The sequence below is a fragment of the Hyphomicrobium methylovorum genome (assembly GCF_013626205.1).
GTDB lineage: Bacteria > Pseudomonadota > Alphaproteobacteria > Rhizobiales > Hyphomicrobiaceae > Hyphomicrobium_B > Hyphomicrobium_B methylovorum.
In genome coordinates this window covers 1,761,824-1,819,494 of sequence record NZ_QHJE01000001.1, presented here as the reverse complement: position 1 = coordinate 1,819,494, position 57,671 = coordinate 1,761,824, and the positions used below count along the sequence as shown (strand labels likewise).

Sequence of the window (57,671 nt, the reverse complement as noted above, 5' to 3'; positions counted from 1 at the left end):
CAAACCACTTTGACCAACATCGTCGGAATGATGAAAGCTACGCTCGCCTGCGCAATCTTGGTGGCAATGATCTTCAGCATTCCCACTATTCTTGCGTCACTTCCCCTTCAGGTCGGCGTCTCCATTTCAAGCTGGAAATCGCCCCTCACGCTGCAAAAGCCGAGCGTAGAGACGCCCGACTTCACAACGCGATCCGAATGATCGACGCGATCGTTTAGCGCCACGGATCCGGCAGATACGCGCGGCGGCTAACCGCCACGACGGGACGGTTCTGCACCACCATCACGCCTGCAGGACGCACCAGTCTTTCGCGTGCGATCACGCCGTACACCGGCGGTTGATAAACCCGGGCGGCGATGGGCGGACGGACCATAACCGGACGCTCGATCGTGCGTACACGCGGCCGGTGAAACCGGCTCTCGACGACCACACGTTCGCGCGCCATAGCGTACACCGGTGGCCGCATGACGGTCCGCCATCGCCCAGGCTGCGCGACGACCGGCACAGCATAAGTTCTGACGACGGGCGGCGCGACGACGACAGCGCGCCATTCGGGTTCCATGTAAACTGTGCCCGGGGGCACCGCGTAAGCGAACGGCACATACCCGCGATCGTAGCAATGATAGATCAGATCCCTGCACCTATCGAAGGCGGATGCCGAACCCGCGAACGCCGTCGAGCAGGTCAAAGCCAGACCGGCTGCCAGAAACAATTTCCGCATTGAAGCCTCTTGATTGCAAATGACGGCGAGTCCGGGCCGCACGGATGCCCGAATTATGCCGATCCCTTGCGACCGAGTTTACGTCAGCCTGATTCTCGCCCGAAGCCTTCCAATCAGGCTTGGTAAAGCAATTGCGAGTTGTAGAGGCAGAAGCTGTCCTGAAGTGCCGCTTGAACAGTGGAATGGAAGCTCATAGGAAAGGCGAACGCCGCAAGCCGGCCGAGCGAATGTCACTTCGGGAGCGCCAACGGCGCCAGTGTAAAGGGACGGTCCGCACCATGACGACAACGACAGCATCATCGCTCACTCGCCCGATCGCATTTTTCGCGGTCGTCGTAGCCGCATTCATAACTGCGGGCTGCGGCATCAACACGATCCCCACCTACGAACAGTCCGCGAAGGCGGCCTGGAGCGAGGTGCTCAATCAATACAAGCGCCGCACCGACCTGATCCCCAATCTCGTGGAGTCGGTGAAAGGCTTCGCGGAACAGGAAAAGAGCGTGCTGACCGACGTCGTCGAAGCGCGCAAGCAAGTCACCAACATCCAGGTGCCGCCGGATATTCTGACGGATCCGGATGCCATGAAGAAATTTCAGGATGCGCAATCGACTCTCGGCGGCGCACTCGGCCGCCTGATGGCCGTCGTTGAGCGCTATCCCGACATCAAGTCGGGCCAGAACTTCCTGGCGCTGCAAAGCGAACTGTCGGGAACGGAGAATCGCATCGCCATCGCGCGCCGCGACTACATTGAATCGGTCCGCGCCTATAACACTGAGATCACCACCTTCCCCGGCCGCTTGTGGAAGTCGTTCCTCTATCCGCAAGCCAAGGAAATGGCGGCGTTTGATATTCCGGTCCAAGAGCAGCAAGCTCCGAAGGTCGATTTCAACAAGCCGAAGACGTAAGGCAGGCGCGCAGTCACATTGGGAACTCATCCGATGACTGATGCAGCAGATGCCGCTCGGTCTTTGGCATCAGCCTCGCATCGCCGCGGCGTTCGAACATTGGCATTCGTGCTGATGTCTGCGCTCGCCGCGGCGGTCTTGGCCCTCAGTGTATTTGGCGCACTCGCCGCGCCAACCTATCCGGAACTCGCCGGACGCATCACAGATCAAGCGGGCCTTCTCTCACCCGAAGACAAGGCCGCCATCGAGGCCGAACTCGCCTCGCTCGAAGCCACGTCAACCGATCAGCTTGCCGTCGTCACCGTGAAGTCCCTCGAAGGATACCCGATCGAGGACTACGGCATCGGTCTCGCGCGCAAATGGGGCATCGGCCAGAAGGGCAAAGACAACGGCGTTCTGCTGATCGTCGCGCCGAACGACCGCAAAGTCAGGATCGAGGTTGGCCGCCGCCTCGAACCGATGATGACCGACACGATGTCCTCGCTCATCATTTACAATGCAATCCTGCCGAAGTTCCGCCGCGGCGATTTCGCGGGCGGCATCAAGGATGGCGTGCGCGACATCAAATCGGTTCTCTTAGGCGACGCGGACGAAGTGAAGCGACGCGCGCAAGGCGCGCGTTCGCCGAATGACGATCCAACCGCCATGCTTCACCTGCTCGTCTTCTTTCTGATCTTCGCGCTGATTGTTTGGGTCAACTATCGCAACTCGCGTGCGATGGGTGCTGGCGGCATGCAGGACCCCCGAAGACGCCGCGGCGGGATGGTCGTCATCCCAGGATCCGGAAACTGGGGCGGAGGCTGGTCTGGCGGCGGAGGCGGCGGCGGATGGTCCGGAGGTGGTGGCGGCTTTGGAGGCGGCGGCGCGTCCGGCGGTTGGTAGCATGACAAACACATTCAGCCAGCGGCTGCGGAAGAACGGTGGCAACTCATGAGCTTCATCGACCAGAACGACGCCGAACGCATTTCGCGCGCAATCACCGACGCTGAACGCGGCACGTCAGGAGAGATCGTCGCCGTCATCGCCGACAAGAGCAGCCATTACCATCACGTGCCATTCATGTGGGCCGCACTCATCGCGCTCATCGTTCCCTGGCCGCTGATCCACTTCACGTGGATGCAGGTCCAGTGGATCTATCTCATCCAGCTTATCGTTTTCCTCGCCTTGCTCGCGCTCACCTGGCATCCGCTCGTTCGCCTCGGACTCGTCCCAAAGTCCGTTGCCAACGCAAACGTTCGCCGCCGCGCGGCGGAGCAATTCCTCGCCCAGAGCCTTCACACGACGACGGGCCGGACTGGCGTTCTTGTTTTCGTTTCGGTCGCCGAACAGCGCGTCGAAATCATTGCCGACAGCGGCATCGCCAGTCAGGTACCAAGCGAGATTTGGCAACACATCGTCGACGACTTGACGGCGGAAATCGCGGCGGGCCGTGCCGTCGACGGTTTCGTGCATGCAATCGAGCAACTCGGCGCGCTGCTGGCGAAACACTTCCCGCCGGGCAGTCGCGATCCCAATGAACTGCCGGATCATCTCATCGTTTTACAAATCTGAGCGTTTTTCGTGCTATGCCGCCTCGAAGTTTAGGGGCTGAGCTTCGGGGGAAGCACAATGGCAACGATCAATGCGGGTGAAATCGTCGGAGACCCAGACGCCTCCGCAGTCGAACGTGCGCCGCGTCGCGCACGCGTCTCCTGGATGCTTTTCGATTGGGCGACGCAGCCGCACTACACTCTCGTGCAGACGTTCCTCTTCGCGCCCTACTTCGCCAACTCGATCGTACAGAACCCTGTCTGCGGCACGCTCATCGCTGAAGGCAGCGAGAAAGCCGCATGCGGGCAAGCGCTCTGGGGCTACGCCGCATCCGTCGCCGGATTGCTGATCGCCATTCTCAGCCCATTCCTCGGCGCCGCTGCCGACGGGCGCGGCGCACGCAAACCATGGATGGCCGCGCTGTCGCTCGTCTTCCTTGCAGGCCTCTCGACGCTCTGGCTCGGACAGCCAGGCGCACCGTTGACGACGATCCTCATCGTGCTTGGCGGATTCGTGCTGGCAACGCTCGCAGCCGAACTGATGAGCGTCTTTGCAAACGCGATCATGACCGGCCTCGTCCCAAAGAGCGAGCTTGGCCGCCTATCGGGCACGGGCTGGGCGGTCGGCTATTTCGGAGGCCTGGTCAGCCTTGCCGTCGTTGCGGGCCTGCTGGTGCCGATGCCGGGCGGATCGACGACACTCCTCGGACTGCAACCACTGCTGTCACTCGATGGCGCCGCGAACGAAAGCGACCGGATCACCGGCCCATTCGCCGCGATCTGGTTCGCGATTTTCATCATCCCGTTTTTTCTGTTCGTGCCCGACAAGCGCCGAGCGGCATCGCTCCATCCTGAACATTCCGCCGCTGCCGAACTCTGGCACACGATCAAATCACTTCCGTCGATGCCGAGCCTATTGACGTTCCTCATCGCACGCATGCTCTACACAGACGGGCTAACCGCGATCTTCGCCTTCGGCGGCATCTACGGCGCATCCGTCTTCGGCTGGGGGCCGATGGAACTCGGCATCTTCGGCATCGTGTTGACGTTGGTTGGAGCCATCGGCGCGTTGATCGGTGGCCACCTCGACGACCGGCTAGGACCGAAAACGGTCATCATAACCGCGCTGTTCGCACTCGTCGTAGGTGCATTGGGCATCCTGTCTGTCGACAAAACGCACATCCTGTTTTCAACGGTCGTTCCCGCCAAACTTGAAGGATCAAGTCCCTTCTCGGCCGCTGGCGAACAGGTGTTCCTTGCCTTCGCAATCCTCGTCGGCTTAGTCGCTGCGCCCGTTCAGGCCGCGAGCCGGTCATTGCTCGCGCGCCTCGCGCCAGCAGAAAAGATCACGCAGTATTTCGGGCTCTTTGCTTTTTCTGGAAAGGTGACGGCATTTCTCGCACCGCTGCTCGTCGCACTGGTCACGCAGCAAACCGGCAGCCAGCGCATCGGCATGGCCGCCATTCTCATCTTCCTCGCAATAGGCATCGTTCTCATGCTGTTCGTTCGAACGCATCCGCGCAGCGCCTAAGCAGCGCTGGCGGCCGGCTCCCCGGAGGGGTGTCGCCAGCGCCAGAGAAAACTCGGCCGGCTCGACGAAGGAGAGTCGCCGGCGCCAAATTAATGCCTGAAGTGTCGGACTCCGGTGAACACCATCGCGAGCCCGCGCTCGTCGGCGGCCTTGATCACCTCGTCGTCACGCATCGATCCGCCCGGCTGAATGACGGCGGTGACGCCCGCTTCGGCTGCAGCAATCAAGCCATCTGCAAACGGGAAGAAAGCGTCCGACGCAACCACCGAGCCAACCGTCAGTGGCTCAGAAAGTCCTTGCGCCTTCGCAGCTTCGGCGGCCTTCCAGGCAGCAATGCGCGCGGAATCGACCCGGCTCATCTGTCCCGCTCCGATCCCAACAGTCGCCCCGGCTTTTGCGTACACGATCGCATTCGACTTCACATGCTTCGCAACCCGGAATGCAAACCGCATATCGGAAAGCTCGGCAGGGGTCGGTTCGCGCTGTGAAACCAGTTCCAACTCAAGATCCTCGGCGTTGGGCGCATCGCTCGATTGAACGAGGAACCCGCCCGCTACCGACTTGAACCCAAGCGAACGCGCATCGGCACGCGCCAATCCGCCCGTAAGCAGCAAACGCAAATTCTTCTTCGTGGCGAATATCGCCTTCGCCTCGTCCGTTGCGTCCGGAGCAATGATGACCTCGGTGAAGATCTTCGTGATCTCCTCCGCAGCAGCCTTGTCGATCTCGCGGCTGAGCGCGACGATGCCGCCGAACGCGCTGACGGAATCGGATGCCAGCGCTTTGAGATAGGCTTCCTTCAGCGATGAGCCGATAGCGACACCACACGGGTTCGCATGCTTGATGATCGCGACCGCCGGGAAATCCATTCCAAACTCAGAAATGAGTTCGAAAGCCGCGTTCGTATCGTTGATGTTGTTGTACGAGAGCTCCTTGCCCTGCAGCTGTCGCGCCGTCGCGACACCGGGAGCACTCGGATCAGAAACATAAAGCGCAGCGGTCTGGTGCGCGTTCTCACCGTAACGCAATTCCTGGCCGAGCTTACCGCCGAACGCACGCCACGCCGGAGCCGTCGATCCAATCTCGTTGGCAAACCAATTGCTGATCGCCGCATCGTAAGCCGCCATGCGCGCATACGCTTTCGCCGCAAATGCCTTGCGCAGCGCGAGGGTCGTCGCGCCATCGTTCGCGTCGAGGTCGGCGAGCACACGCGCGTAATCCTCGGGCTCAACGATGACCGTCACGCTCGCATGGTTCTTCGCCGCAGCGCGCACCATCGCAGGACCGCCGATGTCGATGTTCTCGACGCAATCGTCGTAGCCAGCGCCCTTCGCGACCGTCGCTTCGAACGGATAGAGATTAACCGCCAACAGATCGATTGGCAGAATCCCGTGGTCGCTCGCAGACTTTTCATGGTCAGCGTTGCCGCGCACAGCGAGCAATCCGCCATGAACACCTGGATGCAACGTCTTCACGCGCCCATCCATCATTTCCGGAAAACCGGTCAGTTCCGAAACGTCCTTGACCGCGACGCCTGCCGCTTTGAGCGCCGCCGATGTCCCGCCCGTCGAGACGATCTCGACGCCGCGCGCCACGAGCGCTTCAGCGAAAGCCACCAAACCTGTTTTGTCGGATACCGAGAGAAGAGCTCGACGTATGCGTTGATCAGCCATTTTTACCCCGCATGCTGCGAGACGCGGTTACCACGGTCACCCGCGCATGACCATCCCGCGAGCGGACGCTATTCTGCCGCGCGACGTCACTCGACACCTCGGCACAGCCTTAAGGCGCATCAACCAAGAACGTCTGGCTCTTCGGCGCGCATTGTCCAGCTCACCGTGGTTTCGCCGAAAGTCGTTCCTCTGAGAGCGATCTGCAGCCCCGGACGCGGCCCCGCGCTATCAACGAAGTACAGGCTTTCCTCGATCGACATATCCGCGTCAGACGCACTGAAGCGCCAGAACCGCCCATCCGGCAGACGGATGCGGCACATGCCCGGCTCAGCCAGAGTCGGCACGCAATCGGGATGTAGATGAAAATGGATAGCGAACGGAAGGTCCTGCTTAAGCCGCAGCCGCCCTTTCGGCGGCATCAAGCGATCCACGCCTTCGAGCCCTTTCCCGTCCGGCGAAAGCGACAAGCGGCGCACATGAATGAGCCCGAAGCGCTTCAGATACCCGTCATGGCTCGCATCGAGAACCAGACTTCCGCTTTCCTCGCGAAGATCGACCGAGACCGACTCCGGCCCCCGGATCGGCGAACCGCCGACCAGCGCTTCAAGTTGCGAATGGCGAACGAGCCGCGATGACGAGGTGCCTGCCAGCGCCAGCGTATTGTGGCTGGCGGTCGCGCGCGCCGCCGCATCCCAATCGTGATCCGCGGGTCCCGGAAATCCACCGTTGGCGAAAATCAAATACTGCTTGGACGTCATCTCGAACGACAGCGCACCGGCTTGCGCTTCGGTCGACATTTCAAGCGGCGGCGGCGATCCGACATCCGCGATGAGAACGGTGTCGCCACGCGCGAGCCGCGCATATCCTGAAGATCGCACACCCGACGCAATTTCGAACTCGCCGCCGGAATATCCAAGCACCGTCGCAAGCGAAGCAGGCGATCCAGTGCTGACGCCATTGAAGCGCGCCAGCATGCCGTCGCCGAGACGCATAAAGCGCAAGAAACCGAGCGATTTCTTAATCGCGGAATTGATTTCATCCGGCGCGGCGCGCCCGCGCGAATGAAAGCATTGCCCCAACGGCAAGAGATCGAGAACCAGCTCCGAGAGAACGCTGGCGCTGCGGCTCACGTGCGAACCATCGTCGAGAATTTGCCGATTCAGTTCTTCCGTGAGCGCGATCTGCGCTTCCTTCAGACGACGGTCATGGCCCGATACGGCCAAATCCGACAGCACCAGCGCAATCAGACAAACCATGCGCGGAATACCATCCGGCGCATTTCGCCAGGTCGTCTTCAGCGTGACGATCTGTTGATCGATACTGGTCATGATCGCGGTGTAGCCGCGCGCGTCGACGCCCTCCAGCAACATGCTCGCCTGCGCGATCCATGAGATAAGACGACGGCCGATAACTTCCGGCTCGTAAGCAACGCCGCGCGGCACGCGGTAGAGCGAAATCCATTCGAGGACGAAGTCGCGCGCCGCAGCAGCAGCTTCCTCTTCCTCGGTCGCCGCGAGATGGCGGAGCCAGCCGAAGCCGTGCAGCTCCCGTTCCCAATCGACGCTTGGTGGGTCCGCACGAAACGGCGACGCACCTCTCAAGTCGGCGATCTGCGAAGCTAGCCCGAAGTGCCCGTGTGCAATCTCCGTCCAGAAACTCGGATCAGCCGCGCGCAACTCCTGCGGGACGATCAAAATCTGATCCGCACCGCTGGCTGCGTAACGCCAGCGGAAAATGGGCGACGACAGCGTCAGCGTCAGCGCACGGCGCCGCAGCCGCTCGATCGATAACGAGCGGATTTTCAGACGCTCAGTGACATTCAAACTCGACATGAAGTTCCCGCAGCGGACAGCGATCCGGCACTCGGCGTCCTAACGCCCGAGTTCTGCCAAATGAAGGCGCGAGCGCACGTCAGCTAACAGCTAACCGGCGGCCTTCACAAGCTTTGCGGCGTAAAATCCGTCGAGATATCGGCCTCCTTCCGGCATCTCCGCCAGGAAAGACGGCAGCGTCCGCAAATCGCCATCCGCAGTTCTCCACAGGAGAGGAAGCGTGTCCTCGTCGAGACCAAGGGGACTGCGGCTGAATTCGGGATGCCGCGCGAGAAACTGCGCCGTTTGCTCCTCACCTTCCTCGGGTTCGAGCGAGCACGTGCAATAGACCAGCAGCCCGCCGGGCTTTACGAGCGGCGCAGCAACATCAAGCAGCTTCGATTGCAGGCTGGCGAGCGCCGGAACATCTTCGGGCCGCTTCAGATGGAGAATATCGGGATGCCGCCGGATCGTGCCGGTCGACGTGCAAGGCGCATCCAACAGAACCACGTCGAAGGGTGTCTCTGATTGAAATGTGAGTGCGTTCGCCGTCTGCGTTTCAGCCGCGAGCTGCAACCGGCTGAGGTTCTCCTGCAGACGCTCCAATCGACCGGCCGACTTATCAACCGCAACGACATTGGCACCCGCGCTTGCGAGTTGCGCCGTCTTGCCGCCAGGTGCCGCGCAGAGGTCGAGCACACGCAACCCGCGAACATCGCCGCAAAGCTTCGCTGGCAACGCAGCGGCCGCATCCTGCACCCACCACTCGCCGTCGGCATATCCTTCGAGTTCTTCCACTCGACCAACGCCCTGGCAGCGCACCGATCCCGTTGGCAGAACCACGCCGTTGAGCCGCTCGGCCCATCCCGCTGCATCAGATTTGACTGTCAGATCGAGCGCTGGCTCAGCAAGCGAAGCGCTCGCGATATCGCGCGCCACTGATGCCCCGTAAGCTGCGGTCCACTTCTGCAGCAGCCAATCGGGAAACGTCAGGGCGACATTGTCGAGAGTCTCGAAACGCCCCGCCCCGCTCTCGCTCACGCGGCGCAGAACGGCATTTACGAGACCAGCAAAGCGCTGCCCGGCCTTATCGGCTCGGCACTGATCGACAGCCAGCGAGATTGCCGCGTGCGGCGGCGTTTTCAGAATGAGAAGCTGCGCCACCGCCGCAAGCAGGATCTGTTCGAGACGCCCTTGGTGCTCGGGAAGCGGTTTCGCGAGATAAGTTTTCAGAACAGCCTGAAGCGCACCGCAGTTGCGCAGCACCGTCGTCGCGATCAGGCGCGCAAACGCCCTGTCGCGCGGGGCCAAATCACGCGTCGCCGTTGCCCGCGCAAAGGCGTCGTCCATCGGTCGCTTTTCAACAAGCACCGTAAACAGAACGGAAACTGCAGCATCACGCGCAGCGAGGCCATCAGCGGCAACGCCCGCGCGCGGAGCAGCCGTTCGAACTGTACTGCGCCTGGGGTCTCGCTTGACGGAGGCGACCGGCCGATTGCGATTGCTGGTTGTCACGATCAGCCCCAGGGGCTCGGAGGCTTCGAATGATTTTGCCCGCCGATCCAGACACCGTCTGATCCGCCGCTCGTCCGAGGCGCCTCACCTGCGCCAAAAGCATCACCGGATGTGGAGCGCGCGGTCACGCCCATTTCACGCGCCAGCGCTTCGAGCGCAGCAACACGGTTGTCCATGCTCGGATGGGTCGCAAAAAGATTGTCCATCCCATGTCCGTTCAACGGATTGATGATGAACATATGCGCAGCCGCAGGAACCGCCTCCGCCTCGGGATTATCGACGCGGCGTGCAAGCCCTTCGATCTTCCGCAAAGCCGACGACAGCCAATATGGATTCCCGCAAATCATCGCGCCCATGCGATCCGCCTGATATTCGCGCGAACGGCTGATCGCCATCTGCACCAGACCAGCCGCCATCGGCGCCACAATAATGGCAGCGAGCGTCCCGATCATTCCGAGACCACCGCGATCACCGCCGCGGTTGCCTCCAAACAACATTCCGAACTGCAGATATTGCGCAACCATCGAAACCGCGCCGCCGATCGTTGCAGCAACAGCCATCGTCAGCGTGTCGCGATTCTTGATGTGCGCGAGTTCGTGCGCCATTACGCCCGCGAGTTCTTCGCGGTTCAGCGCCTCCAGTAATCCGGTCGAAGCGCAGACGGCACCCTTAGCCGGGCTCCGCCCCGTCGCAAACGCGTTGGGCTGCGGATTGTCCATAATGTAAACGCGCGGCATCGGAAGTTCAGCGCGCCGCGCCAAATCCCGCACAAGCCCGACGAGTTCAGGCGCCGTCGAAGCCGTCACTTCGCGCGCGTTGAACATCCGCAGCACAACGCTATCGGACTTCCAAAGGCTAACGAGGTTCATGACGAGCGCGATAGCAAACGCGACGAGCATGCCCCCTTTGCCGCCCACTGCCGCGCCCAAGACGACGAAAATAGCGGTCATGGTGGCCAGCAAGACCGCGGTCTTGGTATAGTTCATCGGCATTCGTCGCTCTCCTCGGCGCATAAACTGTGCGGCGAACCGTTGCCTATATATGGTGGCGGAAAGCTCGTATAAAGCCCCTGAAAGTTGAGAAGAAGCGCGGCAAGCGGGTTCGGAAGAAGTGGAAATGACCGCAGATCACGAAGACCCGGTGGATGCCCAGCGCGAGGAAGACGCGCCAAGAACGCTGACGCCACAAGCCAAACGTGCGTTGGCCGAAGCGGAAGAGCGCCGCCGTCAGCAAGCCGCTCAGAGCACCAAGCCATCACCTGAGATCGGCGGCCGGAATGGTCCCGAACCCACGCGCTTCGGCGACTGGGAAAAAGGCGGCATCGCCTCCGACTTTTAGTTGATCAACCGGATCGACGACGCTCTACATGCGCGGCGCATTTGATTGCGCACGCGCACCACGGAGCCGAGATCGGCACGCATCACCAATCAGGTGGCGCGCCGGTTCTGCCGCTTGTCGATCAGGTCATTGACGACCGTTGGATCGGCGAGCGTCGACGTATCGCCAAGATTGCTGAAGTCGTCTTCCGCGATCTTGCGCAAAATCCGCCGCATGATTTTACCCGAACGGGTCTTCGGCAGCCCCGGCGAAAACTGAATAAGGTCGGGCGATGCAATCGGACCAATCTCGCGCCGCACGTGCGCCACGAGATCTTTCTTCAGCACGTCGTCACCGTTCTCGCCGGAATTCAGCGTGACGTAGCAGTAGATGCCCTGCCCCTTGAGATCGTGCGGATACCCGACGACGGCAGCTTCCGAAACCTTCGGATGCGAAACCAGCGCGCTCTCGACTTCCGCCGTTCCCATGCGATGACCGGAAACGTTGATCACGTCATCGACGCGCCCGGTGATCCAGTAATAACCGTCTTTATCGCGGCGGCATCCGTCACCCGAGAAATACATTCCCGGATAAGCAGAGAAGTACGCCTGCACGTAACGTTCATGATCGCGATAGACGGTGCGGAACTGACCCGGCCAGCTATCGAGGATGACCAAGTTCCCCTGCGCTTCGCCTTCCAGAATCTGTCCTTTGTCATCCACCAGCGCCGGTTGAACGCCAAAGAACGGTTTGGTTCCGGAACCCGGCTTCAAGTCGATCGCACCCGGCAACGGCGTAATCAGAATGCCGCCCGTTTCGGTCTGCCACCAAGTATCGACGATGGGGCACCGAGCCTCACCGACAACGTTGTGATACCACTCCCATGCTTCCGGATTGATCGGCTCACCAACCGACCCGAGAAGCTTCAGCGACGAACGGCTCGTGCGCGTCACGAACTCGTCTCCCGCGCCCATCAGCGAGCGGATGGCCGTCGGTGCCGTATAGAAAATCGAGACCTTCCACTTGTCGATCACGTCCCAGAAACGTGACGCGGACGGATACGTCGGAATGCCTTCAAACATCAGCGTCGTCGCGCCGTTCGCCAGCGGCCCATAGACGATGTAGCTGTGGCCGGTCACCCAACCGACGTCGGCCGTGCACCAATAGATGTCGCCGTCGTGATAGTCGAAGACGTAGTGATGCGTCATGGAAGCATACAGAAGATAGCCGCCCGTCGTGTGCAGCACGCCCTTCGGCTTCCCGGTTGAGCCTGACGTGTAGAGGATGAACAACGGATCCTCCGCCGACATCTCTTCAGGCGGACACTCTGCCGGAACCGTTGCGATTTCGTCGTGCATCCACATGTCCCGGCCTTCGGTCCAGGCCACCGGATTACCTGTGCGTTTGACGACCAGAACCTTCTCGCCGCCCGCCGTTCGCGACAGCGCAGTATCAACGTTCTTCTTCAGCGGAACCGGCTTGCCGCCGCGCAAACCTTCATCCGCGGTGATGATGAATTTCGACTCCGCGTCGTCGATGCGGTTCTGCAAGCTATCTGGCGAGAAGCCGCCAAAAACGATCGAGTGAACGGCGCCGATCCGCGCGCACGCCAACATGGAATAGGCGGCTTCAGGAATCATCGGCAGGTAGATCGTAACGCGATCGCCCTTCTTCACACCGTGCTTCTTCAGAACGTTCGCGAGCTTCTGCACGCGCTCCGAAAGCTGTTGGTATGTAATCGTCTCGCTCGTTCCGGGATCATCGCCTTCCCAGATGATCGCGACCTGATCTCCGCGCGTCGCCAAATGCCGATCGATGCAATTCGCCGAAACGTTCAGCGTGCCATCTTCGAACCAACGGATGTCAACGTTTTTCGGATCAAAGCTCGTATTCTTCGCGCGCGTGTAGGGCTTGATCCAATCGAGCCGTTTTCCAGCCTCAGACCAGAACGCTTCCGGGTCGGAAACCGAGCGCTCGTACATTTCGCGATAGCCGTCAGCGTCAACGTATGCCCGCTTCGCCCATTCGCTGGGAACGGGATAAACTTTTTCCGACATTGAGTTTCCTCCGGGGTGGCCGTCTTCGGCGGCCTATCGGCTTTTATTATGCGGCGGCCTTGGGAACTCGACAACATGCTCGAAGGTAGAAACGTAATTTTGTTGCGACCGACCGTCAGGCCCGCCAGACGGACGACCGCTTGATCTCAGAATCCTCCAGTTCGCGGGTAACCGGCACCTGGTATTCAGCCAGAAGTTCAAAGCGGTTTCTCGGAAAATAGCTTCTTTGGGGATCGCCGATCAGAACCGCGGCGCCTCCTTCTTTCATCCGCTCGATAAAGGCGATCACCCGGTCCGCGAGCTGACGTTCATAGAAAAGATCGCCGATAATGACGACGCGTTCGGTCAGGTCTTCGGTCTCTAAAAGATCTTGCGCCGTCGGCGTTACGGCAACGCCATTGGCGTCCGCGTTTAGCTTAATGGCCACCTGCGCGAGCCGGTCAATGTCCGCCGCGAGCACTCCGAGCGCTCCGCACTTTGCAGCGGCAATGGCAGATAGTCCCGATCCCGACCCCAGATCGATTACGTTCTGCCCGGAACACATTTTGGGATTGTCGAGAATATACCGGGCTAGCGCCTGCCCGCCCGCCCAAGCAAACGCCCAAAACGGCGGCGGAACGTTCATCTCGCCAAGTTCTTCTTCAGACTTCTGCCAGATCGGCACCGATTCCGTTGCAAGATGCAGAACGATCTCGGGAACCAGCGGGGGCGCGATCAGAGCGGTGTTCTCTTTGATGAAACGAACCGCTGACTCATGACTATCCGGATCGAGGGGAACGCCTGCGCTCAACTCGCTAGCTTTCGAACGTCGAGCCCGCCCATCCGGCAGACCTCTTTCCATTCGGCAGCCGTCACAGGTTGCACAGACAGACGAGAATTGTTGACGAGCACCATATCGGCAAGCTTCGCGTTGCCTTTGATATCGTCGAGCGACACGGGTTCAGGCACCGGCGTGACGGCCTGAACATCCACGCATTCCCACTTGCCGCTTTCGTCACCCACCTCGGGATGCGCCAGCGCGATGATCCGCAGCACACCGACGACGTTTTTGCCGATGTTCGAGTGATAGAAAAATCCGAGATCGCCAACCTTCATCGCACGCATGTTGTTGCGCGCTTGATAGTTGCGGACACCGTCCCACGACTCTCCTTTTTTTCCGCGCGAGACGAGTTCGTCCCAGGAGAATGCGTCGGGTTCGGATTTCAATAACCAGTAAGCGGGCATCGGCTCATCGTCTCGATTGCTAATCCTCGACGCGTAGCCCGGATCTTCAGAGTGCTCAAGCCAACAAAACAAAAACCCCGCGCCGGGGGACGCGGGGTTTTAGACGCGAAACAAAATGCGGGCGCGCTGTTGAGCGAGGAGCAGAAGCCTGTCGCTTCATGTCGCCGGCAGAGCCTGTGTTCTCGCAGGCCTACATTGAGAATTGGTAAAGGCCGTCAATCTTCTTCTTTCAGCGGACGTTGCATCAGATCGGCAATCGCGTCATCGACGCTGATCCGCCCCTCAATGATGCTGTGAACCGCTTCCGCTATCGGCATTTCAACGTGCTTTTCGCGCGCAAGGCGAACAAGCGCCGCCGAGGTGTACACGCCTTCCGTCACCGCCGATCGGGCGCCAAGAATGTCTTGCAACGCCCGTCCCTCGCCGAGCGCCCGCCCAAGCGACATATTGCGCGACTGCGTACTGCCGCATGTGAGGATGAGATCGCCGAGCCCGGAAAGCCCAAGCAGCGTTTCCGATCGCGCACCCATCGCTTCGCCAAAACGGCGAAGCTCAGCGAATCCACGCGTAACGATCGCCGCGTGCGCGCTTGTGCCAAGACCCCGACCCTCAACAATTCCAGCCGCGATCGCGAGGACGTTCTTGACCGCCCCGCCCAGCTCCGCGCCGAGCACGTCACTCGACCAGTAAAGCCGCATTTGTCGCGACGACAACGCCGCCGCCAGCGCTCGACCCAACGTCTCATTGCGGCACGCAAACGTCAGTGCCGAAGGAAGCCCCCGCGCCACATCGGCTGCGAAGCTTGGGCCCGTCAGAATAGCGAGCTGAGCGCGGGGCGCGGCTTCGGCGACAACCTCACCCATAAGCTTTCCGCTCTCGCGCTCGATGCCTTTTGCGCAAACGATGACGGGAACACCGTCCGCGAGATGGCGCGCCATCGTGGCCATGACCACGCGCATGTGCTGAGCCGGAACGACGGCAAGAATCGCATTTGCTGCGGCCGCTTCTTTCAGATCCGCCGTCGCCCTGATCCGGTGGTCCAGATCTACGCCGGGCAAATACACGCGATTGACGTGGCGCTTGTTGATGTCCTCGACGATCTCGGGTTCACGCGCCCAAAGCACGACGGAATTGCCGCCGAGAGCAAGCGCCTGCGCCAGCGCAGTTCCCCACGCACCGCCGCCGATGACACTGATCGAATTGAGTTGCAAAGGCTTCCCCGCTTAAATTTTTGCCGGACCCTAGCACGTGCCTGTGTCGTCCGCTTGCATTCAAGCTTTGACGCCGGCACCTCGAGCTTTCACGGCATCCGGATCGAGCGGCCAGCGCGGCTTAACGGGCGCATCGAGGCCGTCGATCAGCCCGAGCGCCAGCCGTTCCGCGCCAGCCCAGGCAACCATAGCGCCATTGTCGGTGCATAGCCCCAGCGGCGGCGCATGGAAGGAGAAGCCGTGCTCCGCGGCAACAGCCGTCAGCGCCGTTCGCAGCGCGGCATTTGCCGCCACCCCGCCCGCGACGACGAAAGCTCGTCCAGAGGCACCGGACAGGAGCGGCCCGGCCGTTTCCATCGCCAGACGAACGCGATCCCGGACACTGTCCGAAACCGCAGCCTGAAAGCTCGCGCACAAATCATCGACATCGCTCGATGAGAGCGGAGCGGCCCCGGCGGCGGCATGTCGCACCGCCGTCTTCAGTCCTGCGAACGAGAAGTTGGGATCCGCGCGTCCCTTCATCGGTCGAGGCAGCGTGAACCGGCTCGCATTACCCCGCAACGCGGCCTGCTCCACGGCTGGACCGCCCGGCATCGGCAGCCCGAGGAGCTTCGCCGTCTTATCGTAGGCTTCACCCAGCGCGTCGTCGATCGTAGTCGCGAGCCTCTGGTAACGGCCGACACCTTCAACCAGAAGAAGTTGCGTATGTCCGCCGGATACGAGCAGCATCAAATAAGGCGGGCGGATGCCGTCGGTCAGACCAGCCGTCAGCGCATGCGCCTCGAGATGGTTGATCGCGAGAAACGGCTTGTCCATCGCAAGCGCCAACGCTTTTCCGGTCGTCGCGCCAACGATCAGTCCACCGATGAGTCCCGGCCCCGCCGACGCTGCAATACCCGACAAGTCCGCAAGAGTTACGTTCGCTTCGACAAGCGCCGTACGCACGATATGGTCGAGCGCCTCGGTATGCGCGCGTGCCGCGATTTCAGGAACAACACCGCCGTAGAGCGCATGCTTGTCGAATTGCGAAAGCACAACGTTGGAAAGAATTCGCCCCGCGCCTGATGCGTCACGGGTAACCACGGCCGCAGCCGTTTCGTCGCAGCTCGTTTCGATCCCGAGAACGATCTGTGAGCCGGATTGAGTTTGTACGCGCGACGTCATCGTCTCATTCGATCTTGCCGGAGGAGGTTGGAATCGACGCGCCTTTAGAGCATTAATGGCGCCGAACAAGGCCCGTGGGCTGATGGCCCCGCCTAGCATCCGGAGAAACCTCTTTGCAAGCGACGCGCATTCGCATCGGAACACGCGGCTCGGCTTTGGCGCTCGCACAGGCACACGAAGTGCGCGACCGGCTGAAGCAGATCCACGGCCTGACCGATGACGCCGTTACGGTCACGATTTTCAAAACGACGGGCGATCGCGTGCTGGACCGGCCCCTTTCGGAGATCGGCGGCAAGGGCTTATTCACCAAAGAACTCGAAGACGCGCTCTACGCGAATGAGATCGACCTTGCCGTCCACTCGATGAAGGACATGCAGACCGAACTGCCGGACGGTCTTGCAGTCGGCGCCGTGCTTCCCCGCGAAGACCCGCGCGATGCCTTCATATCTTTGACCTACACCGATCTCGCTGCCTTGCCTGCTGGAACCGTCGTCGGAACCTCGTCGCTTCGCCGCAAATCGCAACTCTTGAACATGCGCCCCGATCTTCGCGTCATCGATTTTCGCGGCAACGTCGAAACGCGCCTGCGGAAACTGAAAGAGGGCGTTGCCGACGCAACGTTCCTCGCGGTTGCCGGATTGAAGCGCTTGGGGCTCACGGAACGCATCACTGGCGCGCTGCCATTCGAGACGATGCTGCCTGCAGCAGCTCAAGGCGCGATTGCTCTTGAGATCCGCGCTGCCGATGACGCCACTCGCGTCGCCGTCGCTCCCTTGAACGATCCCGAAACCGCGGACGCCGTCACGGCCGAACGCGCTTTTCTTGCGCGCCTGGAAGGTTCCTGCCGCACGCCGATTGCCGCTCACGCAACGATTGAAGGCGATCGCCTGTCGTTCCGCGGTCTCCTGCTCTCGCTGGATGGACAGAAGCGCTATAGCGCCGAGCATACGGGCGCCCGGGCGGACGCAAAGGCCATCGGCCACGCAGCAGCCGACGATATTCTGAAACATGCCGACGCTAGCGTTCTTTCCACATCGAGCACCTGATGCACGTACTCATTACGCGGCCGAAAGAGGACGGCGAAACACTTGCCACCCGCCTCGAAAAGCTTGGCTTCCGTACAAGCCTTGAACCGCTCGTCACCATCACGTGCGAACCAATCCCGGCCTCAGCGATCGAAGACGCAGTCGGATTGATCGTCACGAGCCGCAACGGCCTACGTGCGATCTCCACGTCACCCGCGCTCAGCCTGGCGACGTCGCTGCCGATCTTCGTTACAGGACCCGGCACTGCAGCCCTGGCGCGCAAATTCGGCTTTAAGGACATTCTGGAAGGCGCCGGAACAGGGGCCGACCTCGTGCCGATGATCTCCGCCAAATCCAGGTCCATGCCCGGGCCGTTCGTTCATCTTTCGGGCGACGTGGTTGCATACGACCTCGCCGGCGCGCTCGCCCGCAAAAATGTTAACGTCCGCCGCACGATTGTCTACCGAACCGCCGTCGCGACGGAACTCTCGGAAAAAACACAAGCGGCGCTGTCTGGCGGCGAACTCGATACCGTCGTCCTGATGTCGCCGCGAACCGCCGCGACCTGGGCCGGTCTCGCCGCACCGCACGCGACGCCGTCCGTTCTCGGAGGGCTAACGCACGCCTGCCTGTCAGATGCCGTCGCCGACACGCTACGCGGGAAACTCTCTGAACCAAAAATTGCAATCGCCGACCGCCCAAATCTCGATGCGATGGTTGTCCTGCTGAAACGTCTCGCGGACCGTCCGGAAGCGGGGTAAGAAGAGCTGAGCGGCCGGTAGCCCCCCTTCCGGCAGCAGCCTCATAGCCAAATCAAAAATTGGCCCGGATTTAACCCGGATTGGCTGACATACGCGTTTTTTTGTAGACGGAGGCGTGCCAACCTATGGCGGACGACAAAGTGAAAGCAGGCAAGGGAACACCTCCTGGCGCGGCCGGAAATCGCCCTCATGCAACGCTTGACCTCAAGGCAACCGAAATCAAGGTGACGCCCGTCACCGCCAGCCCGCAGCCGTCTTCGGCGCGCCCAGCGCCCAGCGCCGCTGAAACACCGCGCCCGCTTCCCGCTTCATTCTACGCAACGGCGCCCAAAACCGAACCGGCCGCGAAGGTCGAAAGCCGCCCGCGCGTAGACGCCGGAACCGCCGCCAAAGAAAAAACGACGTCTGCAGCGCAACCATCTGCGCCCGCCTCAGCCAAGACCTCCAAAGAGGATGCTGCGCCGACAATCCCAGCGCGGCGCGGCGGTGGCATCTTCAGTCATCTCGCCGCTGGCGCACTCGGGGGCCTCGTCGCGTTTCTCGGCATGCAGTGGGCGCTGCCGGAACTTGGACTGGACGGCTCGCTTTCAACCCGCTTCGACAATGACACCGCGGCGATCTCCGAACGTATTGCCGGGCTTGAGAAGCGCGTTGCGCACAACACGGCCGCCCCGGATTTAGGCGGCATCGAACAGCGCATCACAACGCTTGAACACACCGCTCAATCGATCCCGGCTTTGACCGAAAGCCAAAACCGGTTAGTCGCAGACACCAAAGCAGCCCTCGCGGCAGCAGCGTCTGACGCCGGTTCTCCTCAACTCATTGAACGGCTCGGCAAAGTCGAAGACCGTCTGAAGGCGTTAGCCGACATCGGCGCCAATAGTCCGTCTGCCGGCCCTGTCGAACAGTTCGCGGCGTTGAGCGCCAAGATCAGGGAACTCGAGACGAACGTCGCGCAGGCCTCACCCGCAGCAAATGACAGCGTTCTGAAAGACATCGAAGCCCGCCTCGCGACGGCAACAGCCGCTGGTGAAGCGGCTAAGTCCGGCGTCGATCGCATCGCGGGCGACATCAAGGCTGCACAATCGGAAACCACCCAGTTGCAGGCCGCCATCGAGGGCTTGAAAGCATCGTCCGCCAAGCCCGCCGACATCAACGCGGCCGTCACACCACTATCCACCCGGATCGCCTCGATTGAGAAAAATCTGCAGGCAATCGAGCAATCGGAAACCGCTCGGCAGGCGTCTGCCGAACACGTTCTCCTTTCGCTCGAACTGCAAAATCTGAAACGCGCCATCGAACGCGGCGGCTCTTACACTGCCGAGCTAAACGCCGTGAAAAAAATTGCGGGCACCGGCATCGATCTAGCTCCGCTCGCCAAGCTCGAAGCAACGGGGGTCCCCTCACAGTCCGACCTCGCGAAAGAATTCCGCACAGCCGCAGCAAACGCCATCGACGCAAACAACGCGCCTGAAGCCGCAACTGTCGTCGGTCGTCTCTGGTCGGAAGCAAAGTCCGTCGTCCGCGTTCGCCGCATCGATCACAACCCTGACGACAAGAGCACCGAAGCAACCGTTGGACGAATGCAGGTTGCCCTCAACGAGGGACGCCTGCAGGACGTGCTCGAAGCCGCAAAGGATCTGCCGCCCTCGGCCGCGGACGCTGCCGCTCCCTTCCTCGAAAAAGTGGCCGCACGCGTCAGCATCGATGACGCGATCGCCCAGCTTGAATCACGTCTGAAAGCCTCCGTCGCCGAAACGGCCCCCGTTCGTTCGCAGCATTAGTCCAGTCGAAGGGTTTGCGTCATGGTACGCCTCCTTGCCTACTTCATCTCCATCGCTTTGATCGCCGCGGGCCTGTCATGGATCGCAGACCGCCCGGGATCACTCCACATCGTCTGGCAGGGCTATGACATCGAAACGTCGGTGTTCCGCGCCGTCGTTCTGCTGGCCGCCGCCATCGCGTTCATCGTGTTTCTTTGGTCGATGGCGCGAGCGCTCTGGAAAACGCCCGCCATCATCGGCAACCGCATTGTCCGCCGACGGCAGACGCGCGGTCTCGACGCCGTATCGGGCGGCCTGATCGCAATTGGCGCTGGCGACAGCACGTTGGCGTCGCGCTACGCGGTGCAAGCGCGCAAATCGCTGCCGCATCAGCCATTGACTCATTTGCTGCGCGCGCAATCGGCCGAACTCTCGGGCGATCGCGCAACCGCGCGGCGAATCTACGAGGCGATGCTAGCTTCGCCAGAGACCGAACAACTCGGCCTGCGCGGACTGTTCCTTGAAGCGGAGCGCGAAGGCGCCAACGAAGCCGCCCGGCAGTTTGCCACGCGCGCCTTGAAGGCCAACCCCAAGCTCGGATGGTCGTCGACGGCGCTCTTCGAACAGCAGTGCAAACAGAAAGACTGGGCGGGCGCGCTTTCGACGCTCGAACACGCACGCAAATATGCGCACATCACAAAGGCGGATGCCGATCGCAAACGTGCCGTTCTACTTGCCGCCCAGGCAATCGATATTGAAGACGACAATGCGGACAAGGCCCTGGCGCTGGCACTCGAATCACATGGCCTGGCGCCGGATCTCGTGCCACCGGCAGTCCTCGCCGGACGCATCCTCGCGTCGCGCGGCAACACCGGAAAAGCCGCCAAGGTCTTGCAGAAGACCTGGACGAAGTCGCCCCATCCTGACCTCGCAGCCACATACGCCTACGCTCGCATCGGCGACAGCACGCGCGATCGCCTCGACCGTGTCGTGCAACTCGCAGCGCTCAACCCGCACTCAATCGAAAGCCCGATCGCCGTCGCAACGACCGCAACGGAGGCGCGCCTCTTCGCAGAAGCCCGCCGCGCGCTCGAACCCCTTCTGACCGAACGCCTTACCCAACGCGTTGCCATTCTGATGGCGCGCATTGAAGCCGGCGAAAACGGCGAGCATGGCCGCGTTCGCGAATGGCTGGCCCGGGCGATGAACGCAGCACGCGATCCAGCGTGGATTGCCGATGGCGTGACCTCCGATCATTGGAAGCCGATCTCGCCGGTCACAGGCAAGCTCGACGCATTTCTGTGGCGCGTTCCTATTGAGGCGCGCGACGCCAGCCAGAATGAAATTCTCGCTCGCCGTCTCGATGAACTGATCGCACTTGAAGCGCCACCGCAGGCTGCCCCCGCGGCCAGCGTCACGACCGGACCGAAGCACGTCGATAAGGATGACGTCGTCGACGCGGAAACGGTCACTGTAACGGTGCGGCCAGCCCCTGCGGCAGCAGCCGAGCCTCATACAAAGGACGAGCCTGCTCCAGCAGCCCCCGCCAAGGAACCGACAAGTGCGCCAGCCGCTGCAGCACCGGAAGCCACGCCCATTCGCATCCAGAAGGGCGATAAGGACTCCGCGACGCAGAGACGCGCACCGGACGATCCTGGCACCGAGCCGGAAGTCGAGCTCGAACAGCCGGTTGCACGCCGCAGCTACCGCGTTGTGAACTGAGTTGTACCGGGGTGTATCCGCTCATCAGGAGCGCTTTCACCCCGGTGTTGCGCGCCACGCGGCGACAATGAACAAACGTCGTCGCAGGCGCTTGCAATTCCAGACGCGGGAGGGTATCCCTCGCGCCTCTCCCAGGGCGATGCCCAGAGATCGCCGCTTTAGCTCAGCCGGTAGAGCACGTCATTCGTAATGACGGGGTCGCGTGTTCGAGTCACGCAAGCGGCACCATTCCATAAAACAAGATGAAACCGGCAAGTTAGCCGGGGTGCGTTCGGCGCAAATCCAAAATCCCGTCGATCACGCAATGTCAGAACCTAAAGACGTCGTGCGCGTCACCGCGCGTCTCACAGGCGACGCCCTCGCCCGTAGCTCACGACGCTGCTTTCCCGCTGCTCAAACGAGCGATGCTTGAAATTAAAAGCGATAGGTGTTGGGCACAACATCATCGGCGCAGGACTGCAGAAACGAAGCAGTCCCGCACTTCTCTTCCATGAAGAGACTCAAATACGCCGCCAGGAAACGTATATCGGCGCTAATCGCAAACTCTAATACGAGGCCGCCGCCAGACGCCCTCATAGTCGTCCCAATACGGACGTCCCCGCTCCCAATGGCAGTAGCGATCGTAATAGCGCGGACCATCGTAATAATAGGCGGGTGGCGGTGGCCCGTAATACGGTCGGGCCGAACCGATCAACGCCCCGGTAGCCAGACCACCGAAAACACCCGCCGCAAAATCTCCGCCGCCAGCGTTGGCGGGGACGGCCGTGGCAGCGATTATTCCCGCCGTGAGCATCCCATAAAATATCCGGTTCATGCTGATACCCCTGAAGCATGTTCGAACAAGCAGTGTCGCTGATATTTCCTGAACAGCCGCTGAATCGCGCAAAAACATGTCGGCTACGAACGTGCGCGGCTCCAGTTGGCCCTTGCGTAAACTCGCAAATCAATCGGGCCTAACCGTGACAAGGAAAACGAGGCCGAAGTGAAAGGGCGTTGCAGATGTCGCGCGCACTGCTTCGAATGCAGGCTCCCCTATCCGACGCGATCAAGGCGCATCGACACCTATGATCCAAGCTGGTGTTCGATGCGTGACAGCAGCGACTTCAATGCGCTCCTATCCAACGGTTTGGGTAACATCCCTACACCGCTCGGAACACCCTGCATTTTTGAAAATGGTATAGCCGAGCTGATGACAATGATTGTCGGCGGCCAACGACCGCGGACGTAATTCGCGAGCGCTAGCCCGTCCATGGAGCCCGGCATCTGGATGTCGGTGAAAACAACGCGGATGTCTCTGTCGCGTTCAAGAACCGAAATTGCTTCTGCCGCGGAGCCTGCCTCCACGGTTGAAAAGCCCGCGTCCTCCAGAGCAGCGACCAAATCCCAGCGAATGAGAAACTCATCCTCGACGACCAAAACTTTCGCTTTCGAAACGGCCATCGGAACTTTCTATTGTTCAGCTCCAAAGCTCTAACCGATAAGCCCGAAATTGGTTGCGGGCTCCAAGCGAAATAGATCGGTCGAAGCGCGGTAGTAACCATAGGCTTACAGGCAGCTTTGGCGAACGCGACCGCGCTTCCCGGATACCCCGCGATACGACCCACCGACGCGGCCATGCATCGATTAGAGCAGCTTGTGCGTATAATATTTTGGGCGTTCGTTCGACTGTGGTCCGCCCGCGACGTCCCCGTATGCATTTCCTGCGGCGGACCAAAGGCATATTGTTGTTTTGGGAAATGTGGAGGGGTCGCGGAGCTGGCACATGAACTTGGAAGATTTTTACCGCGTTATTCGAAATGGCCATGTTCGAGCGCAGGGTATCGTCGACACCGTGCCCGATCCGTTGCTTGTCCTAGATAAGAATCTGACGGTGGAGGCGGCCAATCGCGCGTTCCATGAAACGTTCAACGTCATCCAAGACGAGACGATTGGGAAGCATCTCTACGAGCTTGGAAATGGGCAGTGGGATATTCCGGAACTGCGTCGGCTATTAGAAGACGTTATTCCCAAAAGCACGGCAATCATTGACTACGAAGTTACACATGATTTCCCGCACATTGGGATGCGGACGATGCTTCTGACTGCACACAAGTTGCACCATCCCGATAACACCAGCCGGTCACTTCTGCTCTCAATGGTCGACGCCACCGAGCGACGGCACCAAGAGGCGGGAAAGGACCTGCTCCTAAGCGAACTCCAGCATCGAATAAAAAACCTACTCGCATTGGTGCACGCAATGGCGCGCCAAACCTCCGTAGAAGAACGATCGGCCCGCGAATATCGCGATGCGTTCCTTGGCAGGTTCGACGCACTCGTACGTGCACACGAATTTACATTTCACGAAAACAAGAACACTTCGCTTCACGAGATAATTCATAAGACACTTGAGCCATATATAACGGCGTCTTCGGCAATTTTGATTGAATCAAGCTCACCTGCAGTTCTTCAGCGTGAGCAACTTCAACCCCTGAGCTTGATCCTCCACGAGCTCGCGACCAATGCCGTCAAGTACGGCGCGTTATCTGTGCCCCAAGGACAGATCAGGGTCCGCTGGGCGCCCGACACTGTCGATGATGGACGACTGCGACTGGAATGGAATGAAATTGGTGGCCCGCCCGCCTCCCCACCCACGTCCACTGGATTTGGGACGCGGCTTATAGGGGTTGCTGCGGCTGAATTGGGCGGGCAACCAGAACTCGACTATGGGCCGAACGGGTTGAGAGCAGAGATCATGCTCGACTTACGGCCATCGTCTGAAGGACAATGAACAGCAATCCGTTCGCCGCAATCTATGGGTTGAAAGCCTTTAGCGAGACAAAAACCGGCTAGGCTCTTGCGTCTCGTTTCGCCTGTGCCCTGGCATTCTGTTTCAAAATGCTACCAATCTTTGCACCGGGAATCCGACGGCGTTTTGGAGTTACGCCTGTATCCTTTTGCCCGGCATTGGGGGTCGCGTCAGAGGAGGGGTGATGAGAAAACTTGTTGGCACGATGGAGCGCTAGTGCCCTGTGCGCAGCTTCGATGTTTTCGTTTTTCACTTCCAACTTGTACAGGCGGGAACGTTCCTTTTTTACGCGCTTAAGAGCCTGTGCAAAGACTTGTTTGCGTCTGGCAGGATGATCCGCTGTTCCAGGAAAGCTCTTACCGCGCTTGTCCGCAGTGCCCTTTATCTCGCGTTGCTTTTGGCGAGCGAACGTTTTTTCCTTGTTGTGCAACCCTTCCAAGCGTTGCGCGAGATTTCTCAGGGCGTCTTTATCCAGGTCGTAAATGAACGGATGGTTCGACGCCTTCACAACCTCGTACTCGTCGTGGCTTAAAAGGCTTTTTGTGTCGTTGGCTGAAAACGCCATAGTGGACCTCACTGCTCTCTGAGTTTGACGGAAGAACTATACCTGCTTTTTCGGCATAAATTGGGGTAATTGCCTGCGTAGTAACCTAATCGCAAAGGCATCATGGAGAGGCGCGTACTCCGCTTTTAAACCTCGCCTTTACCGCGTTCACTGCGTCCGATCATGGATAATAGCGTGGGGCGTTATGCGACATTGCGAAAGTCAACAGGAACCGCCATCCTTAGATTATGTTGAATTTTCCGAAGAGCACATTGCATCAAGCGGCAATTGATGCACCGAGGTCGGAGCGTGATTTGACCGCAGCAAGGGTATCGGCTGCTCAGAGCAAGCTCCGTCGAGAGATTGACGCCAAGCTAGCCATCAAAGAGCACGAGGCCGAGAAGATCGCCATCCGTGCAAAAACGGCCAGTTTGCGAGCAGCACGGTTGGCGCGTGAGGCTGAAGCCGAGGCTCAAGCGAAGGCCAAGCCTTCTCGCGTAAAAATGGCCAAGCCCCGCGCAAAAAAGTAGTGCCCCCACTCGCTTTGATCGTTGCGCTAGTTCCCATCTCGATGGTGATGTCGGCCGCCGCGGACTCGTGGGCGGTTCATCCGCCTGCACGATCAGGCTCGCTTTGATTTGCGGATCTCGTTCGTGGACAAGCGGAAGCAACTCGGCTCCGAACAAGAGATCAATAGAAATCGTGGCCTGCTCGCCATGCTGATATTGGACAGTGTTTGGCATCGAGCATTTCGGATCGGATTTAGCGGCCTTCATTAACGGTCCACCCGCGTCCAATCCTGGGCGGGATACGATTATGGCCGTTGCCGCCAAACGGACATCACGCTAATTTCAATTCGCACTGGGGCTATCCGGAATGTCCGCATAAATCGCAACAAGTGAGGCCACGATGACGTCAGGCTTGATAATCGTTGGGCTTATCGTGGCGCTCGCGCTGTGGATCATGTCGATCTACAACGGGCTGGTCACGCTCCGTCAGCGCACGAACCAGTCATTTGCCGATGTGGACGTTCAACTGAAGCAACGCCACGATCTCATCCCGGCACTCGTTGAAACCGTCAAAGGATCGGCAGCGCACGAGCGCGAGACGCTCGACGCGGTCATCAGAGCCCGGCAGGCGGCTGTCGCCGCACCGAACGTCGAACAGAAGGTCGCCGCCGAGAACGGCCTCACCAGTGCGCTCGGCAGATTATTTGCCCTCGGTGAAGCGTATCCGGATCTCAAGGCAAACGCCTCGTTTCAACAACTCCAGACTGAGCTTGGCGATGTCGAAAACAAGCTCGCGTCCGCGCGGCGCTTCTTCAACAACGCCACGCAGGAATTCAATTCGGCTGTCCAGCGCTTTCCAGCGGTCTTGTTTGCCTCCGCCCTCGGCTTTCATTCGCTGCCGTTCTTCAGCGCTGGCGACAACCGGGCTGAGATGGAACAGGCCCCCAATATAAAATTCTAGATGCAGGCACGGTTAGCTGCCGGATGATCCCGAGCGACGGCCGCTCAGCGTCACGAATAGGTACGAGCGGTGCAACAGGCCTTCGGGCTATACACGCACATCCAGGCGAACCGTCGGCGGTCAATCTTTCTCATTGGCGCGCTGTTCTTCCTTGTCTACCTGCTCGTCTTCGCCGGTGCGTTGCTGGGAGACGCGCTTTTCGACGACGCTTCGGTCTCCTGGCTTATCGCGCGCGCTTGGGATCGCACGATCAGCGCGCTCCCAATGGCGACCGTTCTGACTCTCGTGTGGATCGCGATCGCGTACAAATATCACCAGCGCATGATCGACGCTTTAACCGGTGGCCACCCGGTTACGCGAGCTGAGAACCCTCGCCTCTACAATCTCCTCGAAAACCTTTGCATCTCGCGCGGCATGCCGATGCCGAGCTTGAAGGTGATGAGCTCCCCGGCCCTCAACGCGTTCGCGACGGGTCTCAACGAGCGTCAATACTCGATTACCGTAACGACGGGCCTTCTCGAAAACCTGAACGACGCCGAAGTTGAGGCGGTGCTCGCTCACGAACTTACCCATATCCGCAACGGTGACGTGAGGATGATGATCGTCGCGGTCGTCATTGCCGGCGTCATCAGTTTCATCGCCGAGATCGTCTTTCGCGGTCGGCTCTGGTGGGGTCAGGACGGCTCGAACCGTTCGCAACGATCGACGTCGGACACCAGTGGCAAGGGCAGCGGTGGTGGCGGCATTGCCATCATGTTTGCCGTCCTCGTGATTGCGCTCGCCTGGGGGCTGTCGATCGTCATCCGATATGCCCTGTCGCGAAGCCGCGAGTACCTCGCCGACGCAGGTTCGGTCGAACTGACGAAAAATCCTGACGCTATGATTTCTGCGCTGCGTAAGATTGAAAACCGCGGCGAGCTTCCGGGCGCAACGTCGGCAGTCATGGAATTGTGCGTCGACAATCCGCACTCCGGCTTCGCCGATCTGTTCGCAACGCATCCCTCGGTCGACGCGCGTATCAAGGCGCTGATTACGTTTGCCGGCGGCATCGATCCTGGCCCAATCTCGCCGCCCGAGCCACCCCCGCCAGAGCCGTCGCAGCACGAGCGGAGTGATGTGGCGCAACCTTAACCAAGCACCGTTGAACGCTCGCGACTACCTCATACGCTTCGTTGACAAGGCGCGGGCGGATCATATGATCATTCCGTATAGCGACGACCCACACGCGACCGCAACTCCTTTATTTCCGGACTAGCCACCTAGGCTTTTGAATGGAACGCGAGCAATGAGTGTCCGACGTATTCCGCTGTCATCCGTCATGCTTGCTCTTTCGGTCCTTGGCGCCTGCTTCGCCTTTTCCTCCGTGGATGCAGTCGCGCAACGAGATTGCAGGTGGTTCGGTACGAAACCGTTCTGCGATGGTCAGTGTCCGGCGGGCTGGGATTACACCGGCAAGCGGCGCTCTTGCACGACAGGATCGCAACGCTATTGCTGCGAACCGCTGGGCAGCGTAACCACCGTCGACAAGGTTGCGCCCTGTCACAAGCAGTGTGCGCCGTTGCTCAAAGCGGTGACGCCGGTTGCTGAAGCGCGTCGCGTTTACGGGAATTGCCGGGCGCTCTGTGATCGCAAGGGCAAGATCACCTGCCCGGATGGGCACCAGCAGTCGTGGCGCCAGCCCAAGTGTTGAACTGTCCCGGCTTGTGGTCACAAGCCGAACGCCTCGTGTCCTGCATGCGGACTGCCAGCAAATGGTTGGCCTACTCTCGGCTCTTACCGCGCAAAGCCGCCCACGCGACAAAGATGAGGATCGATCCGAAAAACGCGAGCATTTTCCAGCGATCCGGCGGGTCAACAAATGAAACGGCGTTGAGCACGCCGATCACGACGATCAGATAAACGCTCCAGAAAAAAATGCGAACCAGCATCGGCTGAACTCGGGCTAAAGGTTTCTCGTCGTCGCGGCGATTACGGTCCTTTTTGAATCGTGCTTGCGAGATTGCTCAGGCCCATTGCCAGCGTTGCGTTGGCGCCCCCTGTGCCGCCAGCGTTTGCCGAGGCACCGCTTGCTCCGTCGCTTGGCTGCACAGCCGCGTTTCCCTTAGCCGGAGCAATCGGTAGATCCCTCGGCGGCATCCCGGGCGTGCCTCCGGCTTTCGCCCAAGCATTGATCTCGGTCATGTTCGCATCTTTGTAAGCGTTGTCGGCCTTGGCGACACGATCATATGCGTCCTTGTATTTCTGATCCGCTTGCGCGCGGGCCGCAGTATTACCGGCCGGAGTTCCGTCACGAGCGGCTTTCGCTGCGTTGAAGTCGGTTACGGCATCGTCGTACTGCCTCTTCGCCTCGACGCGTGCATTGCGTTCAGCGCGCGTCGCCTCGATCTTGTAGGGCTCCGCTTCGCGCTGCGCGTCCCGATATGCCTGTCGCTTCTCAAGTGAATTCTGATCACCCATGGCGGCATGCAAAGCGTCGACTTCCCGCTTCATCGCAGCCTTGTGCTCGTCCGAGAAATTCCTGACCTCGTTTGGCGGCTGTACCTTTGGAGCACCGTCCATCGGCTGCGTGTTGCTAGCCCGAATTGGCGGCTTCGGCGCGCCATTCATTGGTTGAGTCTTCGACTGCTGCATCATCGTATCGGCCGTACCGAGATCCCGACCCGGCGGAGCGACGGGATTCATCGGTTGCGTAGAGGACGGCATGGGTGATGGTGAGGGTGATGGTGGTGATGCCGGCGGCGGTGGGTTCGCCGCCAAACGACCCGGGATGTCCTTTGGCGGCATGCCGCCAGTGCCTCCCGCCTTCGACCAAGCGTCAATCTCCTTCATGTGCGCGTCGTTGTAAGCGCTGTCGGCTGCGGCAGCACGATCGTATGCGTCCTTGTAATTCTTGTCGGCTTGCGCGCGGGCCGGAGTGTTCTCAGGAAGTTTGTCTCGCGCGGCTTTCGCTGCGTTGAGGTTCGTCACCGCGTCGTCGTAATGCTTCTGCGCCTCGACACGCACGTCACGCTCGGCGCGCGTTGCGTCGATCTTGTAGGGTTCAGCTGCGCGCTTTGCGTCCTGATAGTCTTGCTGCTTCTCTGCCGATTTCGGGTCGCGTTGCGCGGCTTTCATCGCGTCAATTTCGCGTTTCATCGCCGCCTTGTGTTCGTCGGAGAAATTCTTGACGTCGTTTTGCGGCTGTCCTTTTGGAGTACCGTCCATCGGCTGCGACTTGCTCGCCTGAGGGGGCGGCCTCGGCGCACCATCCATTGGCTGGGTCTTAGGCGACTGCATCGCCGTGTCCGCCGTGCCGAGATCTCTTCCCGGCTGCGCCCGCTTTGGCGCTCCGTCCATGGGTTGCGTCTTGCCCGGTTGCATAGCTGTGTCAGCCATACCGAGATCTTTGCCCGGTTGCGGCGGTTTCGGCGCGCCATCCATCGGCTGGGTCTTAGGCGACCGCATCGCCGTGTCGGCCGTCCCCAGATCAGACTTGGAGGCCGACGAAATGGGCTTCTGCTCAACCCTATCGATCGTTCCAGCCTTCGGCGACGCCATTGGCGCTTCTGCCGGGGGAGGATTTGCTGCCGACTTCACTGGAACATCCTTCGGTGGCAGTCGCATGCCGCCAGCGTTGGCCCAGGCATCGATCTCTTTCATGTGCGCCCGATTGTAGTCGTCGTTCGCCGTGTTGAGTTTGTCGTGTGCCTCCTGAAAACGCTTGTCGGCAGCCGCACGGGCCGCCGTGTCCGACTCCGGCGTCCGATCGCGAGCGGATTTCGCGGCGTCGAATTCTGATTCCGCGTCACCGTAGCGCCTTTCGGCTTCGACGCGGGCATTGCGCTCGGCGTGTGTCACCTCGATGCGATGCTCGTCGGCCGCGCGTTGCGCCTCCTGGAACGCCTGTAGCTTTTCGGGCGACTTCGGATCCTTCTGAAGTTCCTTGAAGGCGTCGAACTCGCGCTTCTGCGCGGCTCGCATTTCATCCGAATACGGCTTCGACGGATTCTGCTCCGGCGGCTTCGGAGCACCCTCCATCGGCTGCGTCTTATTCGGCTGCATGGCCGTGTCGGCGGTACCGAGATCTTTGCCGGCAGTTGATTTCGGTCCTTCCGGCCCTTCGCCGTGTGCGGATTCCGTATTTCCGGGCTGCGTTTTTGAGGGCGGCCCGTTCGGCCGCGGTGCGTCTCCCGCATGGTCCGGCCCGTTCGTCGAATGCGGCGAGTCGCCGTTGGACGGATTCGTCGACGGTTTCGTGGGTGGTGTATTCGGATTATGCGGAGGCGGAGCGTCGTCGTGGTTCGTAGGCTGCGTTTTTTTCGACGGCGTCGGGCCGTGATCCTCGTTGTGCGGATTGGTATGAGGCGGCTGCGAATTCGACGCGTGCGTATCGTGCGGTAGCGGAGGCAGATGGGTCGACGGCGTATGCGTCCCGCTGCTCTTGGCGCGGTCGTTCCACGTCGGGACTTTTGCGCCGTCGATAAAGCGACTCTGAATCCAAGACGTACTCAGTCCGGCGATCGATTCAAGCAACGCCTGGGAAACGCAGTTGCGCGCCCACTGCTTGATCTTCTGGCGGCCCTCTTCCGTCTTCTGCTCTTGCGTCTTTTGCGCATCTTTCGCTGCACCACCGCCCGTGTTGGCGGCGAGAAGGCGAAGCGGTTCCAAGCGCGCGCTTCGTCCCATCGCAAACGAGGCGGGCGTGTTGATCGACTGCGTTGTCATTCCTCCCGCATCGCCATCAGCGGGACTCTCAGCAGGTTGTTCCGTATTCTCAGGCGGCGAACCCTCGCCACCAGCGCGACGCCACGCCTCGATCTCGAGCGAACGGGCGCGATCAAATTCGGCTTTCGCCTTTTTCGCTGCCGCCTGGTTTTCAGCATTCGGTTCGGTTTCACTGCGCACGATTGCGTCGCGATAGGCGCTGTCGGCAGCTTTGCGATTATCGGTTTCTTTTCGGATGGCATCGAGCCGTCCTGCATCCTCCGCTGGCTTAGCGTACTCCTGCGGCGCAGCTTCGTCGGGCGTTGGTGTCGGCGCTGGCGGCGGCGGACGCTTACCCGGTGGCGGTAAAGTAGGTTGCGACGAGGGCACCTCGACGTGCGTTACGTCTGGCTTCTGCGGTCCTTTAGGGCCCGCTTCCTTCTTTTGCGGCAGTCCTCCCCCAGGCAGCTGTTTGAATTCTGTTTCGAACGGATCTTTTCGCGGCTCCGTGTTCAGTGAGTCATCCGGCTCAGGAGGCGGCGCGGGCTTGGGATTCGATGTCGGCTGCGGTCCGTCGCCACCATCGGAATTGGAGTCTGCAGTTGGCGGCGGTGGTGTGTTCGTCGACGGAGGCGGCGGCGTTTTGTTGTGCGATGGCTGATTGTTATCATTCGGCGGCCGGGTATCGTTCGGCTGCGTCTTGGTCTCGCGATCGTTCGGAGTGTTTTCCGGATTCCGTCGCGGCGGCTTTGGTTCCGTTCGATCATCATCGGAATTCTTCGGCGGCGACTGCTCGTCGTCATCGTCAAGCCCGAGCTTCTTGATGCCCCAGTCGCGCGCCTCGCCCGCAGCGGTGTAGGCCATGCAGGCGATCTGGGCCATCATCACCTGGATCGTCAATTGAAACGCATATTCGACGAGGTCCTGGCCCCAGCCGCGATTGCCCATCCCAAGAGTCGTGCCGCTGGCGAGATCGACGCGCCACCATCCGACGCGTTCTTTCTCCGGTGCGTTAGGCGGAGGAGCGACAACGGCGTGACCAGCTTCAAGGTCGCTCAGCAGTCGCGCCGTCAGATCCGGCGGCAGACCCAGAGTCTTGAGTTTGTCTCGATCTGCCTGCCGGAAGATCGTCCACGTGCCCGCAGCGCCTGCGAGCTTGAACGCTTCACCAACATTCTCGCCGTTGCCAGACAACGCGAGCGCCTCAGCGTTCGTGTCGGCAACACCCTGCAGCATGCGCAGTTTAAACGCGTCGTCTCCGAACGGATCGGCGCCCACACGATTCTCGATCACGTCGAGCGCCGCCTTTGCGGTCAACTCGCCGGGGCCAACACGCGTGAGGACACCATGTTGAGCGACGATCTGCGGGCGGTCGATGAAAACCGAGCCAATCGTTGATCTCACTTCCGAGCGAAGCGCCGAATAGAGGTAGGCGGGCGCCGCCATCCCGCTCATCTTGGAAAACATCTCGATCGAATTTGGCGGCGACTTACCGAAAGGATCGCGGCTCAATTCCTTCAGGACGGCCTTGTTCGCCAAAGCGAGTTCAGCCGTCTTGTCGGCGAGATATGTCGCAGCGGGCCAGCACGGCAGAATGACAAGATCGGTTTCGGTCATCTCGCCGCCGGCGCGCGCCAGCCGCTTCTTTTCGTCGAGGCGGAAACTGGCAAGATCGCCTGACTGGCGTAGCGCAGGGCCGAGTATGTCGAAGATTTCACGGCGAACTGTTTTGGACTCTTCACCCGGAATGTCGATTGTGTACTCGAGCCACTCGGCCGTCAGCTCACCCTCGGCGCGCGCTTTCTCGCCAGCTTCCTTCTCTCTCTCGATATCCTCCGGGCTCGCCTGCTCGCTCAGCATCTGATCGAAAAGATCGGCGACGCGGCCAACTTTTCCAGCAGCCGGGAATGCCAAAGACAGAAACGGATTGCTGCGCGGCTGCGGATCCGGATTGACAGTTCCCGTGTCAAGGATGCTCGCCTGCTGGTAGCCCTCGCCCTCCACAGTCAGCGACGGCATCCATTCTTTCTGCGTGAGCAACGCTGCAAAAAGCTTTTCTTGCACGTCGTCCGGCGTAATCGCGTCCCAGTCCGATGGCCACAACAGCGGCAGATGCCGGAGCGCAATCCTCTTGCCTATGACTTGTGAGGGATCGAATGCATGTTCGAAGACGGAATTCTCGCTGAGCTTTCCATCGCGCAGTTGCTCGGCCACGACCCGCAATCGAACACGATGCTTTTGGTCTTGGGGCAATGACTCTGGCGACAGCGTTTCCTGCGCAGCCGTCATCGATTTGTTCGGTGCGCCGTCGGGGTTGAGCAGATCGTAGTCAACCCACGCACCTTTCGTTTCAACCTGCACCCACCAATGATCTTGCAACGCCGCTTTACCGCGCTCGCTTTCCTTCGATTTGCGGTCTTCGCTTGCTTCCGATTTCAACATCGCCAGCAGTCTGTCGCCCTGCTCAACCGTGCGCCGGTCGAGTTCGTTGGCATCGGTCGCGCGTGACGAGGCTGCGGCTGCGAGCTTCTGTTCTGCGGCCGCTTTGTCGAGTTCGTAAAGCTCCGCCGCCTCAGCGTTGGTGGCGGGAGGAGCATCCGGCTTCGTGAGCTGCTCGAACATCGATCCGGCGCCACCCATCGGTGAAAACGCCGAACCGCCCGCGTCGTTAGCTGGTGCGGGTGCAGGTTTTTTCGCAGGAGGTGGAACAGGCGCCGGCGCTAGCGGCGGAACTGACGCGGCTTTGTTCGCTGGCGGAACCGTCGCGGGAACCGGGGCTGAGACGGGCGCTTCGAATTGAGGCTCATCCTGACCAACGTCGCGCGGTCGCGCACGCATCTCGGCTGCGTTTTGCTCAAACCGCCGCCACAGGGTTTCTATTGCATCGCCCGACAACGTTCCGTGAGCCAGCCTGACTTGACGTCCAGACCGCGCCACGAGATCAGCAAGCAGCAGCGCCATATCAAGAGAGTTCGCATTACGATCCATCAGAACGCCGACAGGTCCGCGTAGCGATCCGCGATAGGGAACCCACGTCACGTTATCGCGAACGAAGGCGAAGAGCGCAGCGGGATCGATCCCGTACGTGTCGACGACATACTGCGGATCCCAGCGATCGCGCGGCGTTTGCCGACGGCCATCCTCGATGGCGTTCAAGCTCCGTTCAATCTGAGAGCTATACGTCGTCGCGCGCGTTACGTCGTTTGAGACCGACGTCGCCGCTATCGTCGCGAGTGGCCACGCTTGCGCGAACTGGGCTGCGAGAAGCAGCGTTAGCGCCTTTCTGAACTTCGACCGGACGGATGGCATTTCAGATCCTCATCGGTCAAAACGCACGGAAGCGTGGATTGCACGACACACGGACGGCAATGCTACTTCGAGGCGCTGAGCCTGGTTACGTCTCTTTCCTTGATCATCACATCAGTGAATATCTGCGGCGGCGTCGACCCGATCTCGACGCGATAGTGCCCGGCAGGCACGGTAATTTCGGGTCCATTGACGGTACCCTGACCAACGACATTGCCGGTGTTGTCATAAGCGGAGAACGGCACCTCCGCGGCGGCCGCTATCGCGCTGTCCAGGTCTTGCGCCTTCGCGGCATCGAAATATCGCCCGCGGCCAATTCGAGCCCATTCGCGGAACTCGCCCTTGAGCATCGGATCGTCGACGGAGAATCCCACGATGTTGACGCGAACCTGAATGTCGTGCGCGGCGAGGGTGGAAATGACCGCGCGAGGGTCGCCACCGCACGTTTCTTCGCCGTCCGTCAGCAGAATGACCGTCTTCGCTCCCGTCGCATCTTTGAGATCGCTTTCGACTTGACTCAGCGAGGCGGCAATCGGAGTCCTGGCCAGATTTTGCGGAACGATGCCGTTCACCGTTGCCGTCATCGCTTCCGCATCAAGAGGCGCAAGCGGCTGCACGAGCGTAGTTTCGCACGAGCCGGGCTTATCGTGCCCGAAGACGCGCAGCGCGACGTGATCGTCCGGCTTGAGATGGTCCTTCACCAGCTTGGCAAGAGATGCGCGCGCGATCTCGATCCGGCGACGCCCGTCCATATGCTTCAGCATACTTCCTGAAGCATCGAGAACGATCTCCAAGCCGCCTTGCCGCGTTTCGGACGGTGCTGCTTCACTGTTCGTCGGCGTTGCGGAAGAAGAGACGACCAGGCGGCCGGGTTCCGGAGGCGCGGCCTTCCCAGCCTTTGCGAGCAGCGTATAGCCTGCCGGTCGGCGCAGCCACGCGGCGACGCGATCGAAAGAAACATCAAGCTCAGGTTGGCTCCGCGACGACGCGTAATGGCCGCCGCTCGCAAGACTGAGATCTTGCATCGTCTGTTTTTCTCGCAGCGGATCGTCGAACGAACCGGCATGCGCCGCGAAGATGCGGGGCCGCGTCTGTTCGATCATTTTCCAGAGATCGGTGGTTGCTTCTGTCGTCGAACTCGCAGCGTCAGTCACAAGCAACAGCGCGCGCGTGCCTCTCCGTGTCGAGAGATTTCGCAAGGCCGTAATCGCGGTTCCCTCTAAGCCGCTGGTTGAGCTTTCACGCGCATCCTTGGCGAGGGCCTGCTTCAGGATTCCGGGCTGATCGCTGAAATCCGCCAACATCGCAGGACGATCGAACGACATGAAGTTCACCGACTCCTGTCCCGGATGAACACCTGCCGCAAACACCTCAAGGGCGTTGTAGATGATTGGGATGAAGGCAAGCAGACTGCCCGACGTGTCGTAGGCAATCATCACCGAGTGCGGGGGTTGTACGACCTTCAGATAGTACGTCTTGCCCGGCACGACCCGTGCTTCGAAATCCGCCTGACGCGGTGTGCCGCCGGTATCGACGAGCACGACCGGCTTCTCCGCATCATCGAAGAGCGAAATATCGGCTCCGATGGTCGGCTCGCCGCCGAGTGTGATCGTGAGCCGATCCATCCCGTCGGGCTGTTCGATCTTGAACCAGTCCTCGTCGCGGCCGATTTCGACCCGCCCCGAGACGAGTTGATCCATCGGCAACGGCTCCGCCTTCTCGCGTGTATCGTTGTCATCGCTTTCGGGCTTCGCCACCGGCGGCGGAGGCAGCGTCTTTTCATAGAAGCTCGCGGCCGAGTACTGTCCCCACTCTCCGAGTATCGATCGGTAGTTTGCGTCGCTTGCTCGTTCCAAGACGCGCAGCTTCGTCGGGAACTGGAAAGTTTCTCCGCCTTCGCCTGCCTTCTTGCTAGATGTGAAACGCAGGAAGCGCGCCCAGACCGGTTGTTCGAACGTCTTTGTCGAAGACTTGCCTTCGCCGAGCTTCCATTCGCCGACCTTTGTCCAGGGACCAAGCGGCGTCTCGATCGAGGCATCGATCATCACCGCGGGAAACGTCACCGCGCCGTTGGCCGGCTCAGAGTCGATCCATTCCAGCGCCCTGATCTGTGCGGCGCGATCTTCGTGAAAAGCGATCGTAACTTGCGGCGCAACTCCAGAAGGCACTGAAACCACCGGCCCCGCGCCACCTTCTTCAAGCACGCCCTTAACGACCGGCGTTTCCGCCGAGATGAGCGGATCGGACCAGACGACATGCCCGCCTCGAAGCGAGTCCGCGATGTCGAGTTCCGCACCGATACCGACCTGCGGATCGACAATCACCTTCCATTCACTAACCGCGACGCGGCCGAGGTTGCCATCGTGGTTGGAGAGAATACGAAGCTGCGCGGCCTTTGCTTCAATAGCCTTCGGCAGCACGAACGATTGCTCGCTTGGCTGTTGGCTGACTTCGCCCGTCAAGACCCGTTCGAAGGTCGTACCATCGGCAGAAACGAGCAGTTCGAAATTCGCCATATACTCCGGCGGCCAGACGCCAGGCGTCTGCGGATTGATCGTGATCCCTCTTACGGGCCACGTCCTGTCGCCGCCGAAGCGAACCGTTGCTGTCTGGGGCAGCAACGCCGCATCGAAGATGTACCCAGCATTCGAGCTCAAACCATCATTGATGTTCGCAAGACCATTTTCATCGTTGGCGCCTTCGGGCGGAGACACAAGCGTTCCGCCGAGCGCGGTCCACGCGACGTTGAAGCCACCGAGGAGTTCATCCGGTAATTCGAAAGACAGGTGATCGCCGATCGGTTGCGCCGATATCGACGCCGCGATGTTTGCGCTGGCGCTCGCAAGATTGTTCGAACCCTTGCGCATCGATACCGTGATCGTCGTCGGACGCACGGCATAGGGGTCCGAAGCCACTTCGAGAGCGAGCGGCAGCTCAAGCGAGGCATTGGCAGCGATCGTGGCCGTCGGCGGGAGATCGAGACGCCAGCCGGGCCGCAACCCCGCCGTCGCGAACGTCACGTCGACCGGCGCACTTTCACTGTTTGTCACCGTCAATGTTCCGGGCACCCTCTGTCCACGATGCCAGTAGGCCGCGATTTCCTGCGCCGCGAACTTCAACTCCGCCTTGAGCGCGCCCGGCGCCGCGTTTCCTGCTGGCGCAGATTTTCCTGCCGTTGACGGTTCGCTTGTATTCTTCGCTGCGGAAGAAGGATATACCGGTGCGTCTGCGGTCGATACCGGCTCGCGCCCATCCATCGTAACGGCAAGCGTGTAGGCACCCTTACCCATCACGCGGATCGCCGCTGTAGCACCCGCGGGCACTGTGCCCTTGACGGATTCTCCTTTGTCACCGCCCGCGATGATCGTCGGCTGGGAGAGCTGCGCGGACGACGTCGGCTTGCCGTCGGTCAATGCGACTTCGATCTCTCCGGTGACAGCGATCGAAACGCCTGTGTCCTTCTCGACCGTCGGCAGCTTGAACCAATCGGCGTCGGTGAACTGCCCGACCGTTCCTTCAACTTTGAGGTCTGGCGGCATCGCGGATGCTTCGGCAAGAGAGTCATTGGGTTCGACATCCCCGAATGCCGGGAGGTTGGTCGCGTCGAATCCAATCGTGTAGCTGGTCGCTTTCTCGCACTGCGTATCGTGCTGCAAAGAAATCGTGTAGTCGTTCGGCCGTAGACGAGCGGCGTAGGCGAAACTCTTGTCCGAGATTACAGCCTTCGGCGTCGAGCCCGACCAGCTATCCCAATTCAACACGAACACGACGGGACAGACTGGATCCTGCTCGAAATGGATCGTGATGTCCTCCGGCGTCACGATCGACACGCGATATTGGTCGATATCTCCGTCCGGCGAAATCACGCCAGCGATGCGCTCTCCTTCCTGGAGAGCCTGCGCCTGTTCAACCGCGTCGTTCGGTTCGCGCTCCGTCGGCGTGGCAGACTCTGCTGCTGCGTCCGCAGAGATGGTCGTTTCGAGCGTGTATGCGCCGTCCGTGCCTTTTACGACGACGAGATAGTCGCCCGGCGCGAGCGTCAAATTTGAAAGCTGCAAGGGGCCCGCAACAGCGGCCCCGTCCGCACCCGTCGCGCGCTCAACCCGCGCTGACGATTGAGCCTGCATGTCGGTGACTTCCAGCGACGTCGCCGCCTCGCCCGTCAACTTCAGGGTGACGGGTTTCGAATCCGATGCCTTGAAATGGAAAACGTCGGTATCGCCTTTGACGAAGCGGCCGCGCATGAGCGGAACGGCGAGCGTATTCGCCAAATCGCTCGTGTCGTTTGGCTCGCTCTCGGCGTCGGCCGATTGCTGGCCAGTGACATGCGCGGTGAGATCGTATGTGGCGTCGGGGCTCGGACCGCCGGAGATGATGACGAAGCGACGCGTATCGGTGATGACGATGTCGTCGAGGCTCGGCATCGCGCCTTCGCGACATTGAAGAACTGCGCCGTCGGCGCCTCCAATGCACAGCCGGGTTATCGCACGGCTCTGCCCACCGAGCCGCACGCTGAGCAACTGGCCCACGGCAGTCGTCGGCAGCACGTACGTATCAACATCACCCGTGTGCCCGATGCGGCCGGTCATCGTCTGACCGGGCTGCAACGGCCGGGCAGAAAGCACGCTGTCGTTCGGCTCCTCTTCCCGACCCGGACTGCGCGGACCTTGCGAGGCAGATTCCAGCGAATAGGGATAGGATTTGGAGTCAGTGCTCGTCAGGTGGATACGGTAGGTTCCGGCCGGAAGCCCGATATCGGCCAATTCGAGACGTCCCTCGGCGATCTGCGTTGACGTCAGGATCGGCTTACCATCCTGGCTTTGCAGTTCGAGCGCAACGTTCGCGCCGATGGGCGCCGTCGCGGTCAAAACCCAACGTTTGCGCGCCTCGATCGGAGAGAGTTGCCACGATGCCCAGCTTTCGCTGCCGACCACGCCTTTAAGCGCGAACTGGCCCGCAACCTGAGTAGCCTGATCGGCAGTCGCACCGGACGCGGCGGCCTGCTCCGCCGACCCGTCATCTGAACTGCGGATCGAGAGTTGGAACGCACCACCGTCACCGGCGCTCGTCGAAACGCCCACAAGCCAAACGCCCGGTGTGATGAAAAAATTTGCACGTTGAACCGTATCGGCACCAGCCGGTGTCGCCAGACTGCTCAGCTCCGGCCCAACAACCGCTGGATTATCTGCGTCGCCCGGCTCTTCGAGGCGATGAATCTGAACCTTGGTCTGCTGGCCGTGAGGCCCGGAAAGGTCCACCGTCCAAGGGCGTTTCGCGGCCTCTGCATCGACGGTCCAGGCGAAAATAGACTGGTCGGAGTCGGAGATCGTGCCCTGAACGCAAAAGCTACCGCTGACAGCCTGCGCAGTTTCCGGGGTTTCGTTTGGTTCCTGCTCTTCGACGCACGCATCGGCGGCGAGCGCGCTGAACGAGAATAAGATAGACGCAAAAGCAACAATGGGGACGGTAATAGATCGTCGTCCGATCTTGCCACAACGCAAACTGAACAAACGCCTCCAAGCTAAAAAAACACTCGGATGCGACGCTTGCTTCATATGCTCCGCCGGCGCTTCAATTGACTAAAGCCAACACATTCCGCGTCTGCATTTCATATCAATACAGAGAAGGTATTGTCCTCATTTTTTTGAATTGCTATGATGGCGGACAATTCCTGCCCATTCGAATGAGATAAACACCTATATTGTCAAGATCCTTAATACGGGATCATTGGCGCTGCTAACTGGCAAGTCGTTACCCACTTTTGCGAAGCAATAATTTTGGGATGACGTATGCTCCGAGCCTTGTTCCTCGCCGCAGCGCCGGCTCTGCTCATCACCTCGCTCGTCGGGGAAGTTCAAGCAGCATCACCCCCGAAAATCGGATGCTTGAGCGGCTTCGTATACCGCGACGCCAAGAACGGTGATGGCGTCTGCGTCACGCCTGAAGAGAGAGCCGCCGCCAAAACACAAAACGCCCGCGCCAAAAGCCACACGACACCGTCGGGCGGCTGTAAATCGGGGTTTGTCTGGCGAGATGCCTGGAACGGCGACGGCGTTTGCGTCACCCCGGCAGAGCGCGCGACAGCCTGGGAGCAGAACAAAAAGGATGCGATGCGCAGCCAATACGCGGGCGTCGCCGTTCCCGTTCAACCGGCTCCCCCGCCCGCAAAACCTCGGCCGGCCAATGCTGTTTACCTCTGCAAAAGCGGCTTCGTTTGGCGCGACGCGAAGGACGGCGACGGCATCTGCGTGACGCCTGAGGAACGCTCAGCCGCCAAGCAGCAAAATGCTATCTCCGCAGGCCGGAGCACGCCGTCAGGCGGATGTAAATCAGGCTTCGTATGGCGCGACGCTTGGGACGGCGATGGCACTTGCGTGACGCCAGCGGAGCGTTCGGCCGCGAAACAGCAGAATGCCATGAGCGCCGGCCGGAGCAACGGCATCGCGGGCGCTGAACCACCACCGCCTCCGGTCGCCGAACCCCCACCTCAACCTTCCAAACAAACGGATGCCGATGGTGGCGGCGATGGGAATAAATCCAATTGCAAAGGCAGTTTTGTTTGGCGGGACCCGCAAAACAATGACTTCATTTGCGTGACGCGAACGGAGCGCGCGCTGACGAGCAAACAGAACGCGGAAGCCGCTCAACATACGACAGAATCCGGCGGATGCCGCCCCGGCTTTGTCTGGCGCGAATCTTGGGATGGCGACGTGACATGCGTCACGAGGAATGAACGAACGCTCGCGCTGGCGCAGAACGCATTGCAGGCGCTGCGCAGCAAAGGCGGTGACGGCGACGGAGACCAGTCTCATGCGCGCTCCAGATGCAAACCGGGATTTGTTCCCAGGAACGCCGGAAAATCAGATGTCATCTGTGTGACGCGCGGGGAACGAAAGATCGCGTGGCGGCAGAATGAAAACGGACCGAACAATGCGACCCCGTCAGGTGGATGCCGCCCGGGTTACGTCTGGCGTGATGCGTGGGATGGTGACGGTGTTTGTGTGACGCCAACCGAACGCTCGGAAGCGAAAGCGCAAAACGCTCGCAATGCGCAGAACATGGCGAATTGAACCTTCGCCTCACTTCTGAAGCACGCACTTTGCGGGAAAGAGTTCTGCGGACATCGTAGCGTCCGGCGCTTTGCTGCTTTTGTCGGCATACCGCACTTTGAAGACGACGAAAGCGTCCTCGCCGCTCGTATCCCCCGGATCGAGCGAAATGCCGAGCCTGATTTCAGCCACTGCACCGACGCCCTCAGGCGATGGCGCAAGTTCTTGCAGACACGCCGCATGCGCATCGAGATATTCGTCAGAGGGAGGCTTCGCGTCCGGACCAGCCTTCTTGTCGATGCATGACTCGAGATCGGCAAGAGCAGGAAGTAGGACACGAGCGTCGGCAATACCATCAATCGCCTCCCCGTGAATATCGGGCTCGATCGCGAGAGGCTTCTTTGTGGCAGGGATTGTAAAATTGCCGAGAACGCCGGTTACCGCGAGCGTACCCTGCGCCTCGCCCGAATATGCGAATGTGAGCGGAGCATCCCATTTTGAATTGAATACATCTGCGCGCCCACATTTGAGAGTCACGGTCGCCGCTTGCGCAACATTGGGCGCAATTAGTCCGCACACAGCCAATATAGAAATTGCAAAATCCGCGAATTGCCGGGTCGGTTTCATGGCACTCTCATCGGAATAATGATGGGAGGAGCATATATTCATATGGGATTTATGAAAGAGCCGACGAACGGAAATGTTCGGTATTTAGTGACAACGCCTTAGATAGACATCTGCCCACATGAAACCTCCCGCAACAGTGATTTACGGCTGCCGAAAAGGATTGCGGCTCGTCGGAGCAGGTTTGGCTGGCACATGCTTGACGAAGTTACGGCGCTCGCGCGGACATCTTGCTGTCGCCGTCGATTACCGTCGCCGCCCGGCGGAGGGGATGCTAAGACCCATCTGGAAACCGGCGAGAAATAGATATGATCCCTTGGAAGCCCGTAACGGACTATGTCGAACCTGACTGGCAATCGGTCGGGACCGACCTGCCTCCTATCTTGTTCTGGCGCCCGAAGAAAGGCGCGACGCTGGGGTACGTCCGGGATGGCGAGCTGTTCGATTCAAAATGGCTTTATGTCTGCGATGCGAACAAGATCAGCCACTTTACCGAAGTTATCGGCCCCGAGGATAGCGCCATCGGGGTGACGGCGGAGCGCGCAGCGTCAGCTTGATTGTCTATTAAAATTCCAACCTTCACCGCGCGTAGGTCGCCGCGAAATTAACGGTGTGATTTGGTTTGATCGCTTCGCGGGCTTTCTCCGCGGAACGATACCTTCCAACCCAAGTAGATCCTAGGCGGCGGCAATCAGCCAGGTCGGCCGGAAAGCACTGCTCTTCGCAAACGATTGATCTCCCGGTGCTTGTCGGACCCACCCAGCAAAGCTGCAAGGCAGGTTTCCGCTAGCGACATGGCTTCCGAAAGGCCGTGGAAAGCCCCAGCTCCCATATCCAGGGAGCTGGGGCTTTTTTGTGCAGGAACGAAAGCGTTCGGCCGATGTTTCTCAGCTCTCAACGAGGATGTTGAAAATGGCAAACTTCAAACACATTGCGATAGCCGGCTTGGCGGCACTTTCCATCGCGAGTTTTGCTGGTTCGACGGAAGCGGCAAGGTTCGGTGGAATGGGCCATGGAATGAGCATGGGCCACGGCATGGGACATGGCATGGGGCACGGACCTCATGGAATGGGCCACATGGCTTACCGCGGCGATTACGGTCGATACGGTCATCACCATCATCACGGCGGCGGATACTTCCCGTACTACGCCTTCGCCGCAGTGCCGTATTACGATGACTATTGGTACGGCGATGATGACTACTACGCATACAGTGATTGTTATTGGCGTCACGGACGTCGGTATTGCACCTGGGATTGATCCAGATGCAGCAACGTGAAAAAGGCCTTCGACATTCCGAAGGCCTTTTAAATATTTGGCTCGATGCCTCCCAGTTACTCCGGCTTTGACGGCGAACCGGGCGTCGCTGACCCGCTTGCATCTCCCGGAGACAAATTGATTTCCGGAGGCGGCTGCGCCTTTGTCGGAATGTCGGGCGACGTTGGCGAGACCTGGGAATTCTTTTCGCTGCCGGGCCCGGTCTTCCCCGGTTCCACTTCATGGGCACCCTTCACGCCAGATTGTGGTGGGTTTTCCGGAGCTTTATCAGCTGCTGGCTCTGCGATCGCTGGTCCGAATGCGATGCAGAGCACGGCAAGCGCACCCGCCGTTCTGAACTTGGCCATGCTGCCTCCTGTAACTGCCTGATAAGGCAACGTGTCCCGCCGCTAGCCCGTTCCTTGATTTAGCCCGCAATCTAATTCTGTGCGGAATTCCAGGTTCGCTCCCCACTGATGCCTGAATTGTCCGTTCATTCGCCCTGCGCCTTTGTTAAAAGCGCCTGGGGGAACCAGAGGCGGAACGCCCATCGATCCAGTGGGCACAGCTAACGATCGGGGTGGCGTCAGGTGGGATTTGCTTTGAGCAAGCGCGTCGGCCAGATGCCGATGCTGAAGCGCCTCGCGGCGCTTTTCTGTGTCGTGGCAACGCTCGCGATTGGGTCGGGCGCACAGCGGTCTGTTGAAGCCGCAGACGAGGCCGAAGCGGCACAGCGCCCTCCGCTCAGCATCCCGATCTTCTTCACCTCGCGAAATGACGACTGTTACGACAGCGGACAAGCAGCAGCGATCACGCGCCTCGCGCGCCGGGAGCAGCGGCGCATCAATCGCGAAGGCGGCATTGCCGGACGCCGCGTGCGCCTCATGTTCCTCGACGATCGTCGCGACAACGCCAAGCTCGTCGCCGACCTCTCGAACTCCGTCACCGACATGCAGACAGTCGCCATGATCGGCATGGCAAATTCCACCCGCGCGAAAGCCGGGTTCGACGCCGTCGGCAAGGCACTCAAAGAGAGCAACATCCCCTTCCTATCCCACATCTCCGTGGCGGGATTGATTGCCGACTATCCGAACGTATTCACGACACGCGCATCCGAAGACGAAGAGCGCATGCCGGTGATTGCGGAGCTGGTGAAGGAGATGCACTTCCAGAGATTGGGGATCGTTGGCCTGAAAGACTCGATTGTCGGCACCAATCTCGGCGACGCATTGAAGAAATTCGTCGGCCCCGACGCCGTCGTCAGCGAGAATTTCCTGAAGCTGACGGACGATAAGCTCGATCCAGCAGAGGTCGCAGCGACGATCGAATGGCTAAAGACCAAGGACATCGGACTGCTCTTTCTTACCATCGGCAACAACCGCACCAAGGACGTTCTCAAACAGTTCAAAAACGCGGGCTTTACGCCGCCGATCCTCGTAAACGGACGCATCGATAATCTCGTCTCGGATGGTGCAGATGCCTATCCGAACGACATTTATCAACTCGCGTGGGATGGCCTGCCCGACGTCTACAACGGCCGACTTCGTAAGATCATCGCCAATTCGACCAAACCGAAAGCTTGGATATTCGAAGGCCAGAAGAACGACGCGGCCCCAGGCTGGCAAGACGGATCCTGCAAGCCGAGAGACCCTGATATCCCACTGCAAGCCACTGATGCCGACAACATGCGCGCGCTGGAAGCGGGCACGCGCTACGCGGACATGGTGCGCCTGATCGCCGAAGCCACCCGCAGCGCAGACCTGACGACAAGCATTCCAGATTTGCGCGCAATGATCGTGCGCGAACTGCAATCCACGTACGCGGCCGGACGCGGCACATTCCAAGGCCGTTACAGCAATTGGTCGTTTCAGCCTGCCTCGCGCGCCGCATCGCGCACGCCGCTCATCGTGATGATCCCGCGCGGCTTGGCACGCGCTCAACTCGCGCCGGTGCAGTTTCTTCACCTCCGCAACAACACGATGCGCAAGATCGATACCCTTTATGCCGATATCGACCTCATTCGCGCCGAGCACATTGACGACAACGAGAAGACATTCCTGGCCGACTTCTATCTCTCGATGAACGACAGCAACGGCGCTTCGATCGATCAGATCGAATTTTCAAACGCCTACCTCGAACCCGGCTCCAACGATCGACAGATCACCGTCCGCACCATTCACGATGGAGGCAAGAGCGACGCTTTCCCTGATCACATGAAGATCTATCAGGTGACTGGAAAATTTCTGTTCGATCCGCAGCTCGCAGAATACCCATTCGACACGCAGCGCTTCTCGATCGACATTCAGCCAAAGCACGGCAAGGGATCGTTCATCGTTCAACCGCCGCCGCAACACCTGCGCGACCGCGTCGTCTCCGTCGATGGCTGGGAGCCGACGGATTTCTATGTCGGCTACGACGATGACTTCATCCGCACGGTCGACGCGCAGACATTAGAACCGAGCGTCGTACCGTTTTACAAAGCGAGCTTTGTATGGCTCATGAAGCGCGAAACGACCGACTATTTCCTGCGCGTCGTCGTACCGCTCGGCTTCATCGTCATCATCGCTTATCTGTCGATCTTCATTTCGAAAGATCATTTTGAAGCGATTGTCACAATCCAGGTCACAGCGTTGCTGTCCGCTGTTGCCCTCTATCTCGCGTTACCGAAGCTGGACGCGAACACCGAGACTCTATCCGACAGACTATTCCTGTTCAGTTACCTGGTCCTGAGCTTCATCATCGTCATCACCATCGCACGATCGAACCGCCTCATAGAACCGATCGGCTGGCTGCGGCGCAGCTTGGGTGTTTTGCACATAGTAGGGGTACCCGCGATGGCGGCGCTCACGGCCTATATCGTCTATGAGGCGAGTCTGGGCTAACCGCCTGCAAGCAGGGACGTTTTCCCGCTGGTGGCGAGTGACAATGCTTTCCCTATAAAGCGCGCTCATTGTGCGATAGCGTTGCCGTGGAAACGGCAATGCTTAATTCCGAAGTAAGTGCGGGTCATGCCGAGCTGGCGCCGGATGCCGATCATACGGAACGCCAGCGCTGCCTTGAGCCGTTTCGCCGCAACCCGCGCGGCAACGGAGAGCAACGGAATAGTGAGGTTCCGCCGTTCTAGATGGGGGCACCGCAACCCATTCTCCCTGACCGCGGTGTGGAGACTTCTGTTTAATGGCTGCACTCGTCAGAATCGCACTGCGGTTGCCTTACACGTTTATCGTGCTGGCTCTGCTGATCCTGATCGCCGGCGGCCTTGCGATAGTCCGAACACCCGTCGACATCTTCCCTGAGATCCGCATCCCGATCATCAGCACGATCTGGAAGTACAGCGGCCTCCCCGCAGATGAGTTCGCAGGTCGTATGATCACGCCCTACGAACGGTCGCTGACAACAACCGTCAACGACATCGAACACATCGAATCCGTGTCGTATGGCGGCGTCGGCATCGTGAAGATCTTCTTCCAGCCAACGGCCGATATCCGCACGGCGAATGCGCAGGTGACCGCGATCGCGCAAACGCTCATCCGGCAAATGCCGCCGGGCACGACCCCGCCGCTCATCCTCAACTACAACGCCTCGACCGTGCCCGTCATGCAGCTCGCGCTCGGCGGCGAAGGATTGACCGAACAAAATCTGTCCGACCTCGGCCTCAACATGATCCGGACGCGGCTTGTCACGGTTCCAGGCGCCGCGCTGCCATACCCATACGGTGGACGGACGCGACAAGTTCAGATCGATCTCGATACCGCAGCGCTCCATGCTCGCGGGCTGACCGCGCGAGACGTCTCCGAAGCCTTGGGCGATCAGAACCTGATCAATCCCGCCGGAACGCAAAAAATCGGCGCGACCGAATATACGATCCAGCTCAACAGCGCACCGTCAGACTTGAGCCATCTGGGCGATCTGCCCATCAAGGCCGTAGACGGCGGCATGGTCTACATCCGCGACGTCGCCCATGTGCGAGACGGCTTTCCGCCGCAAACCAATATCGTCCACGTCGATGGAACACGCTCGGTTCTTCAGCCCGTTCTGAAAGGCGGCGCAATTTCCACGCTCGATATTATTTCGGGCATCAAGAAAAAAATCGAGGAAATCAAACCCGGGCTACCGGACGCGCTCAAGATCAATATTCTCGGCGACCAATCCCGGTTCGTCTCGAACGCCGTCTCGAATGTCGTACACGAAGGCGTCCTCGCGGCCGCGCTGACAAGCGTGATGATCCTCCTGTTTCTCGGCAGCGTCCGGTCCACGCTCATCATCGCCGTCTCGATACCGCTCTCGGTCCTCGCGTCCATCGCCGCGCTTTCGGCTATGGGCGAGACGTTGAACATCATGACACTTGGCGGCCTCGCGCTCGCAGTCGGCATCCTCGTCGACGAAGCAACCGTCACGATTGAGAACATCAACTATCACTTGGATCAGGGGAAAGACGTCGAGACCGCAATTCTCGACGGCGCCGATCAGATCGCAACGCCCGCGTTCGTTTCGATGCTCTGCATCTGTATCGTCTTCGTTCCAATGTTCTTCCTGGAAGGCGTCGCGCGCTTTCTCTTTGTGCCGATGGCATTGGCCGTCATGTTCGCAATGGTCGCGTCCTTCATCCTGTCGCGTACACTCGTGCCGACGATGGCGAAATTCCTGCTGAAGCCGCACGATCCAAGCGCCCACGGGAAAGCGACACGCAATCCGTTCGTTCTATTTCAGCGCCGCTTCGAGCATAACTTTGAGGCGATGCGATCGGGCTATCGTTCACTTCTGGAACGTGCCCTCACTCACCGCGCAGTATTTCTCGCGGTTTCGCTATCTTTCATCGGCGCGTCATATCTGCTGCTGCCGCACCTGGGCCGAAACTTCTTCCCGCAAGTCGATTCCGGCCAAATCCTGATGCACGTACGAGCTGAAATCGGCACACGCGTTGAGGAAACGGCCCGCCACTTCGCCCAAGTCGAAAAAGCCATCCGCGAGATCATTCCGCCGGACGAACTGCACACGGTCGTCGACAACATCGGCATTCCGAACAGCGGCATCAATATGTCGTACAACAACACCGGCACGATCGGGCCGCAGGACGGCGACATCCAGATCGCACTGAATCCGGGTCACCAACCGACGCAAGATTACGTCAAGCAGTTGCGGGACGAATTGCCGAAGCGGTTTCCCGGAACGGCGTTCTCGTTCTTGCCCGCCGACATCACCAGCCAGATTCTGAACTTCGGCGCTCCGACCCCAATCGATCTGCAAATTCGCGGCAACAATCTCACAGCCAACTACGACTACGCTCAACAGCTCTTGCGCAAGATTCGCCTCGTGCCGGGCGTGGCCGACACCCGCATCCAGCAATCACGCGCCGCGCCGGTGATAAAAGTGAACGTCGATCGCTCACGCGCGCAATACGTCGGCGTGACCGAGCGGGACGTGACCGAAAGCATCGGCACAAGTCTCTCCGGCACCGGACAAGTGTCGCCTGCCTTCTGGCTCAACCCGAAGAACGGTGTCTCTTACCCGATCGTCGTCCAGACACCCGAATACCGGCTCGATACGCTCAATGCCTTGCAGAACTTACCGGTCAACGGCTCGACGTCGCCAGCACCTCAGCTTCTCGGCGGCGTCGCTGGCTTTGAGCGCGCCGCGACCAACGCGTCGATTTCTCACTATGACATCCAGCCGATGGTGCAGATCCTGACGACATTCGAAGGCCGCGACCTTGGCTCCGTAGCGGCCGACATCCAAAAGATCGTCGATGAGGCAAAACCCGACTTGCCGAAGGGCGCGACCGCTGTTCTGCTCGGCCAGGTCAGCACGATGAATAGCGCCTATTCCGGAATGGGCTACGGTCTCCTCGGCGCAATCGTGCTTATATACCTTCTGATTGTCGTAAACTTCCAATCGTGGACGGACCCTCTGGTCATCATCATGGCGCTTCCTGCGGCGCTCGCCGGTATCATCTGGCTGCTGTTCGTAACCGGAACGACGCTGTCCGTTCCGGCGCTCACTGGCGCGATCATGTGTATGGGCGTCGCGACGGCCAACAGCGTGCTCGTCGTCAGCTTTGCGCGCGAACGGTTGAACGAACACGGTCAACCGATCACCGCAGCTCTTGAAGCAGGATACGTCCGCATCCGCCCCGTTCTAATGACGGCGCTCGCCATGATCATCGGCATGACACCGATGGCGCTTGGCCTTGGCGAAGGTGGAGAGCAGAACGCTCCGCTCGGTCGCGCAGTCATCGGCGGCCTAATCTTCGCAACCGCTGCAACGCTCTTCATTGTGCCTGTTATTTTCAGCCTGATGCATCGCGCGAAGGCACCAGCCGCCGCTCGTAACGATGCTGTACCGGGAGATTTCCATGCCGCCTGAGGTACCTGCAGAACAGGAACCGCGGACACGCTCACGCTGGACATTGCCAGTCGCGACGATTCTGTTCATCGGCGTCGCGGCGTTCATCGCAATGACGGGTATTGAAAGCCGTCAGCAATCCGTCGCGCAATTGAAAACCAAAGCGGCGGAGCGCGCTGTCCCGACGGTATCGGTCTCTCTTCCCGTCGTCCGCCCGAGCGTCGGACACCTCGACCTGCCCGGACGTCTTGATGCGTATTCCCAAGCGGCGCTGTTTGCGCGCGTCAGCGGATACGTCGCCAGCCGGAAGGTGGATATCGGGAGCCGCGTCAAAGCCGGAGACGTGCTTGCCGAGATCGACGCGCCAGATCTGGACCAGCAGCTCTTCCAGGCGCAGTCAGAGTTGAACAACGCAAAGGCCGCAGCCGCGCTCGCGAACGTCACCAACAAGCGCTATCAGGCTTTGCTTCCAAACAGCTACGTCTCGCGGCAAGCCGCTGACGAAAAATCCGCCGATCTCGATGCGAAAAACGCACTGGTGAAATCGGCAGAAGCCAACGTCGATCGATTGAAGGCCCTCAGCGAATACAAACGCATCGTCGCCCCGTTCGATGGCATCGTGACGGTGCGCAACACCGACGTCGGCAACCTCATCAACACGGGCAGCTCCACCGGCACGGAAATGTTCGTCGTGTCCGACACGCACAAGCTCCGGCTCTACGTCAATGTTCCGCAGAACTATGTGCCGATGGTCACACCCGGAACGACGGCCGTATTGACCGTCCCGGAGCATCCGGAAAAAACATATGAGGCCAAGGTCGAAGTGTCCGCAGGCGCCGTTGATAGAGCCTCGGGAACGACACGCATGCAGCTCGTGGTCGACAACGCTGCCGAGGAGCTGATGCCCGGCGCTTACGGCAACGTGCGCTTGACCATCGGCAATCGGCGCGACGTCGTCGTCATTCCCGCAAGTGCCTTGATCTTCGACAAGGAAGGTTTGCGCGTCGCGACGGTCGGCACAGATCGCCTGATCCGCTTGAAGCCCATCGTCATCGGCAGAGATCTCGGAAGCACGCTCGAGATCGCCTCAGGCCTCGCCCCCGAAGACCGGATCGTTGACGGCGCGCCCGACGGTTTGCTCGACGGCGACCCGGTGAACGTGCAAGAGAAACCCAACCCGGCGAACGCGCCCTCGTCAGCAATTCAACCGCATAGCGGCGGCAAAGGCTAACGCCGCCTCAGAAATGGAAATGCATGAAGAACGAGAGAACGGGCTGGATATCCCGCCTTCGTCTCTGGCTCTCCGGCGCCAATCCTGAAACGGTAAAGACCGCGCGTGCCGCTGTTGCGCATCAAAAACCCGCCGTCGTCATCACTGGCGGCTCTCGCGGAATTGGCTTCGCGCTCGCCAAACGGTTCCTGCGGGCCGGGCACGAAACAGTCATCGCAGCGAGAAGCGCACCACAGCTCGACGAAGCAGCCGCCGAACTCAAGCGCGAGACCGGCAACGAACCGCACATTCTCTTGTGCGACGTGACTGAGCCGACAGCGTATGATCTCATAACGGCCGAGCTCGAAAAGCGTGGGTTGTATCTCGACGTCCTCGTCAACAACGCAGGCGTTGGCCTCGCAGGCCCGTTTCTCTCACGCAGCCAAACCGAACTCTCAGCCGTCGTCGCAACGAACATCGAAAGCGTAACGCGGCTGACGCGATCGGCACTTCCCGCAATGGTCGCTCGCCGCAGCGGCGGCATCATCAGCGTAGCTTCACTCGGCGCGTATACACCCGGGCCCAACCAAGCGGCGTACTACGCCAGCAAGTCCTATGTCTTGTCGTTGACGGAAGCGATCGCCAGCGAAGTGGCGGGAACCGGCGTGCGCGTCTGCGTTCTGATACCGGGCTCCGTGAACACCGGCTTCCACCGCGACATGGGCGCGGATCGATCTCTCTACCGCATGATCATCCCAGCGATGAGCGCCGACCGCGTCGCCGGAAGTGCCTATCGTGGCTTCCGCTGGGGCCAACGCGTTATCGTGCCGGGCCTCTTCAACATCGTCGCCCTGATCGCCCTGAAAGTCGTGCCGCACATCATAACGGTGCCGATCGTTTACGCGCTTCTGAAGCGCAACCTCCCTCCGCGTTAAGCATCCTTCGACTTCTCGTTTGCATTATCGCAACCAATTTACCCTTAACTGGAGAAGAACTCCGGATTGAGGTTTCGCGTATCTGGAGGCCTAACTCGCGGCCACGCTCGAACGGGCTCTCTGGGGCTCGATATTGCGATGCGTGGCCGCGCTGTTTTTCAGCCCACCTAGCTCTACCCAAAACCCAGTTTTCCGGCCCTAGCAGCCCCCTGAGACCGCTGGAGACCGACCGCATCCGGCGGTCCGAAAGCCGCGCACCAAGATACGGGGTGGCCGCCCGCCTTCGTGGACTTTCCCCACCCTCATTGGTATGCAGGCTTTAACGAAGATCGAGACCTCATCCCCCGCACATTGAGACGGAATTGCCCGCCGTGACACAGCCCGTGATTGCCGCGACCGGCCTTTATGTTCCGCCTCTCAGCATCAGCAACGAAGAACTCGTTTCGTCATTCAACACATATGTCGAAACGTTCAACGCCAAGAACGCCGACGCGATCGCCTCAGGCTCCGTCGCAGCCCTGCAACCATCATCCGCTGAGTTCATCACGAAAGCATCCGGCATCCGCTCGCGGCATGTGATCGACAAGACGGGCATTCTCGATCCCGAACTCATGCGGCCAAACCTGCCGGAACGACCGAACGAGGAAATTTCCATCCTCGCGGAAATCGCCGTCGCAGCCGCCAACGATGCGTTCTCCAGATGGAACGGCCAGCCAGCTGAAATAGACGCAGTGATCTGCGCTGCCTCCAACATGCAGCGGCCTTACCCCGCGATGGCCGTCGAGATCCAAAACGCGCTCGGCATCGGCGGCTTTGCTTTCGACATGAACGTCGCCTGTTCGTCCGCAACATTCGGCATCAAAACAGCCGCCGATTTCGTATCCGCAGGCGCTAAGGCCGTGCTCGTCGTCAATCCTGAAATCTGCTCAGGCCATCTGAACTTTACCGATCGAGACAGCCACTTCATTTTCGGCGACGTCGCCACCGCTGTGATCGTCAGCGCGGCCACCGAAGACGCATCCGGCTGGACCATTCTCGGCACGCGCCTGAAGACGCAATTCTCCAACAACATTCGAAACAACTTCGGCTTCCTCAATCGCGCTGCCCCCGAAGGAATCGGCGCGCGCGATAAATTATTTGTGCAGGAAGGTCGCAAGGTTTTTCGCGAAGTCGTACCGATGGTGAGCGATCTTATTATCGACCACGCACGCGACATTGGCATCGAACCCGCAACGCTGAAGCGCCTCTGGCTTCATCAAGCCAATATAAACATGAACGAAATGATTGGACGAAAAGTGCTCGGCCGCGAGCCAAAACCGGAAGAAAACGTCATCATTCTCGATGAGTTTGCAAATACGAGTTCAGCAGGTTCGATCATCGCCTTTCACAAGGCGAACGCGGACCTGACGGCCGGTGACGTCGGACTTATCTGCAGCTTCGGCGCAGGCTACTCCGCAGGCACCGTCTTCGTTCAGAAACGCTGACGCGCCACCCACCAAATCTCATCAAATGTTCAGCCGCAACGGGATGACGTTGTCTTCGTCTTTGTGAAGCAGCTTGCGAACCGCATCCAACAGCACGCGCGGTTGAAACGGCTTGCGCACCAGTTCCGAGTCCCGGAACTTCTCCGGCAAATTCTCACGGCCGTATCCGCTAACGAAAGCAAACGGCACCCCGCGCTGTCTCAGCGCGTCTGCCAGGGAATCGACGGGATCACCAGCGAGATTTGCATCGAGCAATGCCGCATCAATGGTGGTTCCCGAGATAAGATCGAGCGCCTTCTCCACCGTCGCCGCCGGACCAATGACGTCACAGCCTTCATCCATGAGATTGCCGATGATATCCATCGCAATCAGCGGCTCATCATCCACGACCAGGATTCGTTTCCCGGTCAGGGGTCCAGCTCCTGAAGGCTTCGGCACCGTCATCCTCGAACTCTCCGCAACCTTCGCACCGTGCTTGGCATACGAGCCGCCCGTAGACTCTTCCTCTGGCAATGGCAAGGTGATCTCGCAGACGACACCGTCTCTTTTATAGTGCACGACGGCATTTCCATCATGCGGATCCAGGCTGCACTTGATCAGCGTCGTTCCAAAGCCCCGCTCGGCGGGAGCCGTTACGGGCGGACCGCCTAACTCCTGCCATTGCAACTGCAGGCGACGTCCATCGTCAGAACGTATGACCCAGTGAATTTCGATCTTGCCGTCGTTGTTCGAAAGCGCACCATGCTTAAGCGCGTTTGTAACCAGCTCATGCAGCACCAAAGCAAGATGCAGCGCCACTTGAGAATTCAGCACCAAAGCCGGACCCGAATAGGATATCCTGTCCTCACCCGCGCCGCTGAATTGAAGCTGATCCCGGATGATCGATGAAAGCTCCGCGCCCTGCCACGTCGAGTCCGTCAAAAGACTATGCATGCGAGCCAGCGCTTGCAGTCGACCACCAAAACTCACCGCAAAGTCCGTCATGGACTTCGCACTATGCGCGGTCTGGTTCGCAATCGACTGAACCGTCGCAAGCGTATTTTTAACGCGATGATTGAGTTCGCTGATCAAAAGCTGCTGCAGCTTGTCGAACCGAATTCGATCCGAAATATCACGTCCGACTTTTGAAGCACCGATCACGTGGCCGGTCGTCATGTCACGCATTGGCGAGATGGTGACCGAGACGTCGATCCGCCGACCATCCTTGCCGACGCGAACAGTTTCGAAATGATCGATATGTTCGCCCGCACGCAGACGCGCCAACAGCGCGTCCTCCTCCGAATGCAATTCCGGAGGGACGATGCGCGTGATGTGCTGGCCGATCATTTCGTCTTCGGTGTACCCAAAAATTCGCGTCGCGCCCATGTTCCAGGACGTGATGTAACCATCCAGCGTCTTACTGACGATAGCGTCGTCCGACGAGGCGACGATGGCCGCCAGGCGCGCCGCTTGAATCTGGTCTTCGTGACGCTTTACGACCTCGGTCATGAGGGTCATGGCACCGTAAAGCTCGCCGTGGCTATCGAACAGCGGCGTCGAATGCGCAACGAAACGCGCGCGCGACCCGTCCGGCCGTTCGACAATTGCGTCAGCCCCAGTTACCGGCCGCCGCTCTCGAAGCGCGACCACCGTGGGGCATTGGCCGCTCAGGAATTCGACGCCATCAAGATCGAACAGACGAAACGCATCGCCGCAAGCCGTACCCGGAGCAGGTTCGCGCCCAGCCAGTGCCACTGCCGCCTGATTGAAAAACGTGATCTTGCCGGCTGCGTCCGTGATGAAAACGGCGACCGGGAGACCACTGAGGATCTGGCGATAATTATGTTCGCTTTCGGAGGCGGCTGACCCACTCGGGGCGGAGCCGCGATCAGGTCCAGCGGCTATCCGATCCGAAATATCCTGCGCCGTACAGAGCCCGCCAATCATCGCGCCGTCCGGATCCAGAATTGGACGGGTATGAACTTCAAGGAGAATTCGCTGTCCGCCTGGCCTTTGCAGAGTGAGTTCGCGACGGGGGGACGCGCAGCCCGTCCGCAGAACATCGATCATCAGCGCCCGAGACGGATCGATTAAAGCTCCGTTGTCGGAAAGCCACGTGTTCAATTCGCTGACCGGCCGATCCAGAAGCGGGCCAAACAACGCCACGCTTTGCCGGTTCTCGGCGGCAACAACGCCGGCCAGATCGCAGGTAAAAAGCGCAAACGGGAGCGCCTCGCCCAACCCTTGCCCGCTACCCAGTTGAAGTAAGGCCGTGGTTTTATTCTTATCGACGGGCTGAGGCACGTCTACCTTTCGCTCTGCGCAACAGAGATCCCCTAACTTGACCGTGAGGAACGCCGGCATCGGCCGTAAGTTCCCTGGCACTCCAGATGCTCGCCCTTCGCGTTGCGTCCAAGCCCTATATCAGCCTGATCCCACAATTTTCCAACTGGTGCAGCGCACCAGATCCACGGTCCGGCCCGGCTTTATACCGAAAGGCCTAGACCCTCCCGCTGAGTGGATATGGCCCGCACAACCGGGGCACCCTTGGCTCAAGAACGAGGTGAAGATTCGGAGGCCCGATGATGACAGCCGTCACGCTCGCGACCCTCAAGGAGCCGGAGCGGCCATTGCCAAGCATGGAGGCAACTGCCGTGAAGCCCTTGGTTGTTGTAATCGAGGATGATTACCGTTCGTCACTCGCGCTCACGATGCTCATAGACGATTGGGGATACGCCTGTATTTCGGCCCGCACGTCCCGGGAGGCCGTGCAAACGCTCGGTCAGCGCCTGGAACACATCGCGGCCATCGTCACCGACGTTGAGATCGAAGGCGAGATGCGTGGCATCAAGGATGCGCTGGCGATTGCCGCCGCGGTCGGCCGCCCCGTGCCGACGATCGTTACCACCGGACATGGAGATTTCGCGTCTGTCGCGGGGCCCTTTCCCGTGATCCGCAAACCATTCGATCCAGACATTTTGCACGATTGGCTTGTCTACAAGCTCGGCTCGTCGAGCGTCTGATCGGCCCCGACGTTCAAGCCAAAAGAAAACCGCGTTCAGCACTTCGTCGCAAGCTCGGTGCGATTTCGCGCACCGAAGTAGGAAAAGAGCGCCGCCAAGTGAATCTTGACGGTTCCTTCCGCGATATCGAGTTCGCGCGCGATCTCCTTGTTTGAGAGCCCGCGTCGCACACACTCCAGTACATCACGCTGCCTTGGCGAGATTGGTTTGACGTTTCCGTTCAACCCTTTCGCCTCGGGGCGATCGAGATTAGGAGCTGACGGTCCGCCGAGCGGCCCTGCAGAAACGGTCATGAAGCGCGGCACATAGATCCGCCCGTCCATAATGTCTTCAAGCGCGCCGACGATCTCCTCGTCCGGCAACGACTTTGGGATGTATCCGCTAAGACCAGTCGCAACGGTCCTCAGCACGTCGTTGCGTTCCTCCGATCCGGAAACAATCGCAACACGCAATCCCGCATAGGTCTCTCTCACGACGTTGAGACTTTCCGGCCCAGAGACGCCTGGCATCGAAAGGTCGAACAACGCCAGCTCGATACCACTCGTATCCGACAGCCGGTCGAGAGCAGCATCGAACGTTGCCGCCTCGATAACCGTGCTGAAGCCCAGCCGATCCTTCAGCAGAAAGCCAAGGCCAGTCCGGTAGAGGCTGTGATCATCGGCGACAAGAACGGTTGCGCGACGAACGTCTGCAATGGGTTGGGCTTTCATCATGTGCGGATCTCCGCGTGCTTGTCCGCGATGCTAGGCCGTGGAGGTAGATGCCCGCCACGCATGGCCGAGGTGAGCGTTGCAACTATGAGTTCCGGGTCGGCTGGCTTGGTAAGCCACGCCGTCCCCGATTTCGCGAGAGCCGCCAACGTGCCAAAATCCGTCCCTCCCGAGAGGATAACGGCAGGGATCGGCCCACCCTGTTTTTCTGACATCCGATGAATGAACTCAAGCCCGGTTTCGCGATCCCTGAGATCGAAATCAAGAATGGCGGCGTCGACCTTCAGGCCGTCGTTCAAGGCCAATTCGGCGTCCGCCGCCCGCTCAAAGCCGTGCGCCAC

General features: G+C 60.1%; 46 protein-coding genes and 1 tRNA gene (2 of these 47 running past the window's edge). 25 read left to right on the top strand and 22 right to left on the bottom strand.

Going from position 1 to position 57,671, the window contains the following annotated elements:
- A protein-coding gene (locus tag DLM45_RS16645; RefSeq protein ID WP_281365425.1) for a hypothetical protein crosses the window boundary here: on the bottom strand, positions 1 to 80 show its 5' portion. It extends 52 nt beyond the left edge of the window; 80 of the gene's 132 nt are visible here — the first part of the coding sequence; the start codon lies at positions 78 to 80; its stop codon lies beyond the left edge, outside the window.
- A 134-nt stretch (positions 81 to 214) separates the two neighbouring features.
- Positions 215 to 721 carry a hypothetical protein gene (locus tag DLM45_RS08885; protein ID WP_181336782.1) on the bottom strand — a complete coding sequence of 169 codons (507 nt, stop codon included), beginning with the start codon at positions 719 to 721 and terminating at the stop codon, positions 215 to 217.
- 278 nt (positions 722 to 999) lie between these two features.
- On the opposite strand from DLM45_RS08885, the gene DLM45_RS08880 reads away from it, so the two are divergent.
- Genes DLM45_RS08880 through DLM45_RS08865 form a run of 4 tightly spaced genes read left to right on the top strand, consistent with a single transcriptional unit; the run spans position 1,000 to position 4,686 of the window.
- Positions 1,000 to 1,626 carry a LemA family protein gene (locus DLM45_RS08880; RefSeq protein ID WP_181336781.1) on the top strand — a complete coding sequence of 209 codons (627 nt, stop codon included), beginning with the start codon at positions 1,000 to 1,002 and terminating at the stop codon, positions 1,624 to 1,626.
- Positions 1,627 to 1,659: 33 nt separating this feature from the next.
- Positions 1,660 to 2,508 carry a TPM domain-containing protein gene (locus tag DLM45_RS08875; RefSeq protein ID WP_181336780.1) on the top strand — a complete coding sequence of 283 codons (849 nt, stop codon included), beginning with the start codon at positions 1,660 to 1,662 and terminating at the stop codon, positions 2,506 to 2,508.
- A 48-nt stretch (positions 2,509 to 2,556) separates the two neighbouring features.
- The gene (locus DLM45_RS08870) at positions 2,557 to 3,177 is read left to right on the top strand and encodes a TPM domain-containing protein (protein ID WP_181336779.1); all 621 of its coding nucleotides are present in this window, start codon (positions 2,557 to 2,559) and stop codon (positions 3,175 to 3,177) included.
- Between the two features lie 57 nt (positions 3,178 to 3,234).
- Positions 3,235 to 4,686 carry an MFS transporter gene (locus tag DLM45_RS08865; RefSeq protein ID WP_181336778.1) on the top strand — a complete coding sequence of 484 codons (1,452 nt, stop codon included), beginning with the start codon at positions 3,235 to 3,237 and terminating at the stop codon, positions 4,684 to 4,686.
- 89 nt (positions 4,687 to 4,775) lie between these two features.
- Here the strand turns inward: DLM45_RS08865 and purH are convergent, their stop codons facing one another.
- The 4 genes from purH to htpX all read right to left on the bottom strand — a co-directional run bounded on the left by purH (position 4,776) and on the right by htpX (position 10,677).
- Positions 4,776 to 6,359, bottom strand: coding sequence for a bifunctional phosphoribosylaminoimidazolecarboxamide formyltransferase/IMP cyclohydrolase (gene purH, locus DLM45_RS08860; RefSeq protein WP_181336777.1), 1,584 nt, complete (start codon positions 6,357 to 6,359; stop codon positions 4,776 to 4,778).
- A 119-nt stretch (positions 6,360 to 6,478) separates the two neighbouring features.
- On the bottom strand, positions 6,479 to 8,191 hold the full coding sequence (locus DLM45_RS08855; RefSeq protein ID WP_181336776.1) for a heparinase II/III family protein: 1,713 nt from the start codon (positions 8,189 to 8,191) through the stop codon (positions 6,479 to 6,481).
- 90 nt (positions 8,192 to 8,281) lie between these two features.
- Positions 8,282 to 9,685: an RsmB/NOP family class I SAM-dependent RNA methyltransferase gene (locus DLM45_RS08850; protein WP_343062271.1), complete on the bottom strand. Its 1,404-nt coding sequence runs from the start codon at positions 9,683 to 9,685 to the stop codon at positions 8,282 to 8,284.
- Positions 9,686 to 9,687: 2 nt separating this feature from the next.
- Positions 9,688 to 10,677, bottom strand: a complete 990-nt coding sequence (gene htpX, locus DLM45_RS08845; protein WP_181336775.1) for a zinc metalloprotease HtpX — start codon at positions 10,675 to 10,677, stop codon at positions 9,688 to 9,690.
- Between the two features lie 124 nt (positions 10,678 to 10,801).
- Here htpX and DLM45_RS08840 point away from each other — a divergent pair, with 124 nt between their 5' ends.
- The gene (locus DLM45_RS08840) at positions 10,802 to 11,023 is read left to right on the top strand and encodes a DUF1674 domain-containing protein (protein WP_181336774.1); all 222 of its coding nucleotides are present in this window, start codon (positions 10,802 to 10,804) and stop codon (positions 11,021 to 11,023) included.
- 89 nt (positions 11,024 to 11,112) lie between these two features.
- On the opposite strand, the gene acs is transcribed toward DLM45_RS08840, so the two are convergent.
- From acs to tsaD, 5 genes are all read right to left on the bottom strand, one after another.
- Positions 11,113 to 13,059, bottom strand: coding sequence for an acetate--CoA ligase (gene acs, locus DLM45_RS08835; protein ID WP_181336773.1), 1,947 nt, complete (start codon positions 13,057 to 13,059; stop codon positions 11,113 to 11,115).
- 115 nt (positions 13,060 to 13,174) lie between these two features.
- On the bottom strand, positions 13,175 to 13,900 hold the full coding sequence (locus tag DLM45_RS08830) for a class I SAM-dependent methyltransferase (RefSeq protein WP_181336772.1): 726 nt from the start codon (positions 13,898 to 13,900) through the stop codon (positions 13,175 to 13,177).
- Positions 13,846 to 14,283, bottom strand: a complete 438-nt coding sequence (locus DLM45_RS08825) for an EVE domain-containing protein (protein WP_181336771.1) — start codon at positions 14,281 to 14,283, stop codon at positions 13,846 to 13,848. The genes DLM45_RS08830 and DLM45_RS08825 overlap by 55 nt, the downstream gene beginning before the upstream one ends.
- A 215-nt stretch (positions 14,284 to 14,498) precedes the next feature.
- The gene (locus tag DLM45_RS08820; protein WP_181336770.1) at positions 14,499 to 15,494 is read right to left on the bottom strand and encodes an NAD(P)H-dependent glycerol-3-phosphate dehydrogenase; all 996 of its coding nucleotides are present in this window, start codon (positions 15,492 to 15,494) and stop codon (positions 14,499 to 14,501) included.
- A gap of 60 nt (positions 15,495 to 15,554) precedes the next feature.
- The gene (tsaD, locus tag DLM45_RS08815; protein WP_181336769.1) at positions 15,555 to 16,658 is read right to left on the bottom strand and encodes a tRNA (adenosine(37)-N6)-threonylcarbamoyltransferase complex transferase subunit TsaD; all 1,104 of its coding nucleotides are present in this window, start codon (positions 16,656 to 16,658) and stop codon (positions 15,555 to 15,557) included.
- 113 nt (positions 16,659 to 16,771) lie between these two features.
- Here tsaD and hemC point away from each other — a divergent pair, with 113 nt between their 5' ends.
- The 5 genes from hemC (at position 16,772) to DLM45_RS08790 (ending at position 22,157) form a co-directional block, all read left to right on the top strand.
- Positions 16,772 to 17,704 (top strand): hydroxymethylbilane synthase, encoded by a 933-nt coding sequence (hemC, locus tag DLM45_RS08810; protein WP_181336768.1) that lies wholly within the window; start codon positions 16,772 to 16,774, stop codon positions 17,702 to 17,704.
- Positions 17,704 to 18,444, top strand: a complete 741-nt coding sequence (locus tag DLM45_RS08805; protein ID WP_181336767.1) for a uroporphyrinogen-III synthase — start codon at positions 17,704 to 17,706, stop codon at positions 18,442 to 18,444. Before hemC ends, DLM45_RS08805 begins: the two co-directional genes overlap by 1 nt.
- A gap of 125 nt (positions 18,445 to 18,569) precedes the next feature.
- Positions 18,570 to 20,228, top strand: a complete 1,659-nt coding sequence (locus DLM45_RS08800; protein ID WP_181336766.1) for a COG4223 family protein — start codon at positions 18,570 to 18,572, stop codon at positions 20,226 to 20,228.
- 21 nt (positions 20,229 to 20,249) lie between these two features.
- Positions 20,250 to 21,929: a heme biosynthesis protein HemY gene (locus tag DLM45_RS08795; RefSeq protein WP_181336765.1), complete on the top strand. Its 1,680-nt coding sequence runs from the start codon at positions 20,250 to 20,252 to the stop codon at positions 21,927 to 21,929.
- A 152-nt stretch (positions 21,930 to 22,081) separates the two neighbouring features.
- Positions 22,082 to 22,157: transfer RNA gene (locus DLM45_RS08790), tRNA-Thr, on the top strand.
- Between the two features lie 304 nt (positions 22,158 to 22,461).
- On the opposite strand, the gene DLM45_RS08785 is transcribed toward DLM45_RS08790, so the two are convergent.
- On the bottom strand, positions 22,462 to 22,743 hold the full coding sequence (locus DLM45_RS08785; RefSeq protein WP_181336764.1) for a hypothetical protein: 282 nt from the start codon (positions 22,741 to 22,743) through the stop codon (positions 22,462 to 22,464).
- Between the two features lie 248 nt (positions 22,744 to 22,991).
- On the bottom strand, positions 22,992 to 23,369 hold the full coding sequence (locus DLM45_RS08780) for a response regulator (protein WP_181336763.1): 378 nt from the start codon (positions 23,367 to 23,369) through the stop codon (positions 22,992 to 22,994).
- A gap of 322 nt (positions 23,370 to 23,691) precedes the next feature.
- On the opposite strand from DLM45_RS08780, the gene DLM45_RS08775 reads away from it, so the two are divergent.
- Positions 23,692 to 24,696 (top strand): HWE histidine kinase domain-containing protein, encoded by a 1,005-nt coding sequence (locus DLM45_RS08775; RefSeq protein WP_181336762.1) that lies wholly within the window; start codon positions 23,692 to 23,694, stop codon positions 24,694 to 24,696.
- A gap of 58 nt (positions 24,697 to 24,754) precedes the next feature.
- Here DLM45_RS08775 and DLM45_RS08770 read toward each other — a convergent pair whose 3' ends face one another.
- Positions 24,755 to 25,279, bottom strand: a complete 525-nt coding sequence (locus DLM45_RS08770; RefSeq protein WP_181336761.1) for a hypothetical protein — start codon at positions 25,277 to 25,279, stop codon at positions 24,755 to 24,757.
- 293 nt (positions 25,280 to 25,572) lie between these two features.
- On the opposite strand from DLM45_RS08770, the gene DLM45_RS08765 reads away from it, so the two are divergent.
- From DLM45_RS08765 to DLM45_RS08750, 4 genes are all read left to right on the top strand, one after another.
- Positions 25,573 to 25,788 carry a hypothetical protein gene (locus DLM45_RS08765; protein ID WP_246317245.1) on the top strand — a complete coding sequence of 72 codons (216 nt, stop codon included), beginning with the start codon at positions 25,573 to 25,575 and terminating at the stop codon, positions 25,786 to 25,788.
- 379 nt (positions 25,789 to 26,167) lie between these two features.
- Positions 26,168 to 26,728, top strand: a complete 561-nt coding sequence (locus DLM45_RS08760) for a LemA family protein (protein WP_181336759.1) — start codon at positions 26,168 to 26,170, stop codon at positions 26,726 to 26,728.
- 69 nt (positions 26,729 to 26,797) lie between these two features.
- Positions 26,798 to 27,859 carry a M48 family metalloprotease gene (locus DLM45_RS08755; RefSeq protein ID WP_181336758.1) on the top strand — a complete coding sequence of 354 codons (1,062 nt, stop codon included), beginning with the start codon at positions 26,798 to 26,800 and terminating at the stop codon, positions 27,857 to 27,859.
- 154 nt (positions 27,860 to 28,013) lie between these two features.
- Complete coding sequence (locus DLM45_RS08750; protein ID WP_181336757.1) at positions 28,014 to 28,418, top strand: hypothetical protein; 405 nt, start codon at positions 28,014 to 28,016, stop codon at positions 28,416 to 28,418.
- A 70-nt stretch (positions 28,419 to 28,488) separates the two neighbouring features.
- Here the strand turns inward: DLM45_RS08750 and DLM45_RS08745 are convergent, their stop codons facing one another.
- The 3 genes from DLM45_RS08745 to DLM45_RS08735 form a co-directional block, all read right to left on the bottom strand.
- Positions 28,489 to 28,656 (bottom strand): hypothetical protein, encoded by a 168-nt coding sequence (locus DLM45_RS08745; RefSeq protein ID WP_181336756.1) that lies wholly within the window; start codon positions 28,654 to 28,656, stop codon positions 28,489 to 28,491.
- A gap of 40 nt (positions 28,657 to 28,696) precedes the next feature.
- On the bottom strand, positions 28,697 to 34,720 hold the full coding sequence (locus DLM45_RS08740; RefSeq protein ID WP_181336755.1) for a hypothetical protein: 6,024 nt from the start codon (positions 34,718 to 34,720) through the stop codon (positions 28,697 to 28,699).
- A gap of 62 nt (positions 34,721 to 34,782) precedes the next feature.
- Positions 34,783 to 40,218, bottom strand: a complete 5,436-nt coding sequence (locus tag DLM45_RS08735) for a vWA domain-containing protein (RefSeq protein ID WP_210269818.1) — start codon at positions 40,216 to 40,218, stop codon at positions 34,783 to 34,785.
- A 288-nt stretch (positions 40,219 to 40,506) separates the two neighbouring features.
- Between DLM45_RS08735 and DLM45_RS08730 the strand changes: the two genes are divergently transcribed.
- A complete protein-coding gene (locus tag DLM45_RS08730; RefSeq protein WP_181336753.1) occupies positions 40,507 to 41,787 on the top strand; it encodes a hypothetical protein in 1,281 nt (426 codons plus the stop codon).
- Between the two features lie 9 nt (positions 41,788 to 41,796).
- Here DLM45_RS08730 and DLM45_RS08725 read toward each other — a convergent pair whose 3' ends face one another.
- The gene (locus DLM45_RS08725) at positions 41,797 to 42,303 is read right to left on the bottom strand and encodes a hypothetical protein (protein WP_181336752.1); all 507 of its coding nucleotides are present in this window, start codon (positions 42,301 to 42,303) and stop codon (positions 41,797 to 41,799) included.
- Between the two features lie 395 nt (positions 42,304 to 42,698).
- Here DLM45_RS08725 and DLM45_RS08720 point away from each other — a divergent pair, with 395 nt between their 5' ends.
- Together DLM45_RS08720 and DLM45_RS08715 are read left to right on the top strand one after the other, a co-directional pair.
- Entirely contained in the window at positions 42,699 to 42,947 is a 249-nt protein-coding gene (locus DLM45_RS08720; RefSeq protein WP_181336751.1) for a hypothetical protein, read from the top strand.
- A 355-nt stretch (positions 42,948 to 43,302) separates the two neighbouring features.
- On the top strand, positions 43,303 to 43,650 hold the full coding sequence (locus DLM45_RS08715) for a hypothetical protein (protein ID WP_246317244.1): 348 nt from the start codon (positions 43,303 to 43,305) through the stop codon (positions 43,648 to 43,650).
- 74 nt (positions 43,651 to 43,724) lie between these two features.
- Here DLM45_RS08715 and DLM45_RS08710 read toward each other — a convergent pair whose 3' ends face one another.
- Entirely contained in the window at positions 43,725 to 44,015 is a 291-nt protein-coding gene (locus DLM45_RS08710) for a hypothetical protein (protein WP_181336749.1), read from the bottom strand.
- Between the two features lie 234 nt (positions 44,016 to 44,249).
- Between DLM45_RS08710 and DLM45_RS08705 the strand changes: the two genes are divergently transcribed.
- The 6 genes from DLM45_RS08705 to DLM45_RS08680 all read left to right on the top strand — a co-directional run bounded on the left by DLM45_RS08705 (position 44,250) and on the right by DLM45_RS08680 (position 53,618).
- Positions 44,250 to 46,529, top strand: a complete 2,280-nt coding sequence (locus tag DLM45_RS08705) for an ABC transporter substrate-binding protein (protein ID WP_246317243.1) — start codon at positions 44,250 to 44,252, stop codon at positions 46,527 to 46,529.
- A gap of 98 nt (positions 46,530 to 46,627) precedes the next feature.
- A complete protein-coding gene (locus DLM45_RS08700; protein WP_181336748.1) occupies positions 46,628 to 46,771 on the top strand; it encodes a hypothetical protein in 144 nt (47 codons plus the stop codon).
- A gap of 53 nt (positions 46,772 to 46,824) precedes the next feature.
- Positions 46,825 to 50,010, top strand: coding sequence for an efflux RND transporter permease subunit (locus DLM45_RS08695; protein ID WP_181336747.1), 3,186 nt, complete (start codon positions 46,825 to 46,827; stop codon positions 50,008 to 50,010).
- Positions 50,000 to 51,220: an efflux RND transporter periplasmic adaptor subunit gene (locus DLM45_RS08690; RefSeq protein WP_181336746.1), complete on the top strand. Its 1,221-nt coding sequence runs from the start codon at positions 50,000 to 50,002 to the stop codon at positions 51,218 to 51,220. The genes DLM45_RS08695 and DLM45_RS08690 overlap by 11 nt, the downstream gene beginning before the upstream one ends.
- A gap of 23 nt (positions 51,221 to 51,243) precedes the next feature.
- Positions 51,244 to 52,134, top strand: coding sequence for an SDR family NAD(P)-dependent oxidoreductase (locus DLM45_RS08685; RefSeq protein WP_181336745.1), 891 nt, complete (start codon positions 51,244 to 51,246; stop codon positions 52,132 to 52,134).
- A gap of 371 nt (positions 52,135 to 52,505) precedes the next feature.
- Positions 52,506 to 53,618, top strand: coding sequence for a beta-ketoacyl-ACP synthase III (locus DLM45_RS08680; RefSeq protein ID WP_181336744.1), 1,113 nt, complete (start codon positions 52,506 to 52,508; stop codon positions 53,616 to 53,618).
- Between the two features lie 21 nt (positions 53,619 to 53,639).
- Here the strand turns inward: DLM45_RS08680 and DLM45_RS08675 are convergent, their stop codons facing one another.
- Positions 53,640 to 55,901 (bottom strand): PAS domain S-box protein, encoded by a 2,262-nt coding sequence (locus DLM45_RS08675; protein ID WP_343062270.1) that lies wholly within the window; start codon positions 55,899 to 55,901, stop codon positions 53,640 to 53,642.
- A gap of 281 nt (positions 55,902 to 56,182) precedes the next feature.
- Here DLM45_RS08675 and DLM45_RS08670 point away from each other — a divergent pair, with 281 nt between their 5' ends.
- Entirely contained in the window at positions 56,183 to 56,620 is a 438-nt protein-coding gene (locus DLM45_RS08670) for a response regulator (protein ID WP_246317242.1), read from the top strand.
- Between the two features lie 35 nt (positions 56,621 to 56,655).
- On the opposite strand, the gene DLM45_RS08665 is transcribed toward DLM45_RS08670, so the two are convergent.
- Together DLM45_RS08665 and DLM45_RS08660 are read right to left on the bottom strand one after the other, a co-directional pair.
- Positions 56,656 to 57,333: a LuxR C-terminal-related transcriptional regulator gene (locus tag DLM45_RS08665; RefSeq protein WP_246317241.1), complete on the bottom strand. Its 678-nt coding sequence runs from the start codon at positions 57,331 to 57,333 to the stop codon at positions 56,656 to 56,658.
- Positions 57,330 to 57,671, bottom strand: partial view of a hybrid sensor histidine kinase/response regulator gene (locus tag DLM45_RS08660; protein WP_181336743.1) — the final stretch only. The gene runs 2,016 nt beyond the window's last position; only the last 342 of its 2,358 coding nucleotides appear in the window; its start codon lies beyond the right edge, outside the window; the stop codon is at positions 57,330 to 57,332. Before DLM45_RS08660 ends, DLM45_RS08665 begins: the two co-directional genes overlap by 4 nt.

Coding starts and splice junctions, on each gene's coding strand:
- DLM45_RS08710 (WP_181336749.1), bottom strand. CDS start 44,015: ATGGCCAAGTTCAGAACGGCGGGTGCGCTTGCCGTGCTCTGCATCGCA.
- acs (WP_181336773.1), bottom strand. CDS start 13,059: ATGTCGGAAAAAGTTTATCCCGTTCCCAGCGAATGGGCGAAGCGGGCA.
- DLM45_RS08760 (WP_181336759.1), top strand. CDS start 26,168: ATGACGTCAGGCTTGATAATCGTTGGGCTTATCGTGGCGCTCGCGCTG.
- DLM45_RS08800 (WP_181336766.1), top strand. CDS start 18,570: ATGGCGGACGACAAAGTGAAAGCAGGCAAGGGAACACCTCCTGGCGCG.
- DLM45_RS08670 (WP_246317242.1), top strand. CDS start 56,183: ATGACAGCCGTCACGCTCGCGACCCTCAAGGAGCCGGAGCGGCCATTG.
- DLM45_RS08830 (WP_181336772.1), bottom strand. CDS start 13,900: ATGGAAAGAGGTCTGCCGGATGGGCGGGCTCGACGTTCGAAAGCTAGC.
- DLM45_RS08840 (WP_181336774.1), top strand. CDS start 10,802: ATGACCGCAGATCACGAAGACCCGGTGGATGCCCAGCGCGAGGAAGAC.
- DLM45_RS08785 (WP_181336764.1), bottom strand. CDS start 22,743: ATGAACCGGATATTTTATGGGATGCTCACGGCGGGAATAATCGCTGCC.
- tsaD (WP_181336769.1), bottom strand. CDS start 16,658: ATGACGTCGCGCGTACAAACTCAATCCGGCTCACAGATCGTTCTCGGG.
- DLM45_RS08700 (WP_181336748.1), top strand. CDS start 46,628: ATGCTTAATTCCGAAGTAAGTGCGGGTCATGCCGAGCTGGCGCCGGAT.
- DLM45_RS08885 (WP_181336782.1), bottom strand. CDS start 721: ATGCGGAAATTGTTTCTGGCAGCCGGTCTGGCTTTGACCTGCTCGACG.
- DLM45_RS08750 (WP_181336757.1), top strand. CDS start 28,014: ATGAGTGTCCGACGTATTCCGCTGTCATCCGTCATGCTTGCTCTTTCG.
- DLM45_RS08870 (WP_181336779.1), top strand. CDS start 2,557: ATGAGCTTCATCGACCAGAACGACGCCGAACGCATTTCGCGCGCAATC.
- DLM45_RS08775 (WP_181336762.1), top strand. CDS start 23,692: ATGAACTTGGAAGATTTTTACCGCGTTATTCGAAATGGCCATGTTCGA.
- DLM45_RS08690 (WP_181336746.1), top strand. CDS start 50,000: ATGCCGCCTGAGGTACCTGCAGAACAGGAACCGCGGACACGCTCACGC.
- DLM45_RS08685 (WP_181336745.1), top strand. CDS start 51,244: ATGAAGAACGAGAGAACGGGCTGGATATCCCGCCTTCGTCTCTGGCTC.
- DLM45_RS08880 (WP_181336781.1), top strand. CDS start 1,000: ATGACGACAACGACAGCATCATCGCTCACTCGCCCGATCGCATTTTTC.
- DLM45_RS08780 (WP_181336763.1), bottom strand. CDS start 23,369: ATGGCCGTTTCGAAAGCGAAAGTTTTGGTCGTCGAGGATGAGTTTCTC.
- DLM45_RS08745 (WP_181336756.1), bottom strand. CDS start 28,656: ATGCTGGTTCGCATTTTTTTCTGGAGCGTTTATCTGATCGTCGTGATC.
- htpX (WP_181336775.1), bottom strand. CDS start 10,677: ATGCCGATGAACTATACCAAGACCGCGGTCTTGCTGGCCACCATGACC.
- DLM45_RS08865 (WP_181336778.1), top strand. CDS start 3,235: ATGGCAACGATCAATGCGGGTGAAATCGTCGGAGACCCAGACGCCTCC.
- DLM45_RS08875 (WP_181336780.1), top strand. CDS start 1,660: ATGACTGATGCAGCAGATGCCGCTCGGTCTTTGGCATCAGCCTCGCAT.
- purH (WP_181336777.1), bottom strand. CDS start 6,359: ATGGCTGATCAACGCATACGTCGAGCTCTTCTCTCGGTATCCGACAAA.
- DLM45_RS08715 (WP_246317244.1), top strand. CDS start 43,303: ATGGCAAACTTCAAACACATTGCGATAGCCGGCTTGGCGGCACTTTCC.
- DLM45_RS08855 (WP_181336776.1), bottom strand. CDS start 8,191: ATGTCGAGTTTGAATGTCACTGAGCGTCTGAAAATCCGCTCGTTATCG.
- DLM45_RS08795 (WP_181336765.1), top strand. CDS start 20,250: ATGGTACGCCTCCTTGCCTACTTCATCTCCATCGCTTTGATCGCCGCG.
- DLM45_RS08695 (WP_181336747.1), top strand. CDS start 46,825: ATGGCTGCACTCGTCAGAATCGCACTGCGGTTGCCTTACACGTTTATC.
- DLM45_RS08770 (WP_181336761.1), bottom strand. CDS start 25,279: ATGGCGTTTTCAGCCAACGACACAAAAAGCCTTTTAAGCCACGACGAG.
- DLM45_RS08825 (WP_181336771.1), bottom strand. CDS start 14,283: ATGCCCGCTTACTGGTTATTGAAATCCGAACCCGACGCATTCTCCTGG.
- DLM45_RS08720 (WP_181336751.1), top strand. CDS start 42,699: ATGATCCCTTGGAAGCCCGTAACGGACTATGTCGAACCTGACTGGCAA.
- DLM45_RS08740 (WP_181336755.1), bottom strand. CDS start 34,720: ATGCCATCCGTCCGGTCGAAGTTCAGAAAGGCGCTAACGCTGCTTCTC.
- DLM45_RS08665 (WP_246317241.1), bottom strand. CDS start 57,333: ATGATGAAAGCCCAACCCATTGCAGACGTTCGTCGCGCAACCGTTCTT.
- DLM45_RS08805 (WP_181336767.1), top strand. CDS start 17,704: ATGCACGTACTCATTACGCGGCCGAAAGAGGACGGCGAAACACTTGCC.
- DLM45_RS08730 (WP_181336753.1), top strand. CDS start 40,507: ATGCTCCGAGCCTTGTTCCTCGCCGCAGCGCCGGCTCTGCTCATCACC.